Genomic DNA, 57,671 nt, shown 5'->3' with positions numbered 1-57,671 from the left:
CAAGAGTGGATTATTTTTGATTTTGGATTGAGAACGCCTTTGTGTGGATTCAATCTCACCCAACTATCTGTCACATTCTTGTTTCAAATTGGTACTATATTTCATTAGTTATAGGTTTTGCCGATTGCAGTTCTTGAGGTTGTGGGAGTTTTTCTACATCTAATCACTTTGCTTACCTAGACTGTTTTGGCACCCGGTACTGTTTACTGTAATTTCCAGTTTTTTACTACCATATAGATTTGCCAGGGTGCCTGGGAAATTACGCCCAGATAGTTAAAAACTTCTCACTACCAGTTTTATGGAAGGAGAAGTTAGTACCAAAATGCTTGTAAACTATTTTTTATTTTTGCTTACCACCCGCTCGACCCACTGAATCACCTGTTCTCCAAGACGAATTCCGTCCAATCGGTCTATCTCTCTGACTCCAGTAGGACTGGTGACATTAACTTCGGTAAGATAACCGCCAATAACGTCAATACCAACAAAAATTAAACCGTCTTGGCGTAATGTATCTGCTAGTTGCACACAAATGTCATGTTCCCTAAGGGTGATTTCCGCCTTTGCAACGGTACCACCAGCAGCCATATTATTCCGAAATTCACCACGGGCAGAAAGGCGGTTAACAGCACCAATAGGATCGCCATTCAGCAAAATAATACGCTTATCTCCATCTTTTGCCTCACTTAAGTAGGTTTGTACCATGACCGGAACTCGACCTTGGAGGGTGCTCAGTTCGACTATGGAGTTGAAATTGCGATCGCTTGGTTCTAAGAATAAAATTCCCTCTCCTGCTTTGTTTCCCAGTGGTTTGAGAACAGCCGATCCTTTAGCTTCTACAAACTGACGAATCAACTGCTTGTCAGCAGTCACAATAGTTTCTGGAATTGCTTGAGTAAACTGAAGGGCATACATTTTTTCGTTTGCTGCCCGAATACCTCTGGGATTGTTAATCACCAAAGTTTTGTTTTGGTCGATGTAATCTAGAATATAAGTCGCATATAAGTATGGGGTATTGACAGGTGGATCGGTTCGCATGAACACGGCATCCATTGTTTCTAGGCAAAGGGCAGTGCCAGAGGTATCGGTCAATTTGTACCAAGAGTCGGTTTTTTGATAACGTCCCTCCACCAATTGCACTGGTACAAGTTCCACCCGTTCCAGAACTGCCCAAGCTTTGCCTTCTACCACAGCAAGTAAGTTAGCTTGAGTAATCCAAACCTCATGTCCCATAATTTGTGCTGCTTCCATTAAAGCAACACTAGTATCGTGGCAAGGATCGAGCTGGTAGATGGGGTCGATAATAAAAGCCAGTTTCACGCTTTCTGCCTCAACTGAATTATGAATTATAAATTATGAATTATTAAAGGTTCGAGCGTTGAGAATTCATCTAAAAGCTTCCGGGAGTGCGGAAACCGTGTGTCTTTAGACCACGGAGGAAGCACGACTCGTGCCATTTTAATGGCAGTCTAAATAATTTAAAATACATACGAATATCCATCCTTTTTGTGAATCTGTTTACAATATTTCTGAGAAATTCCTTGAACTAAACCATCTTTTGTTGATATGTTGAAACTACCAGTTGCACGAGTTGCGATACGTCCAACATATTCGCCAACTTTTTTGAGGCAGCGCGTTGGGCGGGTTCCCCGACTTGAAGCGCCTACCGTTCCATTTGTGACAATAGCTTTAACTATATCACCAGTTTGAAAACCAAAGTGAAATTTGGTTCTTGAACAATGACGATTTGGAAAGCCGTATTTGTCAGTACGGCATATTTGTCTTGTTCCATGACCGTTTGCTGTAATTAGTAATGGTTTAACTCCTTTAACGTTTAATTTTTCTGGTGTTGATTTACCCACACAAGCACTGTCTATCCAATGTGTCTTTTCTAATCCTTGTTGAGTCCTATTAAATTTGGTTAATCCACCACTTCCTGTTTCTACAGGTAAACCCGTTTCTTTTAGTACTTCTAAGAGTTTAAATCTTGTTGAATTAACTGCTGCTGCATCTGCCAAGGGTTGTTTGGCTTGTTTCAATATTTTTTCTAATCTTGCCGGAGCTTTTTTAAGAAAATCCTTAATGTCTTTAGTTCCCTTTTTTAAATTACATTTTTCACAACTCAGAGTCAGATTTGTAATTGAGTCGCTACCTCCCTTAGCTCGGCAGTGAATGTGTTCTATTTGAAATGGAACATTTTTAATACCACAGTAAGCGCATTCTCTCTTCCACTTTTCAAGTAAGTACTCGCGTGTTTCATAGCCGAAAAGAAAACCCTGTTGATATTCTTTTCCTTGGATATTGGGATGGCGGATTAATTGCATATCAAAGCGTACTAGTTCTTGACTAATAGCTTTAATTGGTGCAACTTTTCGCAATCTTTCAACCCAAGTTTTGATGTTATGAACTCTGCTCATTAAACTTGGGGCTATCCAGCTTCTACGTTGTTTAGGACAAGGTTGTTTGTTACCTTTTCTAAACCATTCATGTTTTGGCGGTTGGCGATATCTGGTTTTGCGATTTCTCCTACTTCTACGAAGTTGTTTTCTAGATGTTAGAGATTCGTGAATCGCAAAACCTCGGTGCTTGAGTTCAGCTGCAAATACAACTTCTCCTGTAGAGTCGTTGACTATAGCGATTCCGCTTGTTTTAGAACCGGGATCGATCTTTAATCTCAAAGATTGAACGGGTGCTTCCGGTCTAGCTTCTTTTAAGATAATCGTGAACGGGAAACGTTTAAAAACTGCTGCTTTTCCATTTCTAAGAAGTTGTCTTGCTTGGGCTGAATGAATCGGATTTAACGGTTTTTTGTTGGTATCAATTACAAATACTTTGGACATAAGTCCCTCCTTTCGGGTGATGTTAGCCTCGCCAATGTTTAAAAGTAGTACGTTCAAATAGCACTGTTTTAGGTAGAGTCGATGGGGGCTATGATGCCCCGCACCTCTCTGTTAAATCTGGGCGTGCGGGTTTCCCTGCACCCAGCTTCCGACGTTCTTAGCTTACGCTTTTGCTCATGTGCAAGTAATCATGACAGCTTTCGTGGACTGCTATCAGGTTTACTTTTTTCCGGTTGGCGTGGTTCCCGTCAATGTGATGGAGGTGTACTCGCTCATCGGATAGGAACTTTAATCCACAGGCTGCACAAGTATGGTTTTGCCGTTTTAAGGCAATAGAGGTTTCACCGTCGTAGAGTTTGCTGTTACGTTGGCTCCAGTAGGTGATATCACCGTCAAAGGGAGATTTGTTTCTCTTGACAAGGATATGATTGTTTTCGGAGTAAGAAACTGTAGGGAACGCCTTATCTAGTAGTTTCTTGCTAGATTGGTAGCTCTGTTTGGTTTCTTTATTGAACTTCCTAAGCGCTCTGTGCTGAATGTGGTACAAGGAGAATCTTGAGCCATCCATTTTGCAGTAGCGGTGGTAATTCCTCCAACCTCTCACTATAGGCGCAAGCTTTTGGGCTTTTACCCTAGCACCATAGTTTGAATTGTTGACGATGGCTTTGACTTTCTGACGGAACTTTTTGAAGTTATCCGCAGAAGGGACGCATCGAAACTTTCCGTTGGTTTGCACCTTAAAGCGCCAACCGAGAAAGTCAAAACCATCTGTCGTAGCGGTTAGCTTGGTCTTCTTTTCACTGATGTTCATCCCCCTGTCGGCAAGAAACTTGCTGATTTTGTCCAGTATTTCTTGCGCGTTATCTTCTGGTTTAAGTATAATCACCATATCGTCAGCGTATCTGACGCATTGAGACACCATACAGCGTTTACGGTCTGCTATGCCTCTGGTTTGGTGAACGTCCTCAATCCCATTGAGCGCAATGTTCGCGAGTAGAGGACTCACCACTCCCCCTTGGGGGGTACCTTGTTCGGGGAATTCTGGATTGACTCCGGCTTTGAGGCAACGAAGTATTCCTTGCCTGATGCTACGTGTAGCAATGAGTCTGTCCATAATCGCCGAATGGCTTATCCTGTCGAAAGTGGGTAGCTAGCTAGCGAGGTTTCCAATTATTGGCTCCTTTTCCAACTAGCCCCCGCCGAACCGTGCTTACGAGTTTCCAGGTACACGGCTCTCCAGTATTCCATTATCATGAGACTTGTTTACCTGCGGGGTTACCTGCGTGTATAGCATCATGGCATTGAGGGCAGACCATCAAAGTTTTTCTCCTACGTGCGGACATGATTTGCATCCATTGCGGTTTTTCTTTTCTACCTTTGGTTTTGAGGTCTTTGAGGGCGCGAATATGGTGAACTTCAATATCACCTCTTGCCCCACAAATCTCGCATTCATCAGCTTGAAGCCGTTTAATCAGTTCATTTCTGAACGCGGGCTTTCGCGCTCGTGGCAGGTCTTCTATGATTGTTTTTAGGTTGCGTTTTAGTGGTATACCACCGAAACGAGCCACTAAGGGTTTCTTGCCTTCTCTTGGGACGGTGATTTCGACACACTTTCTTAGACCGTGTGGCAGTTTTACCGTCTTGTGATACTTCGCGCAAATTTTAGCCACGCTAGTTTTGTGTTTACAAGCAAGAGTTTTCATCAACGAACTCCACATAACCCATTGGAGTTTTTGGAGCCACGCGATGTTTTGAGCAAGGCTGTAGAATTGTACGTACCCTCTATATTCTGATTGGTAAATGTTGATGATAGTGAAATCATCATCATTTATTAATTCAGGGCGGTGAATGGGTTTCCCATTTCTCATATAGAGAGAACATTTTTCTTCTACAAAGCTTGTGGGAATTCTTAGTCCAGTAATTCCATTAATTGAGCGCTTACCATTGGTATGCTTAGTGTCGGAATATTGAACTAGAATTTCGTAACCTAAGAAGTTCGCTGCTTCGTTTCTAGCATGAGTAATTAAGGTCTTTTCTTTAGATAATTCTAGCTGAAGATTTTCCGCTAGAAATGTCTTCAATTTTTCCTTGATTTCTTTTGCCTCTTGAAATGAACCAATGAATCCAAGTAGAAAATCATCAGCGTACCGCACATAATTTAGCCTTCTGTATTTAGGGTCACGAACATCTTTGGAAGGCATTTGCTGGTATTGAATTTCCAGTTGACGCGCTTTTTCAATTTGTCCCTTCTTCCTGTAATACCAGGCAAGTTTTACGAGTTTTGAGTATTCCGGATTTTCTGCCCTTGCTTTACCTCTTGTATACTCTGGGATAAGTGTCCGTTCGATAAATTTATCGAATTTATCAAGATAGATATTGGCGAGTATGGGTGATACTATCGCGCCTTGCGGTGTTCCGCTGAGGGTGGAGTGATATCTCCATTGCTCACAATAACCTGCCTTGAGTAAGTTTTCAATCAATCTCAGGAAGCGGTTATCTTGGATTTTCTCGCACAGAATTGACATTAAGATTTTATGGTCTATGTTGTCAAAACAGCCTTTGATATCTCCTTCAATAAACCACTTGGTTCCTTGCCAAGTGCGGTCTATTACTGTTAGCGCCGTATGGCATCCGCGTTTTGGTCTGAAACCATGACTGTTGTCGGAAAATTGGGGTTCATAATACGCTTCTAATATTAAACGTACTACTTCTTGAACCAATTTGTCTTTCCAAGTAGGAATACCTAGTGGTCGAGTTTTCCCATTTTTCTTGGGAATATTAATTCGCCTCACTGGTGTCCATCGAAAGCGTTCATATCGAATCTCTTCGATAAGAGTTTCAATCTTTTTCATGGACATTCCGTCAGCAGTTTCCTGAGTTATCCCAGGCGTCATTGCTCCAGCATTTTTATAAATGCGGCTATACGCTAAAAGGTACAAGTCGGGATTGAACAACTGTCTGTAGACATCATCCAGTGGTAAACCCCGGTACCCCCTGTCTCGGATTACATTTAACACCGTTTCGGCGTTTCGCATCTCGCGTACCTCTCGGTAACAATGTAAGAAATACCTGTTCCCCTTTGCCATGTGGACGGCTTTCCCGCCCTCGGACTACTATGGGAACTCTGTAGTCATAGGACTCGCGTCCCATAGACCATCCCGCGCTTCATCAACTCGGTACGTATCAGTGTGATTTAGGTGTCCCACTCATTCGTTAAGCCATCTCATCGGTGGCTGACTTCGTTTAAAGAAGTTGTGTGGTTCAAATGCTTAAAACTACACACAAACGATTATTCCTTTTAGGCGTTGTAGGAATAGGTAATCGAGTATACCGTCAGAATTGGGCTTCAGATAGTTTAATCTTCACCTTGTCACACAAGTCTTGCCGAACAATGGTTTTAACGCCTTCTCTCCATTTCCGGCTTTACCAACATGCTGTTGTCCCTTTTGTCTTTCGACTCCAGGTAAGTTGGTTGACTTAGAGACATTCTTCTTAGTCTCTCCCAACTTGGTTGGGAATACCGCGTTAATCGTCGCGGCGCACGCACTTTTCGATATCCAATTCGATGACTCGCTTGGATATTCCGTTCACTCTTGAATTGAGATTGTTGAACAGGAATTTCTGTGCATCATGCGTGGAACGTCCTGTTCTGAATCCGTAGCTTCTAGCGTGAAAGGTCGCTTCGTGCGCTGGTTCTAGTGCGTATTTGACGAGGCATTGCCACGCCCTGTCTGCCATAGTCGGAACCTTGAGAATTCGCATCTTGCCATCCTTCTTAGGAATGGGGATTTCGCGTAGTCCCTGGTGTTGCCAGTTTCTGCCGTGACGTAGTAGCTCATTCGCTAGGTCAAACCGTTGCGAAAAGGTGAGCTTGGCTATGCCGTCGATTCCTGGGGTCTTTTTACCAGCGTTTAACTGCGATACTTGGCGTACAGCAAGCAACCGTGCTGAGGTGGATTTCAGAATCAGCTTTTGGAGGGACTTCGCTTTCCGGTAGTCACCAACACAAACGGCTTTATAAATTCTTGTTTGCAGGCGGAATAGGTTTTGGCGGAATTTCTTCCACGGTAACGTCTTCCAGGATTCGCTAGTATTGCTACTGCGTCTAATCATGCTCTACTCCAATTCATTTACTCTGAACACCTCACAGCAATTACGCTGTGTCCTACCCGAATCGAAGGAGTTCCGCAACTCGTCTTGCCTACAAGGGGTTCGACCTTTCCCTTGACCTTCAATCCGTTTTTCTTCGTTCCCTCAGTCAGATTGATAGTTCCGTTAGGTGTAGCCATTTCAACCACTGAATCCCCTAGACTCTTGCCTCTACCGAAGGGTACTGAGGCGGGAATTAGCTCCAGTGAAGTCGAGGTTTTTTTGTGTTGCGCCCCGCTTGTTTTTGGGTTGCTTTTGTAGGCTCGGTTTCACCATAGGAACCCCCCATTAGCACCAGTGTCATCCCGCAACGGATGTCTGGTTGTGCCCTGTTCCCAGCTTCGGTCTCCGCAATTCCGAGTACGGTCGCCGTGGGCAGGTCGGGAGTTACATCTGAGTCTGATGAGTGGGGCTTGCACCCACATCCGACCGAGAGTTCAGCCTTAATGACGGTAATCTGCCGTCAGGTTGGTGGAGTTATTTCCGGACTGGATACCGGGATTCTTCCACAACGAATCGCACCCCCTCGTAAAACTATTTAACTATTCGATCCCAGGGCAGCAAACTGGCTACGCATTTGCTGGTGAGTTTTTAACTTTCCTTCAAACGTAGTACACAAAGTACTTAGGCTGGTCAACTAACTAAAATGCTGAGGCATGAAGCCCCGTCACTTTAGTGCGGGGTGCTGACAATTTTTTAGGAGGCGAGTAGCTCATCTAACTTTCCTTGAAAGTCTAGGGCATGGATATCATCACAGCCACCAACATGACGGTCGTTAATGAAAATTTGTGGCAGCGATCGCCTTCCATTTGACCGTAGAGCCATTTTATTCCGTGCTGCTTCATCTCCATCAATGCTGTATTCAGTGAAGTGAACTCCCTTTTTTGTCAGTAATTGTTTAGCACGGATACAAAACGGGCAAGTTCTCCAAGTGTAAATTTCTACTTTTGCAGCCATAATTTTCTCAACTTCGTGTTGGTTGTTAGTTGTTGGTTGTTGGTTGTTGGTTGTTGGTTGTTAGTTGTTAGTTGTTGGTTGTTGGTTGTTAGTTGTTGGTTGTTAGTTGTTAGTTGCTGAGTGGTTACTCTCGTTGCTGAGTGGTTACTCTCGTTGCTGAGTGGTTACTCTCGTTCCCAGACTCTGGCTGGGAATGCATGGTTTGAGGCTCTGCCTCGACTTATCTCACAAAGAGAGGCATAGCCTCTTCTAAGGCATTCCCAGGCGGAGCCTGGGAACGAGTATGCTGAGTCAATTGGATGAAGCTACTCAGCAGGTGGTAGCATATTGTACCAGCTGACCCAGACGCTGACGCAAGGTTTCCAATCCCAAGCGATTGCTTGCAGAAATAAATACTGCTAGAGGAAATTCTTCCCTTGCAAGTGCTAGGGTTTCACTATCTGCTTGGTCAATCTTATTAAAAACAACCAGGGCTGGACCAGGAGTCACTGGCATTTGCGCCAAAATATCTCGAACCGAGCGTATATGGCTTAACCATGCAGGATGAGATAAATCCACTAAATGCAATAAGGCATCCGCTTCGGTAACTTCCTCCAAAGTGGCACGGAAGGCATCCATCAGCGATGCGGGCAATTCGTGTATGAATCCTACAGTATCAGTTACCAGAACCTCTTGAGTGTCACCATCCATCCCATCAGGAACAACCAAGCGGCGTGTGGTGGGATCGAGAGTGGCAAACAATTGGTCAGCCGTGTAAACTTCAGCGTTAGTTAAAGCATTTAATAAAGTAGATTTACCAGCGTTGGTATATCCAACAATAGCGATTGACGGAACTTCTTGATGTTGCCGTCTTTGGCGCAATCGTTCTCGGTGTGCTTGAAGTTGGTTCACTTCTTGCTGCAATCGGGCAATGCGCCGTTGAATAGCACGGCGTTCCGTTTCCAGCTTAGTTTCACCAGGACCGCGAGTCCCGATACCGCCCCCTTGCCGGGACATCGCTTGACCTCTACCAGTCAAACGCGGCAGCACATACTCTAACTGCGCTAGCTCAACTTGTAATTTACCAGCACGAGATTGAGCGCGTTGAGCAAAAATATCTAAGATAACTTCAGTGCGATCCACCACTCGAACCCCAATCTGGGATTCCAAATTGCGAATCTGAGCGGGTGAGAGATCGCGATCGAATACGATCAGATTTGCTCCCAGAGTTTGGGCAGTTAAGGCAATTTCTTGTACCTTACCTTCGCCAACTACTGTGTGGGGATGGATGCGCGATCGCTTTTGTCTCATTTTCTGCAGGACTTCTCCGCCTGCGGTATCTACCAATCGCCCCAGTTCTTCCAGGGTATCTTGGAATTGTTGAGACGTTAGCTCATCCGTCATCACCCCAACAATTAGAACGCGATCGTGGTCTGTGTCTACATCTTGAGCGACATATTCCCGCCGGAACTCTTCTTCGAGACCCTCCACCAACTCAATGAAGTCCTGTTTTGTCAACATATCCAAGCTTAAAGCAGGTGATATGCTCCAGCTAGCACTCCAATTAGTCGGTGTGAGGTTACCCTGTTGTCCTTTAGGTTCCTCCTTGCCTCCTTCAGAAGAAGAAAGATAGGGAGCAGCCGTTCTCATCGCCGGACTGGTAATAAAGGCACGAGCGTCTTGGGGTGCTAAGTGAGCTAAATAAGCTTCCTTAACGTACCCAGTCGCACCGCCACCTCGGCGTTGAAATCCCGTTCCAGTCACATTAAGCATGACAAGGGCATCCAATCTTTGCAACGCCATAGAAGTCAGCGCCGCTTCATTAGGCGGTTCTGACTTCAAATGAGTCGCAATGCAACGGATACCGCTCAGTCGTTCAGCACCGTAACGCGGCAATTCCAGAGGTGGAATTTGCGTTTGCCGTGGTGTCCCGACCCCTACGCGGATCACTTGTCCGCGACGGTTGAGGTAAGTACACACGGGCTGATTCAGCTCGGTACTAATAGCAGCCAGTCGCTGGGAAAACTCAGGCGTTGTGATGCGATCGCCTGGTATGCGCTGGTGATACAGCCGCTGTAGTTGTTTCAGCTGGCTCGATTTTAATCCTTGGAGATTACCGAAAATAGTCTCGATAAGCGCCTATGACCAGTAATGGTCCCCCGAATCCTACTCTTACTATTTTACATCATGCTTTGAGGATGCCAACTCTTCGCAATAAGAGTTCAGGTGCGGGTATCCGATGGGGATGGGGAGAAACAAATTTTCTTGTCTATTATTTTACTTATATTTTCTGTCCTACCTTTTCTTATGGGTCGGACGTCTCGCCCGACATAATGAAGAACGGGCTGGATGCCCATCCCACAAGACATTTAAATTTACTTTTGTATCGGTGACACAAAATACGGTAGCGGTACTCCAAAACAAATAAACTTCCTGAAAAAGTAGTAATACTCAGCAGCTTAGTAGAACATATAGAGAGTACAATCTAAAGAGACAATAAAGTCAATCAGGTGAGTCAAATAACTAATCGGGTTGGGAAAGAATATCCTTCAATTACCGATCCTAGGACTAACCAATATATACCCTTTCCTAAAGGTGATTTGGTTAAAGTCTTGAAAGCGGAAAGGGTTTCGTGGGGACTGAAAGAGCGTGGGGAGTATATCGCTGAATGGTATCGCAGAGGTTATCCTGACCTACCTGGCGGTTGGAAGGAATACGATCTACATCACATCAAACCTAGAGAATATGGTGGGATGAATGATTTTGATAATATTGTTCCTGTTTTAAGACAATTGCATCAAGATGAGTTTAATGTCTTCTGGCGAAATTGGTAGGAGTTCAAGCAATGAAAAAACAAAATATTGAAATTTTGATTGAGAAAATACAGTCTTTAGGGACTGTCAATACAATGGATATTTCTATACCTTTGAATTTAGCTTGTCAAATTCTTCCACCGGAACCTTGGGAACCAAAGAGACTTGAGGAGATTTTAGAGATTAAGTTACCCGAATCAGTACAGCAACTTTGGAATAAAACGTCAGGACTACGCTTGTTTGAAGATACTACCCATGGTCAGTGGGGTCTTATTGTGTGGTCACCCTATAAAACAATTAAAGAGCAAGAGAAAAAGATTTCTCAAAGACCAGAAGATTTTCAAGTATCAGATTTAATTCTAGGGGAATTTTTAGGAGATTCTGAACTGTTAGTACTTAGATGCAACGAACAGACACCTGATTTCGGAGAAGTAATGATTGCTTTGCCATTGGATGAGCGTGAGGAATGGTATAAGGCAGCGAGTTCTCTAGAAGAGTTTCTTAGTAACTTTATAGCAGCTAGGGGGGAAAAGTTTTGGGAAAATCGAGCGCCAGTGGTAGTTTCTTAACGCCAACTATCTTTATCAAAGCAATTAATCAGTTGTTGCTTCAGGAGAATAATCAATACAGATGATTAAAACTGCTAGTAATTTCTGCATAACCTCTTCAGACACTATTCCCAAACGCCGGACAAATCGCTCAGTTGTCACGCTCCAAACTTGTAAAACATTACCTGCTGACTCAGATCCTAAACCATTGTCATTAGTTGGCTGAATAAGAACCATAAAAGGGCGATGTTGGAATTTAGGTAGGGCAAACGCACTTAAAATTAACAAAACTAAATGGACAAAAAATCAGGTTTGTGTGTTTGACGTATAAATAGGATTTTTCGTTAATCTTATTTTTTAAACCGTAAAATCAATGTAAAAATTATTACGATAGTGATTGTCAATAAATATGGTTTAATGCGAAAAAATAGGGTGTTATTGAGAATGTGCTATTTTTATTGACATGGTGCGTTTGCCCTGGGAATTTAGGTTGCCAAGTTGTTACAGGAACAATTATCCGCATTGCAATAGTACTCAACATATTAGAACTAATCACAACAGCAGGTGGAGTTTTCTGAATTTCTTGCCCTCTGGTTGGATCGAATTGCACCATCCAAATTTTACCTCGTTTGGGATTATTCATTTTCAATATCCCAGTCTTCGGTATAGGTAAAAACTGAAGAAGAGGTAAATGATGAGAGCGATCGCATCTCCTCTTAGAACTCATAACCTCTCTCTTTCCTCTCTTCCTCTGCGTACTCTGCGCCTCTGCGGTTTTTATTTTCAATCATATCCCGCCACCTCTTAACCTCCACTTGCAATTCCACCGATAACCAAGCATCAAACTGCGGATAAATAGGCAAACGCGGAACCAAATCCCAACCACCAGACGCCAAAATTTCTTGCAATCGTTGGTACTGAATATGAGGATAATCAGGATTCACCTCATCCTTTAGTCCAATACCACCCAAATCCCTAGCACCAGCTTCCACACATTCTAATAACCATTGTGAATCTTGAACTAAATTTGGTGGAATTTGAATAGTAATATCTTCCGGTAATATCAGACGTGCTTGAGAAATAACTTCTGGAAGCTGACATGGATTAAAAGGTGGAGCATCCAAACTCTGTTGACTGCCAGGGCTGTGAGGTTGCAAAATAACTTCCTGTATATTGCCATATCTTTGTTGAAGAGCAGATATAGCGTCTAAACTTTCCCACCAATCTTTTTCTGTTTCGCCAACACCTAAAAGTAGCCCAGTTGTAAACGGTATTCTTAATTCTCCCGCCCACTGTAATTGTTGTAACCGCACTTCTGGTAATTTACTTGGCGCATGTTTGTGAACAGTTTCCAACAATATAGGGGTTAACTGCTCCAACATCAACCCCATAGAAACATTAACTTCCTTAAGCCTTTGCATTTCTTCAAAACTCAAAGGTCCTGCATTAGTATGAGGTAAAAAACCCATAGAAAACGCTAATTGGCATAAGTCATAAATTCTTTGAAACCAAGCTTGACGTTGTGAAGAATGGGGATGCACTTCCCCACTCAAAATTAATATTTCACAAACATTTTGATTTTGGAGTTGTTTTAAAAGCCTTTCTGCATCCGAAATGGTCATCCAGGAACCTTTACCTAGATCGGTGCGAAAATTGCAATACGTACACCGATTAAAACACTCATACGTCGGCACAATTGTATAAGCAGGACTGTAAGTAACAGTTCGGGAAGTTGGCATAAATATCCTCCTCTTCCCTTCATTGTCCTTTATTGCATGCACAAAGTCTCCTGTTGCTTGGCATAAATATTTTTTAGATGCTTCTTAACCGTGTTAATGGTGATATAAAGCCTGTCTGCAATCTCCCGATAGGAAAGATTTGCTTGACGCAGTAACCAAACCTCCGCTTCTCGGTCAGTCAAACCGTATTTTTTAGCATCAAAGAAAGCCATACTTTGATGGGTTTGGTTGCGATCTTCCAAAATCACCAACATAACGTTTCGTTCACTTGCATCTAATGCCAACCATCTAGCTCGAATCCTCAGTTTTACACCTTTATCAGTTTCTATCTCAGATTCGATCGCAATGCGTTCTTCCGGAAAAAGTTCGCGGCTATCTATCAAAGACTCACAAACTCGCCAAATCTCTCCTGGAATTGTACCAACAGAGCCTCTACCGAGCATTATTTGTCGGCAGATTTGACGGGCGCATTGATTAGCTTGAAGTAATTCGCCCTGAGTGGTCAGTATTAAAATACCGTCTACAAAACTTTCAATGACAGCCTGTAATAGGTAAGCCCTTGAATCAAGTTCCAATTGTTTACCATGACAATTTTGTTTATTAAATTTTTCTTTTTGGTTAGAAGTGATATATTTGTGTTCTTCTGCAAAGTACATGATAAATCTCCTCTACGAGTAAGCACGCATAATAACAAAACACCAATTGCAATCAATTGATTGCATAAACCAATTGTCATTTTTTTGGTTCTGCAGTGTCCATACCGTAACCTGTAGACCAAGCAATAGCTCTGAAGCCAACGTTTTCTGCAGGAAACGTCCTGAAAAGGACTGAAGCAGGGTGAAGTTTTTTTTACAGTGACCACCTGACCAGTGACCACCTGACTACCCGACCAATGACAAATGACCAGGGACAAATGACCAGGGACAAATGACCTATGAATTTAGCAAGCATTGACCAGTGGTTTCCAGTTGAGCAACAGCACAAGTACATTTCTCTTCTCAAAGGAAGAGTGGGTGTAACACGCCGACGAGCAGAGTATTTCGTTAAATTGTGGGCGTATCTCCTACTTAAGCAAAAACAAGAACTTGGCAAGCGGATACAAGCGCCTTTGTCTCAATTAGACATCCCAGATGGGTTCGTTTCCTGTACGCACCGCGAAGCTTATGAAATTTTCTACGGTCAACAAAACAGCGGGCGGGGAAGCGAACGTGCCGCAGGTATGATGATCGATCGACTTGTGGCTTTGGGGCTGATTGAAAAAGACTTTGATGGCAACAGTACCTGCATTCGGGTTAAGTCGTTACTGTCCAATCTGCCAGAAGCTGCCCGCGCTGTTAAATCTACACAACTTGTAACAGATAGTTATAATCCCCGAACTGATACCATTCCCGTTGCCAGTTTTTTGGCTCGCGACTTTAACTTTTTTAATACAAAGACAACTGTTGACCCCCATAGAATAGTTAGAATACTGCGAGTCTGGGCTGAGCAGTATCCCACTGGTATGCGAGTACTGCGCCGTCGCGATCACCAACATCCTGTTGGATTTTATGCTTTGCACCCGATCGCTCGGGAATCTGAGAAAAATTTCTTTCTCCCTCCTCGCAACAGTCTTTTCCTACTAGACAGTTCTAAAGAAACTGACCCCTTCAAAATCGCTTTATCGGGAGATCCAAGTTGTACATCTGTATGTATAAGAATCTGGTTGGTAGATTCTCCCTACAAGCAGCGAGAGAATATTTGCCTGTTATTGGAGGATTTACAAAAAACTTTAATTGCGATGCAAATAGAGTTTCCCAATCTTTGCGATCTGTACACGATCGCAGTCCTTCCTAGAGATGAACAACTCGGTTCAATCTTGGGGTTCCAGAAAAACAGCTACAGTTCTCAATTTTCCTCTTGTTGGTGGATGTACGCACCTGTTGATAAATTTTTAGCTCTTAATGTTGAGCGATCGCTATCGCCTTTAAAGTTTGATTAACGTCACAGCCCAAGTTCTACCTTTATGTCCAATTAGAGTACGTATGTCCACTTATTCACTTCCGGTGACTCCGTCTCGTGAATGGTGAGGCGGAGCCTCTAGATCTGCATTCCCAGGCTCCGCCTGGGAACGAGTGCTATGAGTGCCACCTATTTCCCAGTCCCCAGATAATTGCCTGATTTTCCTCCGGTTTTACTGACTAGCTGAATGGCTTCAATTTGAATTGATTTTTCTAGGGCTTTTGCCATGTCATAAAGGGTAAGAGCAGCAACAGAAACGGCTGTCAAAGCTTCCATTTCTACGCCTGTTTCTGCTTTGGTTTTGACGATCGCTTGAAGTTGATAACCGGGAAGTTGGGGATCGGGTGCGATCTGCACTTCAATTTTATGCAAGGGCAGAGGGTGGCATAGGGGGATCAATAAAGCTGTCTGTTTGGCTGCCATAATTCCTGCTAGCCTTGCTGTACCCAACACGTCTCCTTTGGGAGCGTTTCCTGCTTGAATGGCACTGAAGGTTTCTGCTAGCATCTTGACTCTGGCGATGGCTACCGCTTCCCGAACGGTAGGCGCTTTACCAGACACGTCTACCATCTGGGCTTGCCCTCGATCGTCTAGATGACTGAGTCCGGCAAATAAATTTTCAGAATTTTCTTGTGTCATTGGGAAAATGTGTGCTACTATAAAATTCTTGTAAGGGCGTGTAGCTCAGTGGACTAGAGCACGTGGCTACGGACCACGGTGTCGGGGGTTCGAATCCCTCCTCGCCCGTTAATTATGAATGTAGAGACGCGCCATGGCGCGTCTTTTGCATGATACTGCATCTCTAGATTTTTTTGATGGCATAATTATCCGATTCACGACCAAGGGCAAAGCGCAGGGAACTGCCTAAGGTGTTGCTGGACTGGGTCAAGAAGAAGACCATTCCCACAAAAGTTAAAAAGGCGGAAACAAGAAACATTTTTCGATAACCGAAATGATGGGTAAAGAACCCGAACATCAAACCCGCGATCGCAATCCCTACATCCAATCCCAACAGACACAGGGCAAAAATCTGTCCTCGTTCTTGGGGTTTTGCTCGGTCTGCCATCATAGCTGTAATTGTAGGAATTAAGCTTCCAGACGCAGCACCATCTACAACTGCTGCCAATAAGACAAGTGGAGGACTATATGCCAGCCATAAAATTAACATCGACACAGTATAGAAAACTAAGCTGATAGTGATAAATAAGCCACGCCCCATGCGATCGCTTGCTTTACCTGTAAATAACCGTATGCCAAAACCCGATATGGCTGCAGCAGTGAAAAACAAACCAGGATTTAGTTCAATTTTGGCTTCTTTAATAAACAATGGAATAAAAATGTGTATGGCACTACCAGCTAAACCGATGAGTAACATGATGACAGCCGGAGTTCTCACTCTGGGACTCAATAAAGTTTTCCAAAATTGATTGTCCTTAGCATCTGTTCTTTTGACTTTTGGAAGAGGGGGGTTAACGATGGGGAAAATACCCAGTACTGCGATGAGCGCTAATTCCGCAGTTATGAGAAATAAAACCTTGTTACTAGCCCCAGACTGTAAATAACCACCCAAAGCAGGTCCGATGGCAAACCCAATTGGATTGACCAAACTCATGTAGCCTATAATTTCACCCCTTTTTTCTGGAGGGGCTATATCCGCAACCAAAGCATTAAAGCCAGTGGCAAAAGCTGCAATGCTGATGCCATGAAAAGCACGGACTAGCATTAACAGGGGAATAGACTTGATTGTTAAGTAGCCCAGAGGTGCGATCGCAGCCACAAGAGTACCGATGAGCAATACTATCTTACGACCCCGCCTATCTGCCAAACGGCCCAACCACGGGCGAAACAGTAACAATCCAATAGCAAAACTGCCCATTACAATTCCAATTTCCTGCCTGTTTGTACCCAGTTGCCTGAGATAAATCGGCAATGTTGGTAGTAAAAAAGCTATGCTAGACCAGAATAATAAACCTGCTGCAAAGAGAACCAGCAGGTTGTATCGCAATTGAGTATCAGATGTGCGAAGTACTGTCACGGCAAACGCTAGTTAATTTAAACTGTGTGGCAGTCAATACCAGCACCTAAGAGTGATATTGCTGCCAAATTATTCTACCTTGTCTTATGAACTACTCAACCTTCTGCCTCCTGTCCTCTCAATACCTTTGCCAATCTACGAGGGTTCAACTTCTGTAGAAAGCGGATGAATACGACCATTAGAAGTAAGCTTGGCAAAAATCTGGGTTAATAAAATAGGCTCAGGCTTAACAGTCAGCATTTTTAACATTTCCCGCGCCAGATCGAGGATTTAGCCTTCCCTTGAAAATTGCACGGTACCGGATTTGATTAGAGAATCGATCGAGCAGTATTTGGCTAGCAAGCAAACAACTCATCGAGTTGAATGTATTTCGGGTAACACATTCCAAGTCTCCCCCACCAATTAACCAACAAATTACTTTTTTATACACTAACGACCTTGCCACCTCTACTGAGTTCTATGAAGATAAGCTAGGTCTGAAGTTGTGGCTTGACCAAGGCAATTGCCGGATTTATACTGTAACTGGTTCTAGATACTTGGGATTGTGCCAAAGAAACGAGAGTGCAACAAAAGAGGACGCTGTACGAACGGGCATTATCTTTACCATTGCGACCAGTGGATTGTGACCAGTGGTACGAATACCTCAAGTAATATGCAACTATTACGGTGGATGAAGGTACGGTTGTTGAGTTAATCACCGATCGCAAGGTGTGGGCATTATTTAGTTATGTTTATTGGCTGGCGCTTCGTCCGTTCAGGTGTATGGAAGTTTGATTCATCTCGATTGGAATTGTAACAGATAGTTGATTTAGTTGAAATTTCATAAATTCTATTTAGAAAATATCAAAGATTCTATGTTAAAACTACTCAAATACCTTAGTATTTTTATCATTACCACCTATTTACTATTTGCTTGTCATGCTTCAGCACCAACCAAATTAAAACGCCCTCCCTTGAGGGTGGTATTTGGATATTTTGTTGGTGAGTGTCTAGGGATCGTTGCTCAAGAAAAAGGATTTTTCAAAGCCAAAGGGGTAGATGTAGAACTAATTTATAAACGATCCGTCCAATTGGAACGCGCAAATTTCAGTGCGGGTAAGTATGATGGCATTTCAGCGTCCTTAGGAAGTTTTATCATCTTGAGTGCCACAAATCCCAATATACAAAGCGTGATGGTTATAGATGAATCAATAGGAGCAGATGTGGTAGTCGCCCAATCAGAAATTAAAACCGTTGCTGACTTAAAAGGGAAAAAGCTGGGTGCAAATCTAGGCAGTTTTAGCGAAGTTTTTGTGACTGAGATGTTAAAAACTGCGAACTTAACCAACGATGATGTGAACTTGGTTAAATTAGAAGCTTTAGAAATTCCTCAACGTCTGAAAAATAATGTTATTCAAGCTGGACACACTTGGGAACCTCATCTTTCTGAAGCTATTAAATCAGGGGGACATATCCTATTTAGCAGCAAACAAACCCTTGGCTTGATTTTAGATATGATTGTCTTTCGCTGTGAAACAATCCGCGATCGCCCTGAAGACATTCGTGCATTTGTCCGAGGATGGCTGCAAGCCGCAGCCTACTGGAAAGCAAATGTCACTGAAGGAAACGCCATCATCAGCAAAGCGTTAAAAATTCCTAGCAATACACTTTCTCTGGAGGGAGTAAACCTAACTGATTTAGCTGAAAATCAAAAATTATTTCAATCTAGCAACCCTAACTCCATCTATAAAACTGCCAAGATATATACAGACTTTTTTACTCGCTCTGGAAACATGACGCGCATTCCCGATCTAAAAAGTTTGTTCAATTCTTCGTTCTTGAATCCTCCCTCCTAGTTTAAAGCCATGCAGCAGTGTTTTTTGTGTGGCATCCGTAGAAAGTTGATCGCCTCGTTTCTCATTGTTGCTTTGATTCCTTTGCTATTATTGGGATTTATCAACAAACAGACAACTGAAAAAGCACTAACTGACAACGCCCGACAAGCCTTATCTGTGGCGGCTAACGAAACCGCTAATAGAATAGATGCCTTTATTGATGGAAATCTCAATGCCGTGCGCGTAGAGGCGATTTTACCAGGTTTGGCACGCTACCTCAGCCTAACTCCAAAACAGCGAGATGACAGCCCTGAAATGCAATTGGCGACAGAAACATTAATTCGTCTCAGCCGCAAAGATATGCTCAATATTCTCTCCTATGCTTTGCTCGACTTAAACGGCAAAAATGTATTGGATACACGTACATCGAACATTGGCTCAAATGAATCAGTTGAAAATTATTTTAAAAAACCGCTGCAAACTGGGTTATCTTTTGTTTCTGGTATGAAGCGATCGCCGACAATTTCTGACCTTGTTACCCTCTTTTTTAGCAGTCCGGTTCGCAATGCCAAGGGAGATATATTGGGTGTATTGCGTATTTCATACAATGCTACTGTTGTCCAGCAGTTAGTCACTCGAGAAACTGAAAGGGCTGGGGCAAAATCATTTGCTATTCTTTTAGATGAAAATAATATTTATTTGGCACATAGTACTGCACCAAAACTACTTTTTCAATCAATTGTGCCTCTGCCTTTGAATGTTGTAAATCGACGACAAATTCAAGGGCAGTTGCTTAATTATCCTGTCAAAGAATTGGCAACTAATGAGTCAAAACTTAAGCAAGCATTGGATAATAAACAGTCGTATTTAATTGCATCTTTGCCAGCAACAGGTAATCAGCTTAATCTGATTGCGATCGCTCGTTTAAAATATAAACCTTGGTCTGTATTGTTCGCACAGCCCCTTGCTGTTGCCCTAGCACCTGTAGAAAAGCAAATTCGTGACACAATGTTTCTATTTGCAATTATCGCTTCAGTAGTGACAATCATCGCTTTTGTCATTGGGCAACTGCTAACAAAGCCAATAATTTACCTTACCAATATAGTTTTCCAGTTTACCGCAGGTAACTTAGATATCCGTGCCAAAATTACTTCACGAGACGAAATAGGTCAACTGGCAAAATCATTTAACGACATGGCACTTCAGTTACAAACATCTTTTGAAACTTTGGAACAACGGGTACAACAGAGAACAGCAGAGTTAGTAATTGCTAAAGAAAAAGCAGAAGATGCGAATCAGAAACTAGAACAACTGGTAAATCTAGATGGTTTGACTCAGGTGGCTAACCGTCGTTGCTTCAATGGACGACTGCAAGAAGAATGGCAACGCCTTGCATGGGAACAACAATTCCTGTCACTGATTTTATTCGATGTTGATAAATTCAAATCTTATAACGACTACTATGGTCATCTAAGAGGCGATGATTGTCTAATCGCAATCGCGCAAACAGTGCAACAGGTAGTTTGTCGTCCTGCCGATCTAGTAGCGCGTTACGGTGGAGAAGAATTTGCGGTACTCCTTCCCAATACTGACTTAGCGGGAGCCATCAAAGTAGCACAAAATATTCAGCAAGCAATTCACGCTCTGGCCATTCCCCATGCAAAGTCTGATGTCAAGGAGATCGTCACCGTTAGTATGGGGATTAGCTCTGGCGTACCCACTTTGGATATCAAGCCAGATGCACTCATCGCTTCAGCCGATAAAGCACTGTATGTTGCTAAACAACAGGGGCGCGATCGCTATTGTTACTTCTAATGGTCGTATTCATCCGCTTTCTACAGAAGTTGAACCCTCGTAAATTGGCAAAGGTATTGTTATCAAGTATAAGGTTGAGAAAAAAGAAATTTACAAAACAAATCTTAATTGTGAAAATTAAGTCCTGATTGAAGATGAGTATCAAGAATATTAGAGTAATCAGCTAATCTTGGGGTTATCTCAATATAGAGCCGCTTCAAACAGCGTATCTTTACAGGGGTTGTACGCAATGTATCATTAAACTTCGCCAGTCTGATAATTTGTTTTTCAAATCGCTCTGCACTACTGTTTATCTCAGTTTTATCACTCTTCACTAAGTGTAAAATTTGCTACTTTACATAACTGAGGTTTTGCCATTTTTAAGGATTTTAGTGATTTTTACATTTTATTACATTGATATTTTTATCTCTGCCTGCTGACTGAGCACTCAGGGCTAATTGACATTAGGTTTAGAGATGTCTATCAATCCCCGCCAGTCAAAAAATGTAAAAATCACTCGTTGAGCGTTGCAAATTTATTAAAAATTTATTAAAAATTTACAGAAATTGACGGAGGTTGAACTTTTAGCTAACTGTCATAGATTCAATATACACACCTTCACGTAATAACGATTGTCATCGCTGTATTTAAGTACAACTAGAATTTCAGTTTAATCGAGATATAGAATGATGTCTAAATCAGAATTTGAACAGGAATTTCAAGACCAAAACCAAGTATTCGTAGAGAAAGACGTAAAAAACTTTTCACTCAAAGAGAGAAATGCTGATTTAAATCTTATTCCAAACTCTACCAATAGACCTTTAAGTGATGTTGACACAGGTGTTCCTAACTATAGTGGTGCTAACTTGAGTAGGATTGACTTAAGTGATGCCAACTTGATGGGAGCTTACTTTAACGGTACCGATCTCAGCCATGCCGATCTTCAAGGTGCAAACCTACAAGATGCCGATCTGCGGGGTGCGAATCTTAGCTATGCGAAGCTCAAAGGTGCTAAACTTTCGGGTGCTTTACTCAACTATACAGACCTCAGCTATGCCGATCTCAGTCATACCGATCTGAGCTACGCTAATCTTAGTTGTGCTGACTTAACTCACGCTAACTTTAATAAAGCTAACTTAAGCAATGCCTGCCTTTTCAGTGCTAACTTCAGTGATGCTGACCTTAATGAAGCTAATCTCAGCCATGCTGACTTAAGTTGTAGCAATTTGAACCTTGCTCATATTCATGATACTAATTTGAGTCATGCCAATCTGAGTTATGGTGACTTGTAACAAATTTTGTTGCACTCTACCCCTCATACTGAAAGTATGGGGCAAAGTTTTTTGACTGGCGGGCTTTTCTGCCCGCACCACAAGAGATTTTGGGATATTTTTTATTAAAAGTTTCTAACTAAACCTTAAACTTTTTTCAAAGCATAAATATCTGTACCGCGCCCCAGGGCAAAGCGAAGGGAATTGGGTAAGTCTTTGCTAGATTTAGTGAGGAAAAGAACAAGTGCCAGGACAGTTAAAAAGGCATCGAAACCAAACATATTCCGGTAACCAATGTGTTCGCAGATCAAACCAAAAACCGGACCTGCTGTGACTAGCCCAACATCCCATCCCACAATACATAGGGCAAAAACTCGTCCTCTTTCCTGTGGTAGCGAACGGTCTGCCATGAGAGTTGCAAGTATAGCGAATAACATACCTCCACCTGCGCCTTCAAAGCTTGCAGCTACTAGAAAAGCTTGAGCGCTGTGAGCTTCCCACAAAATAAACATTGCCGCACAGTAACACAGGAGACTGAGGGTAATAAATAAACCACGACCACAACGATCGCTGGCTTTACTTGTTAACAACCTGACGCTAAAGCTAGCAAAAGCTGCTGCTGTATAAAACAATCCGGTGTTTAGATCTACTTTGCTTGATTTGATAAATAATGGCACAAAAGTATTTAATGTCCCGACAGCCAAACCAACTAACAACAGAATTTCTGCGGGAACTCTCACCCTTGGGCTAAGTAACACTTGCCAAAATTTAGTGTTTTGAATCTCTCCCGGCTGTTGTTCTATCTGTGGGTTAGCAATTTGCATGACGCACAAGAACGATCCTAAAGCCAATCCCCCTGCTAACAAAAATATATAGGTATTACCACTAGAGGCCTGTACATAGCCTCCTAAAGCAGGTCCTAGAGCAACACCAATAGGATTGACCAAACTCATGTAACCCATGATTTCACCACGCTTTTGGGGAGGCGCAATGTCCGCAATGAATGCATTAAAGCCAGGAGCAAACGCTGCAACGCTTAAACCGTGAAAGACACGCAGCGCCATCAATAAAGGAAATGATTGGATGAATAAATAGCCAAGAGGTGCGATCGCGCCCACAAAAGTACCGATAAGCAACACGATTTTACGACCTCGCTCATCTGCCAACTGTCCGAACCGAGAACGGAAAAGCAATAATCCCAGAGCAAAACTGCCCATAACAATCCCTATTTCTTGGTTAGTCGCTCCATATTGTGCCAGGTAAAATGGTAAGGTTGGCAGTAAAGAAGCAGAGCCAGACCAGAAGAATAAACCTGCCGCAAATGAAAACAGCAGGTTTCGCCGCATTTGGGCGTCAGTCATGTATAAGTTTTTCAAGGTAGATGCGCGTTTATACTAATGAACTAAATCATCCTCACACCAAGAAACGCATTTCTTGGCTCATATTTAAAAGCCACCTAAGGCAGGCAGTAATTTGTTTTTTGCCTGTTTTAGATGGCTTCTGTTGTAACTTAATTTTTTTTTGAGGTCGTGAGTGAAATTACGTATTTAAAATTATTTGATACTTTTTGCCACCACCTCACGTACACGATAGATAGGGCGTCCTTGAGATTCGTGGTAAGTACGCATCAGTAACTCTGCCAAAAGACCAAAACAAAATAACTGTACCCCCGTGACAAGCAACAGCACTGCCAGAATTAACAGAGGGCGGTTCCCAATATCTACGTGAAGGGCTATTTTGATAAAAGTCAAGTAAATTCCTATAGCCACGCCTAAAATCATTGAAATCAGCCCTAACAGACCAAAAACGTGCATTGGGCGTGTCAGGAACTTTTTCATAAAATAGATGGTTAACAAGTCCATCAACACTCGGAAAGTTCGCGATAATCCGTACTTGCTGCGACCAAAGCGACGGGCATGATGGCGAACTGGTAATTCTGTAATTCTTGCGCCTTCAATGTAAGCCAAAGCCGGAAGAAATCTGTGTAATTCCCCATAAAGGTTCATATCCGCCACGAGTTCTGCACGATAAGCTTTGAGCGAGCAACCATAATCATGAACGTTGACACTTGTGACTCGTCGAATGATCCAGTTAGCAATTTTGGAAGGAAGTAAGCGTTTCAGGGCTGCATCTTGCCGATTTTTCCGCCAACCACTGACCAAATCGTAGCCTTCCTCTAACTTTGCTAGTAACATGGGTATATCCGCAGGGTCATTCTGCAAATCGGCATCTAAGGTAACAATTGCTTTTCCCAGTGCGTAATTAAAGCCTGCCGACATTGCGGCTGTTTGACCGTAATTGCGACGTAAAATAACTGCTTTAAGATCGGTACGGATTTGCGCTTGTTCTTTAAGATATTGCGCCGAACCATCAGTTGAACCATCGTCTACGCAGATAATTTCATAACTTAATTCAGTGGCAGTTAAAGTAGATGCGATCGCCTCTAGCAAATATGGCAAACTTTCTACTTCATCATGCACCGGCACCACAATCGAAACATCTGGAACAATTGACGCCGTTGCTTCATTGTACCCAGCAAATCCATTAACCAGTCCACTCCTCATAATTTCCCGTATTTCTAGTGTTTCTGTGGTTCGTAACTCTTTACCACTCTTCCTGCACCGCGCAGTTGCTGGTAATATGACCGACTAACCTCATCACCTTGTTCCGAGAGACGGTCAATTGCAATTCCATTACGCCCTTGATTTTTTCCAGAGCTATGGATATAATTTTTGTCTCCTAAATAGAGTCCCACATGAGTTGCTTTTTGGGAAGTTCCGAAGAATATGAGGTCACCTGGTTGTAATTCTGTTAAGGAAACGGGTTGGGTGAAAGCCTCCTGTTGGTAAGCATCTCTGGGTATGCGAATTCCTACAGACGCAAATGCTGCTTGCATCAATCCCGAACAATCATAATTTGGTCCTACCGTACCTCCCCAAAGATAATAGTTCGGCTGTTCCATGGCTTTGTAAGTAAAGGTAATGACATCTGGTAAAAGATTTTTAATCTCGGTTTCGTCCAAGGATGTCGCGCTATAGGGTACAGTGCATGGTTGTAACAATTCTAAATCTAAAAGTAACAGCCATCCTGGATAATCATCTTCGCAAAGACGCACTTGTAAGGATGTTGGGTGTTCTACAGAGGCATTTTGATTGTCTGACGTTAAGTATAAATGCCGTCCCGCCGCAGCTTGGGTTGCTAAGCGATCGCAATTAGGAGAATCATATATGTTTAGATTGGCTAAACATTGATACTCGCTGACTGCTAAATTTTGGATTTTGGATTCTATATTAGAGGACATTCTTAAACTACAATGAATTTTTTCAATAAGGACGAACAACTGGAAAACCTTGGAAATGGGATTTTAGAGGCAACTTGGGCTGCATTTCCGAGTTTAGCTCGCAACCAAATTGCTGTGACTTGGATTGTCTACGATCCTCCCGTACTGGTTAACACTGGTGGTGCTTTAACTCCAGACGCTTTTTGGAGTCATCCTGTTCGCGGTTTTACATATCGTGGTGTCGAACGTATTTACCCCGCGAGTGTGGTAAAACTGTTTTACCTGGTAGCAGTCAATGAATGGTTGGAAAAAGGCATGACTTCCACCTCTCAGGAGTTGGAAAGAGCTATGCGTGATATGATTGTTGATTCTAGCAATGATGCTACCAGTTTAGTTGTAGATATATTAAGTGGCACGACTTCGGGACCGGAATTACCTGTGGGACCCTTTGACACATGGAAGCAGCAGCGAAACATTGTGAATCGGTATTTCCAATCTTTTGGTTGGTCAGATATGGAAACAATCAATGTTTGCCAAAAAACTTGGTGTGATGGTCCTTACGGGCGAGAACGAGCATTTGTGGGTGAGTTACTGGAAAACCGAAATATGCTCACTACAAATGCCACTGCTAGGTTGTTACATAGTATTGTAGGGGGAGTGGCAGTGTCCAGTACGCGATCGCAAGCCATGATGGCTTTGTTGAAACGCAGCCTCAATCCGGAAGATTTGCCAAAAAATGTAGAAGAAGACCAAGTCACAGGGTTTTTAGGCGGTGGTCTTCCTCAAAACGCGCAAATTTGGTCAAAAGCCGGTTGGACGAGTCAAGTTCGTCATGATGCAGCGTATATAGAAGTACCAGATCGGCGTCCTTATCTATTAGTTGTCTTTACAGAAGGAAAAGCCAACGCAAAGAGTCGAGAAATTTTACCCTTCATATCCCAACAAATCGTGCAAGCGATTTAACCCGTGACCAGAGCGTAGGTTGGGTTGAGGAACGAAACCCAACATTATAATCAAATTATTGGGAACGTTTCGTTCTACCCAACCCACACAATACATTTGGCGATTTAAGATTTACTTTATAAGTGACCAATTGATAGGTTGGGTTGAGGAATGGTACTTAACAAAGTTCCAAGTGTTTTGGGTTTGAAGAGTGAGCCTTATGCGCTTGTTTCAAATGGATGTTGAAACTCTTCTCCAACAAGAAATCTCGTTGCATCTTTAGCATAGGTCTTAACATAGACCATACAACCGGTTGTTGACGAGGGACTATAGGAACAATTGGGTGGATACCGCAGCCAACTGCCTGAGGGGTAATTTCCGAGCTCATCACTCCAAGTTCCTTCTATGACAAAGATTTCTTTCACCTCAGACTCGACTATGTTCGACAATGCGGTGCCTGGTTGCCATCGCTCAATCCAGACTTTTTCAGGGAAATCCATTTGCTGATAGAGGGTTTTTACCTGAATTTGGGGAATAATACCGGACTGCCAGGATAATTCGTAAATATTCGTTTTTACTTGCTGACGAGTTTGTCCACCATGTTGCCGTAATTTCACAAAGGTTAGACAGCCCTCATCGCTGTAGGGGTGATGGATAAACCCTTCAGGATTAAGCATATAAGATCCTGGTGGATAAATACCTGTTTCATCAGCAAAGTTTCCTTGGATTACTAAAATTTCTTCTCCTCCAGGGTGTCCGTGTAGCGGGAAAAAGCCACCCGGATCAAATCGAGTCAACATCGTCACTGGATGATCTTGAACTTCACAATCGGACTCAAAGCAAGCAAACCAGATTCCGGTAAAGGGTGCCTGATACCAAACTAGCGTTGTCGTTAGTACCGCTACACGTGTCAACACGTTTTCGTTAATTTTTTGAGGTTGCCACTGGAGTTGGGAGGATATCATTTTTATCGGCTATATTTTAAATTATTAATCAAGTAGTTAGGTGAGTAGTATCGGAGCAAGCTAGTAGTCCGCTAAGCCAACGCCTGCTGGGTAAGTTGTTTGTGAAACTATTGAATGGTAACCATTCCATAAATTCTTAACCCAGCAAAGTTCCTTTGGTCGAGTACTAGTATTTTTGCATATTATAGAATACCTTGTTTAAGGCTCAAACTCCACCGTATCGTTAAGTGAGATGAGAGATTCCCTTTCTAAGCAGCAAATAATGGACGATGTTGACTCCAAGAGGTGACTGCCTCAAGCTGGGCTGCTAACGCAATGACGGTTGTTTCCTCGCCAGGACGACCGACAAGTTGAACACCCAGGCACCACTGGGGAGCGCACGCGATCGCTTCAGCAAAAAGCGATTCAATTTACCTAAAAAAATACGTGGAACGCCAACATCAACTGTGGCTTGCTAAATAATTGTCAGAGGTTCGATCAACTCAGAAAAATGTGAAGAAGGCAGATGGCAAATGGCAGATGGCAGCTATGTTTGCAATATGGTAGGGGCTTCAACCCACTACCAATTGTTCGCAGTTCCTTATCAGAGATTATGGTGCGGTGTTTCGCCCTTGCAACCACAGCAGTTGACTCTCAACTTGTGTCATATATATCTTACAGCAAAGTTCTGATAATTTAGAATTTAGCTCCGATGATTTGGAGCAGTGTAAAAAAACGAAATTTGCCTAGTTTTTATATCACGTAGCTTATCTATGTAATGTTTTTATTTTAAAACTTAAGTATTTTCACTAACGACGCTGGTAACTACAGCTAGTTAGATTTTTAATAGTATTAAAACGATTATTACTTTGACAAGTAAATCCTTATGGGTTCTAGTTTAGCATCAAGTTAAGCTTAAGTATAAGAATTATATAAACTATTTTGTTTGTACGGATATAAAGGACTGTATTGAGCAAAACATGAGTTTGTCCAATAGCTCGTCCAAAAAACTACGATATATACTTTGAGGGCAAACCGCTTACAATCACAATGGCAAATTACAGAGAATGGAATCAAGCGCTTGTGTCGTACTTTACCAGTGGCTTGGCACGGGATAAAAGGGTTTATTTGAGCGTTGACAATGACATTTTAGAGCGAATTGGTCAGAAATTCAACCAAAAAATCGAAAATAGCAGTAAGGCTGATGATTTCCGTAGAGCGGTCAGAGAAAAAGTCATTGTAGAAGGACGAGTTAATTTGAGTCAATTGCAAGGACGAAATGCAGACGGTATCCCCAAAGGAGTTGCTTTTTTGGGTGCAATGGTTTTAGCTGCCAATGACATGGCAGATGAAGAGGAAATCTCAGAAGATAACTATTTTCAGCGGTTCCGATCTGTATTAGGTTTGCGAACGTCAGAACATGGTCGTCCGACTGGTATGAAGTTTGGCAAGCAAGGAGAAGAACCCTTATGGGAAGACTGGAATCGTTGGTTGATGGCGAATGGATTTATGCCTTCAGCACATCGAGGTCGCGGAGGGAGAACTACTTATATTAATTATCCAATTTCTCAAGCTCTACTTCGTCGCACAGATAAAAACCGACTTGTACAACTGTTTAATGAGAAACAATGGACAGCGCAGTGGGATGCAATGACTCTGTTTGCTGACGTGAGACGAGAGGCTCAGCGACTACCTACACATCTTAAACAATTACTAACTGATAACAGGGAACGCTATGAAGCAGTAGCCGAATCTATTCACGAAGTTTACCAATATTGGCAAGCAGAAGGACGACCAGCAGTAGTAAGAACAGAAATACGTAATTGGAGACGTAACATATTCGCTGGGTTATATCGCACGGAAGATCCGTTTTTTGGTGATATTAATTACTATCCTTACCCAAAACAAGTGCGGGGATGGGACGTAAGCTCTATAAAAATTCAGTATGGTGAGAGGGAAAAAGAGCTAAGGTATGAACGCCCAGGCTGGTATTTTCCCTTAGAATTGCCTCTAAGTATAAGTGAACTTGAACGCGGTGCTAAATATCCAGTTACTATACAGTGTAACCTTGACTTCCTAGTTTTACCTTCTCGTGACTTTTGGATACTAATTCCCGATCCAGATGATCCAGAGATAGGAACCTATGCTACTTGGGGTCAACCATCACTTGGTACTAAATTTACTCTGCTAAGTAAAAAAGAGCTACTTCCAGATATCAATCGTTTGCGAGATGAGCGACTAATACAGTGGAGTGGTGAACCTCAGACTGTATTTAATGATTCAAATTGGGTAGAGCTTCATCAGTGCATGGTTATTTCCCTAGCTTGGGATGGAGTATTTATTAGCAATCAGGAACTTAAGGATGCTTTACAGCCGAGCGTCCGTTTATCTATTAGCTTTTCAGGGGGATTACGTGTTCCCCAACAGAATGCATGGTTAGAAGACCATAGCCCTCAAGTGACCATCTTTGGTTTTTATCCGACTGTCAAGTTACAAATAACTCGATTATTGGATAATTCATCAATATTTGAGCGAGCGCAAAGTACAAATACCCCAATTTTGGTAAATTTTCCAAGTTCAGGAGACTATCTTGTAAAGGCAACTTGTGGAGGAGAATCTACGGAACGTTTGGTGAAAATAGTGGATTGGAGTTGGCTTGGTGCAGAAAAACCACAACGTTATGAAATAACACCTGTTAGTTCTGGGTACTATATATGTGGCAGTGTTATTCAGACAGTTTCAGCAAAAGGGTGAAAACAAATCAGGTGTATAATGCCACAAATTCAGCGATGGTATCAAGGTTTTTCTTATAGTGGAAATCCACAAGAACTTGTCAAGCAAATTTCCGAGCAAGTTCAACGTCACAATCTTGGAGAGTGCGTTCCACTCCTACGAGTTGAAAAAGGGGCAAAATCACGCAAACAGTTTTACTTTTTTCTGGCGGTTGAAAGTTTACAAAAAGGTAATATACCAACTGAAGTTCAATCAACTCTCCTGAAACTACCTTTTTTTAAATATCCGATTAAAGGCAGTCCCAGCTTTAGTTATGAACAAATAAAATCTATGGTTGGGGTAGCTCATGATGTTTATGAGTATACTAACAATATTCCCTATCAGCTAGTAGGGGAGTTAACCTGCGATCGCCCGTTTGACTTGAGAGAAACAGTAGTTATCAATAACTCATTCATTGATATTGATGCTATGTCTCGTCGCTCCGAGGAACTTCTTTTCTGGCTATCTGCTCTTGGTAGTGGAACTTGGGAATCTTTTAAGAAAGGATGTGAGGTATTGCAACTTCAAGAGCCTAAACGCATCTTACGCCGACTTAGGTTGCTTGGTCATATTGAATCTTCACTAGATGGTAAACGATGGTCTGCTACTCCTCCATCTCTTGTTAAAATTAACTCTCAATTAAATTCACATGAATTTATTTTATGCGGTCAGCGTTGTATCAGTTGGCTGACTCAGTTGAAAGAATATACAAATATAATATCCCTTGACCAACCTAGAGGAAATGCACCGCCTTGTATTCGTCTGAAAGTAAACGAATGCAATAGAATTGCAGAAAAGTTTCCTATTATTTACACGGGTGATGTATCGAGTCAACTGGCTGATATCTTACCGGATCTGGTAGGTTGGCAATATTGTCTCAGAAGCATACCGGGTGTAGTGTCATCTCTTTACGAATGGAAACGATTTGATGGCAATGATTTTGTTGAGCGTACATTTCAGAACGAAACTGGAATGTACCAAATGTGGGATAGAGAAGGCGGCGATTTTCCTCGTATGTCTCTTTTTTATGAAGCACAAACTAACACTTGGCTACAAGGAGATTGGTACGGATTAAGATTTCTAGCTCTACACTACACTAATCGCTTGTTAATTGCCCGTTACGATTCTACAAAGGCACGTTTAGCAATTCCGTTTTCTCAGCGATGGCCAGAATTATACGAACGCACTTTAGTTTTAGCTTCTGGATTGCTACCAGTTTATTACGAGACCGAAAACAAAATATGGCTTATTTATGAAAATATTGCTCCGAATTTAGCAGAAAACTTGACAAAAAAACTTTATGTAAATTGCGAGGAGGGTATTAGTTGTGCATGACCTACTAGGAGCTTATCAAAGGCTCGATCGCCTGTATCGACTTTACATCAAAAGTGCCTTTCCTTTGCGATCGCTAGTTTTAGGTGAAGAACGCTTCCAGGTTCTCAATCAAACTGGAGTTTTAAGTCAACCTCCCTTAATCGAAACAGTACCGATTTACCCCTCTTCTGGCCTGAATCTAGCGGCTGTAACAAAGCGGCTACCATCAGAATACAGTGGTTTGTCATCATTAGCGCAAAAACTCTTTCCCTCCAATATTGAACTGTATCGACACCAAAGGCAAAGTCTAGATGAAGTTTTAGTCAACCGTAAAGATATTGTTGTTACTACTGGTACGGGTTCGGGGAAGACTGAGTGTTTCTTACTACCACTTTTTGCTCAACTTGCAAGAGAGTCCTTAACTTGGACACCTTCAGGTTCACCTACCGCTAACCGACAATGGTGGAATAATTCTAAAGACGATGAAGATCTCCGAGTTTCGCAGTGGGAGCATACAACTCGTCCCCACGCCCTAAGAGCTATTATTCTTTATCCACTGAACGCTTTAGTAGAAGACCAACTACGACGACTGCGAACAGCCTTGGATGACAATGATGTTCACAGGTGGTTAGAAAAACAACGCAATGGAAATTATATCACTTTTGGTCGCTACACGGGCTTAACTCCAGTTTCCGGCAGAGAAACAAAACAAAGCCGCGATCGCCTTCGCAAAATTTTGCAAAAGATGCAGGAAGAACGCCAAGAAGTCTTGGATGCACTGAGTAACGATCCCAACTGCGATCGCAATCTGCAATACTACTTTCCCCGGCTAGATGGCGGTGAAATGTGGTCGCGATGGGATATGCAAGAAACGCCACCGGATATCTTAATCACTAACTACTCAATGCTCAACATTATGATGATGCGGAGTATCGAGAATGATATTTTTGAGCAGACAAAGGAATGGTTAGCCGCACCCGGACACCCAGAGCGAGAATTTTTTCTGATCGTTGACGAACTTCACTCCTACCGGGGTACTCCTGGTACGGAGGTAGCTTATATTATCCGCTTGCTTTTATATCGGCTCGGTTTAACCCCAGATTCTCCTCAACTTCGCATTCTAACAACTACAGCTAGTTTGACCGATGATAGTTCGGGACGGAAGTTTTTAAGGGAATTTTTTGGCAGAGATAGATTTGAATTTATTAAAAGCCAGCAGATACAACCAGAGCAAGGAGCGCGAACATTTTTATTACCTTATCAAAGTGCTTTTGCAGAATTTGCTCAAAACATTCAAGGCAATCCTTTAGCTGGTGTTCCCGAAATCGGGAAGTTTGATAGGGAATTAAACCAATTAACCGAGCGTTTGGCATACCCGCGTAAAGATGGAAAGGGAGCGGAAGCGTTAGGATTGGCGCTGGAAAACATTAAAGCCCCTGATGCACTGCGAGATGCTTGTCAAACCGTTGCCGTTGATAATACAGTGCGTCCGGCACGAGTGGAAAATTTAGATCGGGTATTATTTCCTGGCGCAACCGTTTCCCCAAATGCGATCGCCTCTGATGCCATGAGGGGTTTGTTATTGGCATTGGGAATGTCAAAACTGACAAAAACAGGGCGTTCTCCACAACCAATGCGCGGACATTTGTTCTTCCACAACTTGCAAAATCTTTGGGCGTGTTGCAACTCGGACTGCACTGACAAGGCGGTCGATCGTCAGGCTCGCGCCAACGCTACTTCAGAACGTCCTACCGTTGGCGCTATTCATACTACTCATCGAATTGCCTGCTCTTGCGGATCTCGCGTTTTAGATTTAATTGTTTGCGAAGTGTGCGGGGATGTTTTTCTCGGTGGTTACAAACGGTTTGTAGGTCAAGGTAGTTTCATTCTCACATCCGACAGACCAGATCTCGAAAATATGCCCGATCGCGTTAATCTTAAACAAGAACACGGGCAATATGCTATATTTTGGCCTCTGCCCTACGATTATCCCGCTTGGTCAGTTAAACCACAAGATTTGGAATGGGATCTTGACAAAATTACACGGAAATGGGTGAAGGTAAAATTAGATAAAACAACTGGTTTACTCACACAAAATGTTTCACCACCCAACTTGAATGAAGTTCCGGGATGGCTTTATCATATTGTCGGACAAAAAGCAGCAACAGAGCCTTCCATGCCGAGCAAATGCCCTCGATGCGATGCCGACTATGGAACACGCAAAAAGTTCAAGACACCGTTACGAAGTCATAGGACGGGCTTCCAAAAAGCCTGTCAAGTGTTGGCTGGAGCTTTGTTCCGAGAAATGAGCGATGAAGGGATAAGAGGATCTTCATCCCGAAAACTTGTTATTTTTTCTGACAGTCGCCAAGATGCAGCAAAGCTAGCAGCTGGAATGGAGCGCGATCATTACCGAGATATGGTACGTCTGGCAATGATTCAAGCGTTTCGACAATACTGGGGTAATTTGGTAAGCTACCTACGGATGATGTTTACCTTTAATCCAGCTAATCTTCCTCAGTTGCAAACGTTAAATCCGCTTCTTTATGCTGAAGTGACAAAACCCCTGCAACTTGAAGATGCAATCGCACAGAAAAGATTTGCTGCGGCTAACATTCATCTGATGAGTGAAGCACCAATGTGGTTCATGGGAGCGCCACCTATTAATCAACAAACTCATGCAGATTGGAAAAAGTTATTAGAAAGTTATCCAGGGCGAATTCCCTTAGTAAATTTACGGGGGACAATTCGCGATCGCTTACTAGAAGTGGGCATCTGTCACGGTGGCTCTGAATTTAAAGCAAAGCGATATAAAACAGTCGATAAATTCTGGGATTTTTGGTTTAATTGCTATGACTGGAATAATGCCGTTCCCTTGCCTTTAGCCAATGCCAATGCAGAACAAGGGGAGCATATTGCTCGCTTGAATGCTTTGTTAATGGCAGAGTTAATGTATGCCTTGTTCCCACATATCGCCAGAACGCTGGAAGCCTTGGGTCAAGGTTGGGTAAGTTACCAAACTGACAAAAACGCTTCACCAGCTTTGATTAATGCAACAGAAGCTGTTATCCGTCAATTAGGCGTTAGGAGTTTGCACAAATATTGCCCTTGGATTTATAGAGGTACAGAAAACGACTTTCGGCGTTACTCTCGCGATTATCTAGCAGGAATAAAACATTGGGGTGTAACTGACGATGAAGTGCAACAGCAATTGTTACAGTCAGGGGCGGGAATTTCCTCGTCTAATGGACTGATTTTAAACCCGGATAAATTAACCTTAGTCCCTCCAGAACTGAGTCAGGGAGTCTACAGGTGTTTGCAAACCAATGCGTTTTATTTACATGCTGTTGGTATCGATCCCGAATCTTTGCAACCTGTTGCATTTGCACAGTTAACTTCGGATTTCGACTACTACACGGAATTAACAGATAGACCAGATGCCAAGCTGTTTCGCATGAATTGTGAAGAACTTACAGGACAAACTGATAAAGCAGAACGACCGAAAAGACAGCGCTGGTTTCAGGAAGTTTTCATTGCTAATGAACTTGCCCAAGCTAAGATTTACGGGGTTGATTTGTTAAGCGTGACAACCACAATGGAAGCAGGGGTTGACATTGGTGCTCTCAATGCGGTAATGATGGCAAATATGCCGCCGCGACGCTTTAATTACCAACAGCGAGTCGGTCGAGCAGGTCGTCGTGCTAGCGGAGTTTCTCTGGCGGTGACATTTTGCCGAGGGAGAAGCCACGATGATTTTTATTACCAACGTCCTGAAAGCATGACGGGCGATCCGCCTCCACCTCCCTATGTGGATACGAGAAGTCAAACAATCTACAAACGGGTGTTAATTAAAGAGGTATTGCGCCAAGCTTTTGCCGATAAGCCAGTTTTGAGTCAAAGCGGTACAACAGATAATGTACATGGGGAATTCGGTACGGCTGAAGAATGGGCAACCACTTATGAGCCGGAAATTAGAGAGTGGCTGCAAGATGCTAGGAATGATGAAGCTATCAATTCCATCATGGAATCTCTGAGTATTGAAACTCCTTGGGCGGGTGTGGGTGGTGAGGCATTTCGAGAAGAAATGCGAAACTATTTGCGCGATCGCTTGGTTGATGAAATTACTCAGATTACTGACAATAAATCTTACACCCAAGATGCTTTGAGCGAACGCCTTGCCAATGCCGGTTTGCTACCAATGTTTGGTTTTCCGACACGCACGCGAGTACTTTACACGCGATGGCCCCGCCAGTCTTTCCCCTGGCCTCCAGAAGAGGGTCTTGTTGACCGCGATTTGGATATTGCCCTGAGTCAATTTGCACCTGGTTCAGAAACAGTAAAGGATAAAGCCGTTCACAAAGCCGTTGGTGTGGTGACACTCAGACCAGCAGGGAAGGTGGTCAATTCAGAAAATGGTTTTTACCCTCCTTTACCTCAAGGAAATGCGAACCCCATCGGAGTCTGCGGACATTGTCAGGCGGTTGTACCCCTGCCAGCCATGCCACAACCCGCATTGGGAAAACGAGAACCTGAAAAGCAAACCTGTCCAGTTTGTCAGTATCCCGAACCATCTCTCATACCGTTGGATGTCCGCGAACCCAAGGGCTTTTTTAGCGATCTCGAACCGCAAGATTTTGACGGACAGTTCGAGTGGCAACCGCGCTCGACTCGTCCTTCTTTGAGTGTCGAGGCCGAAGGAGTTGCTGCAGCCAGTGTAGGAAACTGTTCGGTTATGGCATTGACTGACCAAATTCTCTCAGTAAATGATGATGAAGGCAAGGGAGGATTTGATTTCCAAGCTGCAAAAATTTACGGGGAATTGAAGAATGGGGCTTATGCTGTGGGCGAGGAGGGTTATGTTTCCGTCTCTGGTGCGGCTTACCGTGTAGCTTTAATTTCACGGCGGGTAACAGATATTTTGCTTGTGAATATTGAAAGATGGCCTTCTGGAGTATTTGCCGACCCTACCACGGTTGAGGGACGCGCCGGTTGGTATTCTTTCGCGTTTTGGCTGAGAATCGCGGCGGGTGCGCTGTTGGATGTGGATGCCTTGGAGTTGGAAGCAGGGTTGCGTGTGTTGCCAGATAAAGTAACGAGAAAACCTATCGGTCAAGCATTTTTATGTGACAAGCTAGAGAATGGGGCGGGATATTGCAAGTTTTTTACTGATGCTGCTGAGTTTAGCAGATTGATGGCGATCGCAGAACCAACGCATCCCAATAGTATCGCCGCAAAGTGGATGTCTTCGGGACATGAAAGCGAGTGCGATACCTCTTGCAATTTGTGCCTGCGAGATTTTTACAATTTGTCCTATCATGGTCTTTTGGACTGGCGCTTAGCGTTAGATATGGCGCGGATAGCGTCATCAAGTACGAGTGCGATCGACCTGGAATCATCTTGGAATGGTTGTCCCAATCCGTGGAAGAATTTAATTCTAGGGGAAAAAGCACCAATCCCTGTTACGTTGGAACGCTTGGGATATAATTCACAGAAGCAGTTTGGTAGTTTGCGCGGTTACATTCGCCGTGGGCGTTTAGCAAAAGTATTGATATTGCGGCATCCATTGTGGACTGACGAGCATCCTGAGTGGATAGCGGCTGTGGAAATGGCAGGAAAACAGTACGCAGGTTATGAGGTAATATCTGCCAATCCGTTTAAGGTTTTGCGCCGCCCTGCTGACTATGCCTAGCACTAAAGTGTTTTGGCATGACCTTGCTTTGGAAATACTCCAATACTGTATTGGCATATACTTAATTTCTGCCTCTAACTGGGAGAGCATATCATTATTTTGATGATGCTTTCCTTTACTTTGATTGTTTCGGCGTCAAATATATCATCTTTACTAAAATTTCTATTGTTCCTCATGTTGCTATGCTCCTTTAACCTAAAACTTTCTTTTCCTCAATTTTGCGCCGCTGTAACTTAATCACCTCATTCCATCGGATTTAGCTCTGCCTGTAGCGGGTTGCGGTGGGAGTCTGGCTAGTTTTAAATAGTGGCTGCCAGGTTTGACTAGATTTATGAAAAAAAGGTAACGTGTTATTTGGACAACTATAATGATGGCAGGTTAATGCTCCAGACTGACGATATCCTGGAAATGGTTTTCCAGAAGCACGCAAACAATACTTCTCTATAAAAGCATCATATTCGACTTCAAGAATTTTGTGAATATCAAGAATTTCCAAAATCTCTGGATTTTTATAGTGAAGTATTTCTTCATAAAAAAGGGTTTCACTTTTGGAAGGAACGCACACCGTAGCATCTACACTGAATCCCTGAAACTGAACAACGTACATAAAAATAAAAAAGGAATTTTTCCAGACCGGATATTTTACAATTAATTTATTAATTTCCTTAATACATTTTGTCAACTGGGTTCCCGAACCATTTGTATAATCCATAAATACGAAAACCGAATTTTCTGGGTTCCCTGAACTAGCTTCAAAATACTCTTTCAAAGGTCTAAGCTTTTTACTATCAGGAGAGCTAGTAGCAGTAAGAGCCGACCTTTCATAAATTGCCCAAAGTCGGTATTGACTCTCGACAGATGTGTTTGGTGGAGGAGGTAATTCAGCATATCTAATGCTTTTATTCCGCAGCCATTTTTGCAGTTCGGCCTCATTTTTTACGGAGGCTTTAGGGTCTGAGTAAAAGGCTTGTCGAAGGCTTTCTTTTTGCAGAAGTAAATTCAGTAATTTTTGTTGTAAGCTGCGAGTCGCATCTTCAATAATAGTTTTTGAGAAAAACTGAAACTTACTCAAAAGTAAATATGCTATGTTTTTATCCATAGTAGTTTCAAACTGATTTAGCCACTCTCGAATCTTTTTCTTCGACAAAGAACCTTCCCAGCTAGAAAACCTGTCATAGCAAGCCTCAATCTCTATATCGTCAAATAACAAATCAATTTCTACCTGCCTTTCTTTTGGTAAGATCGAAGAAATTGGTCTTTGGTATGGTGACACGATTTCCCCCAATTTCCTTTGTAATTGCTTGATTTCCTCAGCAATAATCTGAGGCTTAATATATGGAGAATTACGCTCCAGGTTGTCTGCTGACATAAAGTGTTTATTTTAAAGTCTTTCCCGAAATGTGAAGATATCCTTAAATACCAAGTTTGTAAAAGTGTACATATAAGGCTTTTGACCAAAAATCTCAATATATTGCTCAAAATCTTCCTTAACTCTGAGTTCTGAACTCGCTTTATTTAACCTATACTTAACTTGTTGTTCGTCTAGTCCATAAAAATACGCAATTGGACACGAGTCTTTCAAAGTCAAAAGGTTTTGAATTGTCTGTTTTCTTCCGCCACTAAAAAATAGAAGATTTAAAAACGCTTCTGCTTCGTTAGATAGAGAGTTACTAATTCGTAATTCTGAAAAATATGCCTCAGCATACGCTCGATAACTATTACTAAAAATTCTTCGAGATGTTTCAAGACTAACTGATGTCTGGGATGGTTCTGCCTCAGCCCAAAGCAATTGGCAGATAGTTTCGACAAATCGAGGAACGCCTCCAGAAACTACTGCAACAAAGTCAATGACTTCTTCATCAAAAGGATAAACCCTATTATCAGTTCTCAAAGTTACAGAACTATTTTTGGTTTCTATATACTCTTTTACTTCTTGAGGACTTAAAGGTTTGAGGATTTTAAAATTAAATCGTGCTTCTTGTAGCTGGCGAGCTTCTGAAATAATTTGACTATAGTATTCTTCAGTCACACTGACACATAATGCCCAACCTGGTCTTAGTAAAAATTTCTCAGACAAACTGTGCAAAAAACTTAGAAAATATGAGATTTCTATGCTAAGGTTGGAAAACAGCGCCTCCACTTCATCAAAAGCAACTAGTATATAATATTTTTGAGTCCGCTTAAGTAGTTCAAAAAAAATGTCAAAAAAATTAATCAACTCTGTTTCTTCAAATAATAGTCGATCTGATTTTGTTAAAAGACCTTCGCGAAGCAAGACATTGTACATTTTAAGCAGAATAGCTCCTAAAAGGCTTTCAAAATGTTTACTCGGCTGGCTTGATGCTGCAACTGGTGTGATGATTTCTTGAAATTTAATGGGAATACACACTCCATCGTTATTATTAAATTCTTGTGCTATCAAATTGAGCAATGTTGTTTTTCCATATCCATACTCTCCTACAAGAAACAACTTGATAGGTCTTCTGATTTTAATCGATTGTTTAACTTCATCCAGAAGGTTATTAATAAACTTTGTATGAACTAGTCTTGAAGTGTACTCCTGAGATACTACTGATGCAGCAGATCCAGAAATAACATAAGGATTTTGAGCCGGTGCTATGGAATTTCCATTAACGTCTTGGTAGGGCATAGTCAAACAGCAATAGCAGGTTCTAAGATCTTAATAAATCCATACTTAACTCCTCGAATGTCAATTAACTCAATTCCCATATTACGAGCAAGCTGAGATTTAGTTGTTCTTAATTCGATGCGATGAGTCAACTGCAACTGAATCAAATGTTTTTTAAAATCTTCATCAGTATAATTGGATACTTGTTCTAAAATTCTATCACGAATCTGGGCAACTGGAACTAGACCTAAACTTTTCTGAGCAAGAGCGCGGTAATTATTTAAAATAAAATCTAAAAGGTTTAAGTAATTGTCAATTTGTACTTTGTCTCTGTAAAACAGATCGAGATAACCCACTCCCGGATTACCAACATAGCTGTAGTCACAGTGTTGTATTAATAATTTTTGAAGTCGATCCAGTGGGGGATTTTCTGATAATTGATGATTTTTATAAAGGAGAAATCGAGCGTTACTGTAAGTTTTGACCATTTGAGAATACTGAGAACAAAGTTGAGTTAAATTTTCATTAAAGACTTCAAGAGAAGATGAAGTTTGAGCTAAAGTCTTTAAAGGTTTAATGACTTCTATTTTAGACTGAACAGAAATTGAGACTCTGGTTTTTTCTGGCTTGCTTTCTGAATATAACTGACCATCCGCTTTATACAGATCGAGAGCGTAAAAACCAGCTAAATAATTTTTTATGGTTGTAGCAGACATGGGCGTTCCTGCTGGCTTCCCTTTATTTGCCTTATGAGTCACTAGCTTGCCTTCAAGCCAGGACAAAGCAACCTTTAATGTCTGACCGTCATTCGCTGCAAGACCCTTTGCCAGTATCCTCATATCCTCTGGATACTCCTTGGGTAAATGAAAAATTGGAATTATCTTGGACATAGTACCTTTAAGCATATAAGCAGAAGGTTTATTCTATTTTAGTACTTCTCAGTTAGTAGGAGTGCTACGCTAGTCTATCTACTTTTATTCAAACTAACCCTCTCTTTCAAAATAAACATTAATCTCGCTGGTGGAGCGTAATCTCTAAGTACCCCTTTTTGTACAGAGTCTTTAAAAGTTTCCAGATATCCTGGTTATCTGGCAAGCTTTGATAAACTTGGCTGATTGTAAGACCACTGCCGACCATGCTAATGGCACTTAGAAGCTGTCTTTCTTCTTCTAAAAGATGTTCATCCTTTTGACTCTCAATTTTTATTGATTCCTCACGGAACTCTAAACCTTTGTCAAAAATAGATTTAAGTTCGTTAACTTGGATTTCAAGATTTTTAAAGTCTAAGGTCGCTGATAGCAACAAGTCCCTTTTTGATAATAACTGTGTTTTTAAATTGCAAACTTGATTTAAAAGCTTAGTTACCTTTTTTTCCCGATTTCGAGCAATAAAGTATAAATCCCTTTCTAGTTGCTTCCAATTTGAAATTCGATTATCACACTCATGAAGCAGCTTTTCCAAAAAAATTTGTTTTAGGGCTTCATAAGAGCTTTCACGGTCTTCATCATCAAATTTACATCTTTCTCTTAAATAATCTTTATTAGGAGAAATTAGACACAACAACTCTTCGTATCGAGTGAGTCTTTCCTCAAAAGCCTCTCGACGCGATCGCCGTTCACCCCTAATCTGTTCTTCAATTTCAACCAAGGGTTTTTGCAGCAACTCGTATTCTCTAAAACTTTCCACACCATGACGGCTAAAATGCTCTACTACTCGGTCAATAAACTCATCATCATAGCGCACTAAATGTTCTGAATCGTTACTTAGACTTTTTCGTAAATTCTCGGCGCTTGTCAGAATAATTCGCCACTGTTCCAGACCAGTTACTAAATCCTGTAATCTTGCTTTAATGCTTTCATTAGTTTGCAAAAATTTGCTACACTCATTGAGTTGATGATGCAATTTCACAATGTTTTGTTCGTCTAATACAACTATATTGGCTAATTTTTGGCAATCTTTATCTAGTTGCAAAACTTGTTTTTCTAAAGTCTTTCGGTGGTCATTGAGACAATCTTCTAAACCACTCGTACCAAAAATTTCCTGACTGACTTTAGAAGTTTTTAATCTAAGCGGTAAGTTTTCTAACTTTAGTTTAATTTCAGTAAATTCTTTTTGCAGGGTATAGTGTTTTTCACGGCAAAATCTTTCAAGACGAGCGCTTAGATCTTGTAACTTTCTTTGAATTCCATCAAGAACTACTTCATCATTGTAGTTCGCAAACTCGTGCGAAGTCTTTACATCATCAAAGTCTTGTCCTAACGTTAGTTGTATACCTTCAGTTGTCTTAAAATCTCTTGGTGACCTGGTTACTGAAGAAAGAGTTGTTTCTGCTTCATTTAGGTGACAAACAACCTCCTGTAAAAGCTTCTCATCAAAATTTTCTAGTAAAGAAGAAACCCGAGTGCGAAGTTCATTTAACTGACCTTTTAAGTCACTATGGTCTAATTCTGCCACACAAGTCCGAATAACTCCCCTTTGTCGATTCCATTCGACATATCGACGGCGTTCCAACCATTCAAGTGCTTCGTCAAACTCTTCTTGAAGATAGCCAAGTTTTTTGACCTCTTTCCATATCTCTGAATAATTTAATTTATTGAGAGTTTCCTGACCATGCACGATCTCAACAGCCTCTTTTGATTTCAGTTGATTTTGAATAAAGGATTCGAGAGGATGAGCAACAAATTGAACTTGAGAATTTTCTGTTCTCTTGCCAGCAACTTTGGATTCATTAATCAAACCGTGCTGTTTGAAAATTGCTAAAAGGCTGGGCAGACCAGAACCTGCCGTGTCAAATAAATTTTCAAATTCTTCCTTTGAGGCTTGATACAACTGACGACCTCGGCGAACAGATAAGGTGACCTTCTCAAGCGCTAACTTATACTTAAAAAGTGCTGGACGCAAATTGGTGTAGAAAGATTGATAGCTGGAAAATAGAGTTTTACATTTTTGATAGAATACAGATTCTATCAGTTTTGTTTCCGCACCCTTGACTACTTCTAGACCAATAATTTTCCAGGTCTCTGGTGCAATTGATGGAAACAGGAGCCGAAGAGCTAAGGTGTGGCACTCCTGACGGTGATGCTCCAATCGATCTCGATCGGCTTTGCTAACCTCAGGATTTTTTGAGAGCCAGTTTTGAATGTATTGAGATAAATTCAATAGCGTACAAGCTGAACACTGTTCAGCAGGCATGACTTTGCGGAGCAAGCCGAAGGCTGTGGGATATTCTCTTTCAAAACTTCTACCTAATTGAAGATGGAAGTCTACTTGACCAGTCCCCGCGATCGCAGTTAATCTTTGTGGAACCTTAGCTGCATTTTGATCATAACTCAAGTAAAATCGCCAATCTAAGTGAGTTTCTTCTGGTGGAGTGAATCTCATCAGCCCAGAGTTTTCACCACCAACACTGATGACGACAGAACGGTTAGGAAACTCTAAATTATATCTTTCAAAAGAGCCATTCAAAAAATTATAAAATCCAAATCTATCTTGTTTCCACTCATCTTTATATCGCCAAGTCCAATTAGCTTTCTGACCAGACTGGGAAACTGGAAACAGTAAGGGGAGAATTTCCTGTTGAAAAATTGTTGTTGCTGTTCCTTCTTTTTGAGCATCATTCCACTCTCCAAGCCAGCTTCGACGAAATGACCCAAGAATTTTATCAATGACTGTTTGAGAAGTCCTTTGAAAAAGAGCAGCTAAAGCAAAGCTATGTTCGGTTGGTTGTATAATGTACGAACCGTACAAATTATCATCTTCCACCAGCTTCTTTAAACTCTTCAACAGTCCGAATTTCTCAGCTATAGTTGTGGTCACACCTGATGGAAAACTCGCAAGAAGCTTAATAGCTTCGCGTCCTTTTGTATGTTTGTGAAAGGAAATCAGTGATTCAGCTTTGTTAATAGCATCGCTAAGTTTATGCTGTTGCGTACCGTATAGCTGCAAGCTTCCCTCAAGATAATCCTGAATTAAATTGAGAGGAGTATATGGCTTCTGTTGTTCTTGAGCAACAATAACTATGCGTTTAAAGACTTCGATGATTGTACGAGGACCGTTACCCAGATCTCTACGCTCACACAACTGTCCCAAACTTTCAAGCGTTGCTGAATCTACTAACTGTTTTCCCTGTGACAAATCTTCTGGCAAAAACTTCTCACATAAAAAATCCCAAAGCTTACCCGGAAAATCAGATTTATAAGCGTCAGTTAATCGAAGCGATACATTCTGCTCCCGCATCCGATGGATAATATCACCAGCCTGTTCTTCAATTGCTGATTCAGTAGGAGTAGTAGGCATTCCCAGAATGAGTGCGACAGGTGTAGAACTTAAAGCCCGCATTCCTTTAACTAAATCGCTCAAAATCTGAATGCGAACGCTCGATCCCTCCTCAGTTCGTAGGAATTCTTGGCATTCGTCAGCAAATATAGCTAAACCCTTAAAACCAGCTTTCCGCAGAATAGAAACGCTCTCCTGCCAAAAATTCAGAACACTATCAGTATTGGTAGTGTCAGTTTTTAATTCTCGAACAATTTTAAGCACTTTGTCTTCAGATAATTTAAATTTGCGTGCTATTTCTGCAGCTTGCTCTTGCTGGGACTTTAGGACGTACTTAGAATACAGTACCTCAATTTCAGGAACAAGAGCGGGGGAGGATTTTTCTAAACTTCCTTTAATCCAGCCATAAGTGGCAATCATTAAGTTGCCCAATTCTTTAAATTTGAACGGCGGCACGGCTACAATTTTATTCTGCCTGCACTCAGCCCAAAAATAAATCAGGGTTGCTGTTTTACCATAACCATAATCGGCACTTAGGTAGCCATTAACAGGTTTTCCCTTACCAATTTCATCAATTAATCGGTCTCGAAGTGTTTTAACTTGTTCTAAGGGCTTATAGCTAGTAGCATATAATCCATAATCACGGGCTACGCTTTCAAGTTCGCTTTCAATCTGAGATGGACTGACAGTATCTACAATTGCTTGAATTGATTCTAGTTGCCTTAATAATTTTTTCATAAATATTTGTTTTATGTACGAGTTTTTAAAAAATTTAAATTCTTAAATTAATTGGCTCCACTCTGGGGACTTAGTTAACATTATCCACTGTCCATAACCCCCTTCATACCCCCAGTCAAAGAATCCTCCTTGTTCATAATCATAAGTGCATTTTGCATTATTTAGAGTGCCATCTAATCCACTTGGATCTAGCAAAAGCATTTGACAGATAGCGTCTTTAATGTCTTCGCGCAAAAAAATCTTAGTCCCATAGGTTCGTTGCCGTTGCTTGTAGATAGCATCTACCGCCTTTAAAAAAATAGGAGCAGCACAGAAATAGCGACGGGTGAAGTATTCGGATTTTCCTTCCGATCTAATTATGCGGGGTGACAGAGATCGCAACCAGTTCAAAACACCAGTGATACTGCTATCACTGAATGCTATTTCACTCGCAGGAATTTCAAAGTTTACAGCTGCTTTTTCAATCACCTCTCCCACTATAGACTTTTTTTCAGCAGATGATAAAACCACTTCTTTTCGTAACCAAAGTTGTCTTACGACAGTTGCATAAGCCCATGAGAACCTTTTATCATGCTCGAATAAATGTAGCTGATAAATTACTAGGTGTAAGAAATCGCCTAGTAGATCGGGATTAGATTGTTGAATGTCAGCTGCTACTTTCCCCAGAGGAGTTAAACTGGATGGATTCTTTTTGTCGAGAATAGAAAGGTTACGCAGAAAGGGAAAAACATTTTTTTGTAAAACAGTAGCTCCAAGTTGACAGAGAGCCGCTAACTGGTCAATATCTGTTTGTCGGCTGGAAAAATTGTCAAGAATAACTGCCACTCTTTCCAAAGTGGTGTTTTGCTGTAGGTGAAGAGTTAATCTTTTAGTCATAAATCACGCTCCAATGTATCCAACCAAGCCGCTAGGTTGTGCATAATTCGATGATTTCGGCTAGTTCTCAATTGTTCAACACTTTGACAAAAATAACAGGAGTGTTTAGTATCTCTTTTAAGGTTTTCTATACCTGTTTTTGTAGTTTCCAAATTGCGTCTAACTGTAATTTGAATTTGAGCTTTATTGGGGAAAAAGATGCTGCCAAAACCTCCTGCTTTCCACCAAGTTGTGCTATCCAAAGTATCGGGAATTAAGTTGTGTCTGCGGAGGCGATTATAGCTGTTTGGTCCGCCAATACCAAAACAGTGAACGAGCATTCCATTCTCTCTAGCAATATCGCAGACTGTTTTAAATAATGCCAAGCTCTCTTGAGAGAGCATATTGACACTTCCATTAGGACCTGATGTTCCCCAAGAACCAAAACCAATTCTGCGTATGCCAAGTTTTGCATAGGTTTCAAGACAACGATTCACTTGGTTAATAGTGCGTCCTTGTACGGGAGCGATCGCACGCTCTTGCACATAATTAGGCATTTTGTTATAAAACGCCTCACAATGGTAAAGAGTTTCACGGACTTTGTACTCTACAATCTCATCGGAATCTGTAGTTAAAGGTACAACGTCAGGCAATACATACCCATCTGCCCATTGATTTTCTTTATAAAATTTATCTAAAAAGACAAGAAGATCGTTGTAGTAATCTCGTTTACCTTGCTGCACTTGATAAGCACCACAATCCAACCAAACACTTTTGATGTTTTCTATAGCTTTTTCTCGCTGCAAAAATTTAGTAGTAGATGGGGGACAAGCGATAGGTGAATAAATGACGTAAGCAAAAGGATTTCGTTCTAAATCACCACCTAATCTCCATAACTCAAAAAGGCGCTTCAATTCAGAACCGCTAGCACTAAAAGACGCAACAAATTGAGAACTCAATGGTGTTGCAGACACTAAGTTTTTGTGCCACACTACTAAATCGCGTTTTACTCCTGGTTCAATATTGACTCGACTAAAGCCCATTTGGTAATAAAAGCCATTAGCTTCCAAATCTAATGGACATTTGAGGCGTAAAGTTTTGATACCGCACTTTCTACTATATTCTTCCCACGCTCTAATTAATTGAAGACCTACCCCTTGCCGACGATGAGATGGAGAAACACAAAGATGATATAAAGTCGATATATTATCACGCCTGTGATGAAAATGCAAGAAGCCATGAGAGCTATATAAAATTTCCTTATGAGCTATCGCCTCAGCCAAGGTAGTTCTATTAACAAAACCTATTTCATAACGGTGGGCATCTGCGAGAGCCTTCACAAAAGGTAAGTCTTTTTCTGTTGCGAATGTTACTGTATTTTCCAAAGATTTAATCTGCACGTACTTTACCCAAGAACCTTTTTCAACTCCACATATCAATAAGGCTTCTATAACTTAACATCTTTACATAACCACCGCCGCGAGGTTAGCCTGCTTTTCTATCGCAATATACGTTGAGCAATTTTAACCATATACTCACCTAAACTACGAACAAATTGTCGTATCAGAAAGGCTACTCACAAGTGTTTGGTATTGCAATTAGCCACAAAGACACGATCTACTCCATTTAGATTTTTCCTGGTTCTCACAGTTGAGCTATCCTCCAAACCTAAGAATCAGACCAAGGCACTAAAGGTAATGCTTCCCACATCGCTTTTCTCCTCATAATTTGTAAACTGTAGTAGCTCAGAAATTTGCATTTTGTTTACTGCTGTAGCTATTATATGACCAATAAGGGTGAAAAAGAAACCAGAATTTATATTTATGTTAAGGATGTTGTGTCTGTTGCTTGGAATAAAGACAGGGGAATGCTTTTAAAGCGATTGCGTGGGAAAAAATCACGTCAGAAATTAGTCGATGACATTGTTGCCAGAGGTGGTGAATGCTCCCATCAAAACTTGAAAAAATTAGAGTATGGAGAGTCTGAAAGCGTTTCTATAGAGGTATTAGAAGCTATTTGTACTGCATTAGAAATATCCATAAGCGCTTTTCTCAGCCTACTTGAGGTGACAGGTTAAAGTTTTGGGTTAAATTTTTAATTTTAGTAACTTTAGTAGCTAAACTTTGATAAAATTAAAAATGCGGATGCCCTTCGGTCAGAGACGAAATCTCTTGTTAAACCTCATTAATGAAAAGTTTGAGGAGTATATCGACCAGATCACCAATCCAGTTGTGCCAAAATGGAAATTGTCTCGTTGTCAGAGGTCTTTGGAGAACTTTAGTATGTTTGGAATGGTTCCCAACTTCTCAGTAGTTTTTACTAAAACCTATAGGGTAAATGGTAGCACAGCCCTTTAATACTGGAGTTTAGACTAGTCTAAACTCCAGTAGGTAATGTTGTGATACTCCTTCGGCAACGATACGTAAACATGAAAATGGTGAAGCACACAAGGTACGTCATGCTTCTCGCCTGGATGAATGGTATGCTCCACACTTAACGTCATCTAAATGGCAAGGCATAGATAACTCCGAGGTGTCAGGTAGTATGAGCGTAATCCTTGCTCAATCCCCCATATTCTCTGAGTTTGCCAATTACTACAAACGCTTGTTTACTGATAAGATTTAATCAGTTGATCTGTTAGGTGGGTTTCTTCGTCATCAGATTCTCTGCTTAGCCCACATTACTCCTATCTAATTTTGTTTGTGATGTTACCAAAGTTCTTAAATTAAAACAACGACAAAGGGTAGTTTCACCAAAAAAAACGATGCTCAAAATTCATATATAACAGTATAAAGTAAGACAATATTTTCGTTATTAGTATATTTACTGGTTTATTGCCAAATGACTATGCAGCGATTTCAGAGTCATTACCATTTACAAACAAAAACTTTTCTGTAGTGTTTCTCAGTGAGGTGGAAAGAGTTTTAAAAGTATCAGATAGTATGGAAAATCTGAACCAATAAAACTCGTTCAGGTTTTTGCAATCCATTTGCTAGAACAAAGGCAGCCCAGCATGATGGTTTATAAGTGAGATAGGATATTCCCCTTCTCAGCAGCAAATAATGGACGATGTTGACTCCAAGAGGTGACTGCCTCAAACTGGGTTGCTAATGCAATGACGGTTGTTTCCTCGCCAGGACGCCCTACAAGTTGAACACCCAGGGGCGAGGCATATCGAAGCTCAAAAAACTAATATAATTAGCAAAAACTAATTATATTAGTTTTGTCAAGTATTCAGAAAAACATGAACCCATCGGTTTTAGGTAACCTTCCCAGCAAGGTTCACAATCATTCAGCAAATGGGCTGCTCTTAAGCATATCGCTCCAATTGGGTGAGGCAAATCCGTGAATGCAACCCCGACCAACTTCGGCTAGCCAAGTGAATGCAACTGTTTGAGGTTTTCGTTTGACTTGTGAGACTAATAATTCGGTCATCGCCCTATTGAAGCCAAGTCGAGGATAAGCTTCGATCGCTTGCTCTACGGTTTCTGAAGGAATATCGGAAATTCGCATTCCCAATACATCTGCACTCGCTCCTAAATGCACCAGCGCAATTTCTGGCTGTTTTCGTGAGGCTATGCCTAAAGAAGTGTGGAGTGCGATCGCATCCCAAACGACTTCTGCTTTTTCGTTTGGCAATCCATTCGCCAAAACAAAGGCTCGTGCAGCATCCGCACCATCGACTTCAAATCGTTGTTCACCATCAAATCGTTCCGTCAATCCTAAATCGTGCATGATTGCACCTAGATACAGCAACTCGCGATCGTATTTGAGTCCATCCCGTTTCCCTAACAAGTCACCAAACAAAAATGTCCGAATGCAGTGATTGCACAAAAAAGTTGGTGAAATTTCTGCAACTAGTTGCGTTGCTTTTTTACAAATTTCGCTGTCTGGAATCATATATTTTTCCAATTGTGTAAGTTCAAAGTTTTGAAGAAGTTGATTGCAGCAACGTACTTAAGCAACAGAAATTTTCGTCTGTTTTTTGCGCGTGGTTGAAGGAGAAACCCCAAAGTACCGTTGCCATAGACGGCGAAAATGACGGCTATCGTCGAAGCCACAACGGGTAGCGATCGCCTCAATCGACAAGTCTGAGTTCTGCAACAGCGTGGAGGCGACTTCCAAACGCAAGCGTTGCTGATATTGCACGGGCGTTAATCCAGTCACCTCCTTAAAGGCACGGCTGAAACTTCGCACGCTCATGTTAGCAATTTGGGCAAGCTCGGTTAAGGAAACCGATTTCATCGCGTGTTCTGCCAACCAATTCTGAACGCGATGTACACCTGGATGCAAATGATTGCGGTATTCCAGATAAACACTCCGTTGAGGTTGAGTGCCGTTACGCCGTAAATAGATAACCAGGTAGCGAGCCACCTCAGCCGCGAGGCGCGGTCCATGCTGTTGCTCAATCAGCGACAGCGCCATATCAATTCCAGACGCAATGCCTGCACTGGTAACAATGCCGCCATCGCTAACATACAAAACACCGTCCACAACATGAGCCATTGGATAACGCTGTTGGAGATCTTGCATAACAAACCAGTGAGTGGTGCAACGCCGACTGTCTAGCAGTCCAGCCTCCCCCAAGACTGCTGCTCCCGTGCAAATGGAGGCAATGCGCGTGCCGTTTGTATGAGCATTCATCAGCCAGCAACGAGTATCAGCATCCAGCAGGGGTTGGTTGAGCCGCTCCAATGCCACTCCAGCGACCATTACCACATCATGGACAGACACAGATGGTAGTGGGTCGAGCTGTCCTAAAAACAGCCCCTGTGCCGATCGCACTCCTGAAGTGTTAGCACAGAAGTGTAGGGAATAGGGCGCACCTAATGAGACAGCTATACTGAATACCTGTGCTGGTCCAGCCAGATCCAACAGTTCGACACCCTCCAGTATGAGGAAGATGACACGCTGTTTGACCGTGCCGGAAGTGGAATGCTGAGAAGTCATGATTTCAGTCTCAACTCGTTCATGCCATGATGATAAACCGCTAAACGCTTTTTCTCTAGGGCTATGACGGTCAATGAGCGGACGAATCTAGCCAAACAAAAACTAATTGGGAAAATCTTGCTCCAGTACCTAACTCACATGCACGCCAGCTTTGGAGTAGTTTTGAGGAAAGAGAGCGCGTCGGGTTTCTTCATCGACATTCGTCTTGAAATTAAGTTCTTTGCCAATAGCTCTGGCTTTTGCAACCGCCGGACGTGCATTCACTCGCTCGTACCAGGCTTTTAGATGAGGAAACTCATCCAGGGCATTTTCCCCTAACACTCGTGGGAACCGATCGATCCAACCCCAGGCAGCAATATCGACGATCGTATACTCATCGCTCACAATGTATTGTTGGTTTTGAAGTCGATCGTTGAGAATACCGTAGTGCCGCTCTACCTCGCGGCGGTAACGATTGATAGCGTAAGACAGTTGCTCCGGTGCCATATGCTGAAAATGCACGGCTTGCCCAGAATAAGGACCAACCCCAGTAGCAACAAACATTAACCAGGAGTAAAGCTGTGCGCGAGCGTTGGGATTACCCATAAATTGGCCCGTTTTTTCTCCCAAGTAAAGGAGAATGGCATTGGAATCGAAGACTACATTTGAACCATCAACAATCGCGGGTACTTTTGCATTGGGGTTAATGGCTCGATACTCAGCAGTATGTTGTTCACCTTTGAAGACATCTACAGGAAGGACTTCATAAGGCAAGCCCGACTCTTCTAGAAAGAGTGCAACCTTTATAGGGTTGGGAGTATGGTGGAAATAGAACTGAATCATATTGTGTGTTGTGAGGATTGACAAAACTTGGTTTGTTCTCGCAGGCTAATTGTTTAATTATTCGTAAAGCGTCGAACAGTTAAACCTTATCGCTCTTGTGCCATAATGTCAATGAATGTTCGCAAATAATCGAACAAATGTTTGAGGAGAAAAAACAACGTGAAACCCCTGTACCACCCAGAGCGCGAGGCAATGACGTTAGAAGGCGTGTTTAATGCTCTAGGTGATAGTGTGCGCCTAAATGTCATTCGAGATCTACTGAGCCTACCTGAAGGGGCTGAAAAGGCGTGTGGAGCGTTTGTAATTTCCGTCAGCAAGTCTACGTTCTCGCATCACGTTCGTGTTTTACGTGAAGCGGGTTTAATCCAGGTGCGACAAGAAGGGGCGCTCTCCCTACTCTCGCTGCGCCGAAAAGATATAAATGCTCGTTTCCCTGGGCTACTGGCAACTGTAGAGATCGCAAGCAGTTCTAATTACTTTAAAGAGTAAAAATTGAAGATAGTGTGTAGAAAACCTACTGCATTCTTAAGCTACAAACAAAGTGACGAATTTCTCTCTAAAAAGTAAAAGTTAATAGTTGTACTGACTGTAATACTTAAACTTAATGTTTCGTATCATGTTAAGCTGTTAGCCTCCTAAGTTTTGAGAGGAAGCTATTTTTTAAAATTTCTTTGCAAATCACATTAGCTTTATCTACCAAAAGTTGGAGGTAGGTAAATGTAGAAATCATCACACTTGGAATTAACATTTTTTGAAGTATTTAACTAAAATCCATCAAGACTCAAACAAATTTTAGAAAAAGGAGAGAGTTATGCAGAATGGTTTTGATTGTACTTCCTATCAAACTAAAACAACCTTGCAAAAGGGAGATTCTGGTGCTGCTGTAACTCAATTGAAGAAGTTATTGAATGCTCAGGGTTCTACACTACCTACAGATGGTAATTTCGACTCAGCAACTCTTTCAGCAGTCATTTCATTTCAGCAGAAGCATGGACTGCCTGTAAATGGAGTTATCGATTCTCAAACTTGGGCAGTCTTAGAAAAGGCTACACATTCATAAAAAGGTAGTTTTTGAAATGCAGAACCTTTCACAACTCTACGGTTTCTGCCAATTAATTAAAGCTGAATCGCTGCTTTTATATCTCTATACAAACCCTCTGAATATATGCAACTAAGAGGGTTTGTATAGATATTCTAAAAGCTTGGTTAAATGCCTGGTTTGATTTCGTAGCGCCTATAAGCGTCAATAGCCGATTTATCCATTTCTCAACTTTAGATATTTCACATAAGTGCGTGATTTGATCGTAGCTACTTATAGAGTTACTGTGTTAAAATTTTGAGAACATAATTTTTGGGGAATATTTCTCTAAGAGAATAACCATGTTTTTTTCCTAAAACACTGCTCTAAAGAAGCAGTTAATGTGCCCTGGGGAGAGGAAAAAGTCACTTGACCACAGGTGCGATCGCGCCAAGTTGGTGCAAATTTTGTAGTTAGTAAATTTACTTTTTAGAAGAGGATTTAGGGATGGGGCGGCAGCAGGGCGATCGTGATTAGTCAGGGATGGGGAGTGGAGTGGGTACGGTAGCGTACAGACAAAAAGCTGCCCCTGCGGTTTTAAATCTTTATTTCTTTTGACAAGGCAAGAAAATAGGTAAGATATACCCTTTGTATTTGTCAAATTGGACAAGAATTCTCAAAAACTGGGAATAATTATTTAATATCCAAATGGAGCTAAGCGGATTCGAACCGCTGACCCCTTCAATGCCATTGAAGTGCTCTACCAACTGAGCTATAACCCCATCAAAGCCTTTCTTAGTATATATAACAATTTATCTGTTTGTCAACGACTCACAGCAAATTGATAAATCATGCGATTTCACAAGGAAGTCAACATAGCTCTACTTTTCTTGTAAGACTTATAGCGTCTCCTAGTCTGGTCAGGTACAAATTTATCTGCGTCCATCCGCTACAGGCTGCGATTAATTCAATATCCTGAACCTTACGAAAGTGGGAATTGCTATAGTACATATGAAGTAACTTAATATCAGCATCAGCAGTTACGATTCCCTTAAAGCCGATATTTCTTCTGGGTCGCATTCCGAGTATTTGTGTACCAAATCCAAGTATTCCTTAACATCTTTAGGATTCTGCTGGTACTTCTTGAGTTCTCTGGAAAACTCTAGTTTCCCAATACTGTTTTGGATGAGAGCCAGTTGTGATGAGGCTTCTAGGAGTGTTAAGGTCGCTTCTTGTAGCTGGGATAGGCAAGAAGATATATTTTTCTGTAGAGAGATCTGGCTAAAAACGGCTGAGGTTGCTATCATAGTACTCAACAAAAGATATTTATTTACTACTTGTCCCCTGAAGAGGCGTTAACTCTTTTGGGGAATTTTTCATATTATACAGCAGCACAAGATATTTTTGTGACGTGTTAAAAAAATTAAATTTTCAAAACTTCTTTACAGTATCAGCGAAGTCGAACAGTGACCTTCCCGAAACGCTCTTCAAGCAAACCGCGAGAAATGCTTTGACAGCAGTCCACTGAGAAGGTCAGTAGCAAAGGAATGCTACCAAGCTAAAGGTTGACAGAGTTTGGTTTTCATTTCACAATCTTCTTCCCAAGGGAATTTACCTTTAGAGTCAGTCCAAATAAATTGAAGGACTGGGAAATTCACATGACCGTAGAACCTTACAGCTATACCAAGAAGCTCCTCTCTAGTATCGCTGTCATTATTTGGGATTGGTTTGAAGATAACGGGATACTTTTGTACTAAATCCGTGTAAGTAACGTTGGGCTGAATGACCTCCCCTCCTTTTACCCGATCGCCCACATCATTAAGTAAGGTTAAAGCAATCTCGATAGGGAGTCCAAACAAAATAATTTCTGGATGCTCGTAGTTGTGATACAAACCTATGGTGTAGGCAAATCCAGGGCTGTCTTGTTCAGCACCTATACCCATGACTTTCCAGCCCGGTTCTCCTTCCACATTCTTGAGAATATCCTTTAATAAAGCAACATAGTCTTTCATAAATTTATCTCTAAATTGATTTTATTTACTATCTTGCTTCACATCGGGCTAATAGCTAATTGATAAATTCTGCCATTTAGCTATCTTCCGTCAACGGCTATCCGTATGATGCTTGCAGCAAGTAACTCATGCAGTGTCCCATAAGAAAGTAAACAACTAACATGGCGGCGGCGGCAAGCGCTACTAGCGTCCCTGCCAGCATTAAAGAAAACTCTTTATTCTCATACGCTTTTTCCATTAAGTGTAGCGACCAGGCTACCAGTGCTACATCGAATACTAAAATAGGTATCAACATATCTATACTATATTAATTCTTGTTAACTTATATTAACATCGTTTCCAAGAACTGTGTTGAACTACTCTAGCTGTGGATACAAAAGGGCTTGCTGCTTGGGTTTACATTCTGACGGGAATCTTGCGATCGCTTAAATAAGACTTTATCTGAGTTACGCTTAATTGTCCGTAATGTAAAAGCGATGCTAGTAAAGCTGCTTCTGCTTTACCTTCTGTTACAGCAGCATAGATATGCTCGCAGTTGCCAGCACCGCCAGATGCTACAACTGGAATTTGTACAGCTTCAGCAATAGCACGTGTTAATTTTATATCATACCCTGCTTGAGTACCATCAGCATCCATACTGGTAACTAGGAGTTCTCCTGCTCCACGCTTTTCAGCTTCTTTTGCCCAAAATAAGGCATCTATGCCAGTATTTTCGCGTCCCCCTCGCACGTACACGTCCCAACCTGGGTTATTTGGATCTTGTCTTTTTCTGGCATCAATTGCAACAACTATGCACTGATTGCCAAAGCGATCGCTAGCCCGATTAATAAAATCTGGATCTCGTACCGCCGACGAATTAATACTAACCTTGTCTGCCCCAGCTCGTAAAAGATTTTTAACATTTTCTAAGGTTTGAATACCACCACCGACAGTCAAAGGAATGAAAACTTGTTCTGCAGTGCGGTAAACAACGTCAATAATAGTATCCCGGTCTTCATGAGTGGCTGTAATATCAAGAAATACTAACTCATCAGCACCGGCATCGTTGTAAACCTTAGCCATCTCCACCGGATCGCCAGCATCCTTCAAATTAACAAAGTTCACTCCCTTGACAACACGTCCCGCCTTCACATCCAGGCAAGGTAAGATTCTCTTAGACAGCATCAGTACTTTTGCACTCCTGTTGTGATTATCCGGAACTTAAATTTTAAGGCGAGACTATTACAAAATGAAAATTTTCTTAGAACGCTAAGATGGAGAGCTATGGGTAGAAAATAGAAGAAGGGTAAGGCTAAAGGTAAAGGCATTGAGTTTTCCTATTGCCCATTGCCCCTTGCCCATTCTTTGTAAACGTTGATAGCTCGAAGTATGGCGATTATCTCCTCCAAAAAACAACCTCAAGATCCAAATGAAAACCCAAAAAAGCGTCATGAGTCAGGCTCATCACCCCCTAAAGACAATTTGTTGCAACCCGAAGCAGCTATTGAAGAAGGCAAGCAAGAAGAAGGTATACGACCACAAAGATTTGCAGACTACATTGGGCAAAAGGATTTAAAAGAGGTATTGGAAATCGCCATCAAGGCAGCTCAGTCGAGAGGTGAAGTGCTAGATCACCTCCTACTGTACGGTCCTCCGGGTTTGGGCAAAACAACAATGGCGATGATTTTAGCATCGGAAATGGGGGTAAATTGCAAAATCACCAGTGCTCCAGCCCTAGAACGTCCAAGAGATATTGTTGGGTTGTTGGTAAATTTAAAAGCAGGGGATGTTCTGTTTATCGATGAAATTCATCGACTCTCAAGAATGACAGAAGAAATTTTATACCCTGCTATGGAAGATTATCGCTTAGACATTACAATTGGTAAAGGTTCTAGCGCCCGGACACGGAGTTTACCGCTATCAAAGTTTACCCTAGTAGGAGCCACAACTCGCGCAGGGGCACTAACTTCACCACTGCGCGATCGCTTTGGCTTAATTCAAAAATTGCGGTTTTACGAAGTGGATGAACTCAGCAAAATTGTACTGCGAAGCGCCCAATTCCTACAAACAGCGATCGCAGAAGATGGAGCAGCAGAAATTGCCCGTCGTTCTCGCGGAACGCCTCGTATCGCCAACAGGTTACTGAAGCGAGTGCGCGACTACGCACAAGTCAAATCCTCAGGAGAAATTAACGAACTAGTAGCAGCAGAAGCATTAGAACTGTTTCAAGTAGATCCTTGTGGACTCGACTGGACAGACCGCCGGATGTTAACCGTCATCATAGAACAATTTAATGGGGGACCTGTAGGATTGGAAACAATTGCTGCAGCAACGGGAGAAGATACCCAAACCATTGAGGAAGTGTACGAACCCTATCTTATGCAAATAGGTTATTTGCAACGGACTCCCCGTGGAAGAATGGCGACAGCCTCAGCGTACAAGCATCTGGGTTACAAGCCTCCCAATCAACAGTTATCTCTTTTGCCGTAATTTGTTTAAAGGCGTTAGATAATTATTTTTGGAGCCTCACGCAAAGACGCAAAGCCACAAAGGATTTCTTAGCGCCTTCGCGTCTTTGCGTGAGGTATTTATTTGAAAACGCCAAGAGTTAAACACCAATGCTAAGACTTATTGGGATTTTGCTAAGTGTATTGCTAATATTTGGTTGGGTTGAGCCAACTTTTGCTGCAACTCAACCACTGAATCTCACTCCAGAACAGTTACAACAGCAAAATGAGTTGGCAAACCAAGCTTTTGCCGCTACGGATAAAGGTGATTTTGCTACAGCCGAAGTATACTGGACGAAGATTATAGAGCAATTTCCCGATAATGCAGCGGCTTGGAGCAATCGGGGAAATTCCAGAGTGAGCCAGAATAAATTGCAAGAGGCACTGGCTGACTATAATAAGGCTGTGGAACTCGCACCAAATGTGACTGACCCCTACTTAAATCGTGGTACGGCATTGGAAGGCTTGGGAAGGTGGAATGATGCGATCGCCGATTACAACCATGTTCTAGAGCTTGACCCTAAAGACGCAATGGCATATAACAATCGGGGAAATGCTTTGTCAGGTTTGGGAAAATGGGATTCTGCGATCGCAGACTATAGAAAATGTACTGAAATTGCCCCCAATTTTGCCTTTGCTCGTGCCAACTATGCCCTAGCTTTATATGAAACTGGCAAAGTAGACGAAGCAATCCGCGAAATGAGAAATATTACTCGTAAATATCCCAAGTTTGCTGATATGCGTGCTGCGCTGACAGCTGCGTACTGGGTAAACGGGCAAAAAGGAGAAGCAGAAAGCAACTGGGTATCAGCATACGGGCTCGATCCCCGCTACAAAGATATTAATTGGGTAGCCCATATCCGTCGTTGGCCTCCTAGTTTAGTTGCCGCGTTGGAAAAGTTTTTGACACTTAAGTAGTAAAAGGGCATCGGGCATTAGGTATTGGGCATCGGGCATGAGTCATTCTACTTTGTCCCCCTTGTCTACCTTGTCCCCCTTGTCCCCCTACTC

General features: G+C 42.0%; 44 protein-coding genes, 2 tRNA genes and 2 pseudogenes. 17 read left to right on the top strand and 31 right to left on the bottom strand.

The genetic code is table 11. The features are described 5' to 3' along the window. Positions 1-333: 333 nt before the first annotated feature. The 7 genes and pseudogenes from gshB to hflX form a co-directional block, all read right to left on the bottom strand. Positions 334-1,317, bottom strand: a complete 984-nt coding sequence (gene gshB / locus F7734_RS24625; protein WP_347566274.1) for a glutathione synthase — start codon at positions 1,315-1,317, stop codon at positions 334-336. Positions 1,318-1,475: 158 nt separating this feature from the next. Beyond that, positions 1,476-2,837: an RNA-guided endonuclease IscB gene (iscB, locus tag F7734_RS24620; RefSeq protein ID WP_155747176.1), complete on the bottom strand. Its 1,362-nt coding sequence runs from the start codon at positions 2,835-2,837 to the stop codon at positions 1,476-1,478. 157 nt (positions 2,838-2,994) lie between these two features. Beyond that, a pseudogene (locus tag F7734_RS24615) lies at positions 2,995-3,978 on the bottom strand (reverse transcriptase domain-containing protein); the annotation flags it as partial. Between the two features lie 109 nt (positions 3,979-4,087). Next, complete coding sequence (locus F7734_RS24610) at positions 4,088-5,872, bottom strand: reverse transcriptase/maturase family protein (RefSeq protein WP_166481678.1); 1,785 nt, start codon at positions 5,870-5,872, stop codon at positions 4,088-4,090. Between the two features lie 508 nt (positions 5,873-6,380). Further along, a pseudogene (locus tag F7734_RS24605) lies at positions 6,381-6,950 on the bottom strand (reverse transcriptase N-terminal domain-containing protein); the annotation flags it as partial. 732 nt (positions 6,951-7,682) lie between these two features. Continuing rightward, positions 7,683-7,943, bottom strand: a complete 261-nt coding sequence (gene grxC / locus F7734_RS24600) for a glutaredoxin 3 (protein ID WP_155747172.1) — start codon at positions 7,941-7,943, stop codon at positions 7,683-7,685. A 309-nt stretch (positions 7,944-8,252) separates the two neighbouring features. Next, positions 8,253-10,055, bottom strand: coding sequence for a GTPase HflX (gene hflX / locus F7734_RS24595; RefSeq protein WP_166482125.1), 1,803 nt, complete (start codon positions 10,053-10,055; stop codon positions 8,253-8,255). A gap of 377 nt (positions 10,056-10,432) precedes the next feature. Between hflX and F7734_RS24590 the strand changes: the two genes are divergently transcribed. Both F7734_RS24590 and F7734_RS24585 read left to right on the top strand, forming a co-directional pair. Continuing rightward, positions 10,433-10,756, top strand: a complete 324-nt coding sequence (locus F7734_RS24590; protein ID WP_155747168.1) for an HNH endonuclease signature motif containing protein — start codon at positions 10,433-10,435, stop codon at positions 10,754-10,756. Positions 10,757-10,767: 11 nt separating this feature from the next. Further along, the gene (locus F7734_RS24585) at positions 10,768-11,304 is read left to right on the top strand and encodes an SMI1/KNR4 family protein (RefSeq protein WP_155747166.1); all 537 of its coding nucleotides are present in this window, start codon (positions 10,768-10,770) and stop codon (positions 11,302-11,304) included. A gap of 24 nt (positions 11,305-11,328) precedes the next feature. On the opposite strand, the gene F7734_RS24580 is transcribed toward F7734_RS24585, so the two are convergent. The 4 genes from F7734_RS24580 to F7734_RS24565 all read right to left on the bottom strand — a co-directional run bounded on the left by F7734_RS24580 (position 11,329) and on the right by F7734_RS24565 (position 13,678). Further along, a complete protein-coding gene (locus F7734_RS24580; protein WP_279239756.1) occupies positions 11,329-11,571 on the bottom strand; it encodes a type II toxin-antitoxin system PemK/MazF family toxin in 243 nt (80 codons plus the stop codon). A 112-nt stretch (positions 11,572-11,683) separates the two neighbouring features. Next, positions 11,684-12,010: a type II toxin-antitoxin system PemK/MazF family toxin gene (locus F7734_RS24575; RefSeq protein ID WP_243147052.1), complete on the bottom strand. Its 327-nt coding sequence runs from the start codon at positions 12,008-12,010 to the stop codon at positions 11,684-11,686. Further along, on the bottom strand, positions 12,000-13,022 hold the full coding sequence (gene cofG, locus F7734_RS24570; protein ID WP_243147051.1) for a 7,8-didemethyl-8-hydroxy-5-deazariboflavin synthase subunit CofG: 1,023 nt from the start codon (positions 13,020-13,022) through the stop codon (positions 12,000-12,002). Before cofG ends, F7734_RS24575 begins: the two co-directional genes overlap by 11 nt. Positions 13,023-13,051: 29 nt before the next feature. Continuing rightward, positions 13,052-13,678 carry a helix-turn-helix transcriptional regulator gene (locus F7734_RS24565; protein WP_155747164.1) on the bottom strand — a complete coding sequence of 209 codons (627 nt, stop codon included), beginning with the start codon at positions 13,676-13,678 and terminating at the stop codon, positions 13,052-13,054. A 278-nt stretch (positions 13,679-13,956) separates the two neighbouring features. On the opposite strand from F7734_RS24565, the gene F7734_RS24560 reads away from it, so the two are divergent. Next, on the top strand, positions 13,957-15,000 hold the full coding sequence (locus F7734_RS24560; RefSeq protein ID WP_155747162.1) for a hypothetical protein: 1,044 nt from the start codon (positions 13,957-13,959) through the stop codon (positions 14,998-15,000). A gap of 149 nt (positions 15,001-15,149) precedes the next feature. Here F7734_RS24560 and moaC read toward each other — a convergent pair whose 3' ends face one another. Continuing rightward, positions 15,150-15,659, bottom strand: a complete 510-nt coding sequence (moaC, locus tag F7734_RS24555; RefSeq protein ID WP_155747160.1) for a cyclic pyranopterin monophosphate synthase MoaC — start codon at positions 15,657-15,659, stop codon at positions 15,150-15,152. Between the two features lie 34 nt (positions 15,660-15,693). Here moaC and F7734_RS24550 point away from each other — a divergent pair. After that, positions 15,694-15,767: transfer RNA gene (locus F7734_RS24550), tRNA-Arg, on the top strand. A gap of 55 nt (positions 15,768-15,822) precedes the next feature. On the opposite strand, the gene F7734_RS24545 is transcribed toward F7734_RS24550, so the two are convergent. Then, complete coding sequence (locus tag F7734_RS24545) at positions 15,823-17,055, bottom strand: MFS transporter (RefSeq protein WP_166482122.1); 1,233 nt, start codon at positions 17,053-17,055, stop codon at positions 15,823-15,825. A 359-nt stretch (positions 17,056-17,414) separates the two neighbouring features. On the opposite strand from F7734_RS24545, the gene F7734_RS24540 reads away from it, so the two are divergent. From F7734_RS24540 to F7734_RS24525, 4 genes are all read left to right on the top strand, one after another. Beyond that, positions 17,415-17,681: a VOC family protein gene (locus tag F7734_RS24540; protein ID WP_155747158.1), complete on the top strand. Its 267-nt coding sequence runs from the start codon at positions 17,415-17,417 to the stop codon at positions 17,679-17,681. Between the two features lie 228 nt (positions 17,682-17,909). After that, the gene (locus F7734_RS24535) at positions 17,910-18,890 is read left to right on the top strand and encodes an ABC transporter substrate-binding protein (RefSeq protein WP_155747156.1); all 981 of its coding nucleotides are present in this window, start codon (positions 17,910-17,912) and stop codon (positions 18,888-18,890) included. Between the two features lie 9 nt (positions 18,891-18,899). Further along, positions 18,900-20,684, top strand: coding sequence for a diguanylate cyclase (locus F7734_RS24530; protein ID WP_155747154.1), 1,785 nt, complete (start codon positions 18,900-18,902; stop codon positions 20,682-20,684). A gap of 665 nt (positions 20,685-21,349) precedes the next feature. After that, positions 21,350-21,955, top strand: a complete 606-nt coding sequence (locus F7734_RS24525) for a pentapeptide repeat-containing protein (protein ID WP_207714197.1) — start codon at positions 21,350-21,352, stop codon at positions 21,953-21,955. A 125-nt stretch (positions 21,956-22,080) separates the two neighbouring features. Here F7734_RS24525 and F7734_RS24520 read toward each other — a convergent pair whose 3' ends face one another. The 3 genes from F7734_RS24520 to F7734_RS24510 all read right to left on the bottom strand — a co-directional run bounded on the left by F7734_RS24520 (position 22,081) and on the right by F7734_RS24510 (position 25,235). Beyond that, positions 22,081-23,295, bottom strand: a complete 1,215-nt coding sequence (locus tag F7734_RS24520) for an MFS transporter (protein ID WP_155747152.1) — start codon at positions 23,293-23,295, stop codon at positions 22,081-22,083. Positions 23,296-23,487: 192 nt separating this feature from the next. Beyond that, complete coding sequence (locus F7734_RS24515) at positions 23,488-24,498, bottom strand: glycosyltransferase family 2 protein (protein WP_155747150.1); 1,011 nt, start codon at positions 24,496-24,498, stop codon at positions 23,488-23,490. Positions 24,499-24,512: 14 nt separating this feature from the next. Beyond that, positions 24,513-25,235: a C40 family peptidase gene (locus F7734_RS24510; protein WP_155747148.1), complete on the bottom strand. Its 723-nt coding sequence runs from the start codon at positions 25,233-25,235 to the stop codon at positions 24,513-24,515. 12 nt (positions 25,236-25,247) lie between these two features. Between F7734_RS24510 and F7734_RS24505 the strand changes: the two genes are divergently transcribed. Next, positions 25,248-26,177: a serine hydrolase gene (locus tag F7734_RS24505; protein ID WP_155747146.1), complete on the top strand. Its 930-nt coding sequence runs from the start codon at positions 25,248-25,250 to the stop codon at positions 26,175-26,177. 197 nt (positions 26,178-26,374) lie between these two features. Here F7734_RS24505 and F7734_RS24500 read toward each other — a convergent pair whose 3' ends face one another. Further along, positions 26,375-27,121: a cupin domain-containing protein gene (locus F7734_RS24500; protein ID WP_155747144.1), complete on the bottom strand. Its 747-nt coding sequence runs from the start codon at positions 27,119-27,121 to the stop codon at positions 26,375-26,377. Between the two features lie 1,029 nt (positions 27,122-28,150). Here F7734_RS24500 and F7734_RS24495 point away from each other — a divergent pair. The 3 genes from F7734_RS24495 to F7734_RS24485 are packed head-to-tail and all read left to right on the top strand — an operon-like array spanning position 28,151 to position 36,875. Next, positions 28,151-29,854, top strand: a complete 1,704-nt coding sequence (locus F7734_RS24495) for a hypothetical protein (RefSeq protein WP_155747143.1) — start codon at positions 28,151-28,153, stop codon at positions 29,852-29,854. A gap of 18 nt (positions 29,855-29,872) precedes the next feature. Further along, the gene (locus F7734_RS24490; RefSeq protein WP_155747141.1) at positions 29,873-31,207 is read left to right on the top strand and encodes a hypothetical protein; all 1,335 of its coding nucleotides are present in this window, start codon (positions 29,873-29,875) and stop codon (positions 31,205-31,207) included. Further along, on the top strand, positions 31,200-36,875 hold the full coding sequence (locus tag F7734_RS24485; RefSeq protein WP_166482121.1) for a DEAD/DEAH box helicase: 5,676 nt from the start codon (positions 31,200-31,202) through the stop codon (positions 36,873-36,875). Before F7734_RS24490 ends, F7734_RS24485 begins: the two co-directional genes overlap by 8 nt. A gap of 256 nt (positions 36,876-37,131) precedes the next feature. Here the strand turns inward: F7734_RS24485 and F7734_RS24480 are convergent, their stop codons facing one another. From F7734_RS24480 to F7734_RS24455, 6 genes are all read right to left on the bottom strand, one after another. Next, entirely contained in the window at positions 37,132-38,244 is a 1,113-nt protein-coding gene (locus F7734_RS24480) for a hypothetical protein (RefSeq protein ID WP_155747139.1), read from the bottom strand. 12 nt (positions 38,245-38,256) lie between these two features. Then, complete coding sequence (locus F7734_RS24475) at positions 38,257-39,297, bottom strand: hypothetical protein (RefSeq protein WP_155747137.1); 1,041 nt, start codon at positions 39,295-39,297, stop codon at positions 38,257-38,259. Positions 39,298-39,527: 230 nt separating this feature from the next. Continuing rightward, positions 39,528-40,394 carry a hypothetical protein gene (locus tag F7734_RS24470; RefSeq protein WP_155747135.1) on the bottom strand — a complete coding sequence of 289 codons (867 nt, stop codon included), beginning with the start codon at positions 40,392-40,394 and terminating at the stop codon, positions 39,528-39,530. Positions 40,395-40,512: 118 nt separating this feature from the next. After that, positions 40,513-44,517: a hypothetical protein gene (locus F7734_RS24465; protein ID WP_155747133.1), complete on the bottom strand. Its 4,005-nt coding sequence runs from the start codon at positions 44,515-44,517 to the stop codon at positions 40,513-40,515. A gap of 42 nt (positions 44,518-44,559) precedes the next feature. Next, complete coding sequence (locus tag F7734_RS24460) at positions 44,560-45,393, bottom strand: hypothetical protein (protein ID WP_155747131.1); 834 nt, start codon at positions 45,391-45,393, stop codon at positions 44,560-44,562. Beyond that, positions 45,390-46,772 carry a GNAT family N-acetyltransferase gene (locus F7734_RS24455; RefSeq protein WP_166482120.1) on the bottom strand — a complete coding sequence of 461 codons (1,383 nt, stop codon included), beginning with the start codon at positions 46,770-46,772 and terminating at the stop codon, positions 45,390-45,392. The genes F7734_RS24460 and F7734_RS24455 overlap by 4 nt, the downstream gene beginning before the upstream one ends. Positions 46,773-47,155: 383 nt before the next feature. On the opposite strand from F7734_RS24455, the gene F7734_RS24450 reads away from it, so the two are divergent. Then, complete coding sequence (locus tag F7734_RS24450) at positions 47,156-47,449, top strand: helix-turn-helix transcriptional regulator (RefSeq protein ID WP_155747130.1); 294 nt, start codon at positions 47,156-47,158, stop codon at positions 47,447-47,449. A gap of 1,211 nt (positions 47,450-48,660) precedes the next feature. Here the strand turns inward: F7734_RS24450 and F7734_RS24445 are convergent. From F7734_RS24445 to F7734_RS24435, 3 genes are all read right to left on the bottom strand, one after another. Continuing rightward, complete coding sequence (locus F7734_RS24445; RefSeq protein ID WP_155747128.1) at positions 48,661-49,272, bottom strand: HD domain-containing protein; 612 nt, start codon at positions 49,270-49,272, stop codon at positions 48,661-48,663. A 57-nt stretch (positions 49,273-49,329) separates the two neighbouring features. Further along, a complete protein-coding gene (locus tag F7734_RS24440; RefSeq protein ID WP_155747126.1) occupies positions 49,330-50,322 on the bottom strand; it encodes a GlxA family transcriptional regulator in 993 nt (330 codons plus the stop codon). 129 nt (positions 50,323-50,451) lie between these two features. Beyond that, positions 50,452-51,144, bottom strand: a complete 693-nt coding sequence (locus F7734_RS24435) for a glutathione S-transferase family protein (RefSeq protein WP_155747124.1) — start codon at positions 51,142-51,144, stop codon at positions 50,452-50,454. A gap of 159 nt (positions 51,145-51,303) precedes the next feature. Here F7734_RS24435 and F7734_RS24430 point away from each other — a divergent pair, with 159 nt between their 5' ends. Together F7734_RS24430 and F7734_RS24425 are read left to right on the top strand one after the other, a co-directional pair. Beyond that, the gene (locus F7734_RS24430) at positions 51,304-51,633 is read left to right on the top strand and encodes a helix-turn-helix domain-containing protein (protein WP_207714196.1); all 330 of its coding nucleotides are present in this window, start codon (positions 51,304-51,306) and stop codon (positions 51,631-51,633) included. A gap of 322 nt (positions 51,634-51,955) precedes the next feature. Continuing rightward, the gene (locus F7734_RS24425; protein WP_155747122.1) at positions 51,956-52,204 is read left to right on the top strand and encodes a peptidoglycan-binding domain-containing protein; all 249 of its coding nucleotides are present in this window, start codon (positions 51,956-51,958) and stop codon (positions 52,202-52,204) included. A 667-nt stretch (positions 52,205-52,871) separates the two neighbouring features. Here F7734_RS24425 and F7734_RS24420 read toward each other — a convergent pair. The 5 genes from F7734_RS24420 to hisF all read right to left on the bottom strand — a co-directional run bounded on the left by F7734_RS24420 (position 52,872) and on the right by hisF (position 55,338). Beyond that, positions 52,872-52,944: transfer RNA gene (locus tag F7734_RS24420), tRNA-Ala, on the bottom strand. A gap of 258 nt (positions 52,945-53,202) precedes the next feature. Further along, positions 53,203-53,469, bottom strand: a complete 267-nt coding sequence (locus tag F7734_RS24415) for a hypothetical protein (RefSeq protein WP_155747120.1) — start codon at positions 53,467-53,469, stop codon at positions 53,203-53,205. Between the two features lie 243 nt (positions 53,470-53,712). Then, positions 53,713-54,174 (bottom strand): DUF4262 domain-containing protein, encoded by a 462-nt coding sequence (locus F7734_RS24410; RefSeq protein ID WP_155747118.1) that lies wholly within the window; start codon positions 54,172-54,174, stop codon positions 53,713-53,715. Between the two features lie 97 nt (positions 54,175-54,271). After that, entirely contained in the window at positions 54,272-54,469 is a 198-nt protein-coding gene (locus F7734_RS24405) for a hypothetical protein (RefSeq protein ID WP_017745655.1), read from the bottom strand. Positions 54,470-54,570: 101 nt separating this feature from the next. Next, complete coding sequence (hisF, locus tag F7734_RS24400; protein WP_155747116.1) at positions 54,571-55,338, bottom strand: imidazole glycerol phosphate synthase subunit HisF; 768 nt, start codon at positions 55,336-55,338, stop codon at positions 54,571-54,573. A gap of 204 nt (positions 55,339-55,542) precedes the next feature. On the opposite strand from hisF, the gene ruvB reads away from it, so the two are divergent. Together ruvB and F7734_RS24390 are read left to right on the top strand one after the other, a co-directional pair. After that, positions 55,543-56,643, top strand: a complete 1,101-nt coding sequence (gene ruvB / locus F7734_RS24395; RefSeq protein ID WP_155747114.1) for a Holliday junction branch migration DNA helicase RuvB — start codon at positions 55,543-55,545, stop codon at positions 56,641-56,643. Positions 56,644-56,771: 128 nt separating this feature from the next. Further along, positions 56,772-57,578 (top strand): tetratricopeptide repeat protein, encoded by an 807-nt coding sequence (locus F7734_RS24390; RefSeq protein ID WP_155747112.1) that lies wholly within the window; start codon positions 56,772-56,774, stop codon positions 57,576-57,578. The last annotated feature ends 93 nt before the right edge of the window (positions 57,579-57,671 follow it).

It is taken from the genome of Scytonema sp. UIC 10036 (assembly GCF_009725235.1).
The sequence above is the reverse complement of the archived record's forward strand: the minus strand, read 5'-3'. Positions and strand labels throughout refer to the sequence as shown.

What these genes read in the sequence shown, in the direction of transcription:
- iscB (WP_155747176.1), bottom strand. Translation starts at nt 2,837, where the DNA reads ATGTCCAAAGTATTTGTAATTGATACCAACAAAAAACCGTTAAATCCG.
- F7734_RS24610 (WP_166481678.1), bottom strand. Translation starts at nt 5,872, where the DNA reads ATGCGAAACGCCGAAACGGTGTTAAATGTAATCCGAGACAGGGGGTAC.
- grxC (WP_155747172.1), bottom strand. Translation starts at nt 7,943, where the DNA reads ATGGCTGCAAAAGTAGAAATTTACACTTGGAGAACTTGCCCGTTTTGT.
- F7734_RS24585 (WP_155747166.1), top strand. Translation starts at nt 10,768, where the DNA reads ATGAAAAAACAAAATATTGAAATTTTGATTGAGAAAATACAGTCTTTA.
- F7734_RS24575 (WP_243147052.1), bottom strand. Translation starts at nt 12,010, where the DNA reads ATGAGTTCTAAGAGGAGATGCGATCGCTCTCATCATTTACCTCTTCTT.
- cofG (WP_243147051.1), bottom strand. Translation starts at nt 13,022, where the DNA reads ATGCCAACTTCCCGAACTGTTACTTACAGTCCTGCTTATACAATTGTG.
- F7734_RS24565 (WP_155747164.1), bottom strand. Translation starts at nt 13,678, where the DNA reads ATGTACTTTGCAGAAGAACACAAATATATCACTTCTAACCAAAAAGAA.
- F7734_RS24560 (WP_155747162.1), top strand. Translation starts at nt 13,957, where the DNA reads ATGAATTTAGCAAGCATTGACCAGTGGTTTCCAGTTGAGCAACAGCAC.
- moaC (WP_155747160.1), bottom strand. Translation starts at nt 15,659, where the DNA reads ATGACACAAGAAAATTCTGAAAATTTATTTGCCGGACTCAGTCATCTA.
- F7734_RS24535 (WP_155747156.1), top strand. Translation starts at nt 17,910, where the DNA reads ATGTTAAAACTACTCAAATACCTTAGTATTTTTATCATTACCACCTAT.
- F7734_RS24530 (WP_155747154.1), top strand. Translation starts at nt 18,900, where the DNA reads ATGCAGCAGTGTTTTTTGTGTGGCATCCGTAGAAAGTTGATCGCCTCG.
- F7734_RS24525 (WP_207714197.1), top strand. Translation starts at nt 21,350, where the DNA reads ATGATGTCTAAATCAGAATTTGAACAGGAATTTCAAGACCAAAACCAA.
- F7734_RS24520 (WP_155747152.1), bottom strand. Translation starts at nt 23,295, where the DNA reads ATGACTGACGCCCAAATGCGGCGAAACCTGCTGTTTTCATTTGCGGCA.
- F7734_RS24515 (WP_155747150.1), bottom strand. Translation starts at nt 24,498, where the DNA reads ATGAGGAGTGGACTGGTTAATGGATTTGCTGGGTACAATGAAGCAACG.
- F7734_RS24510 (WP_155747148.1), bottom strand. Translation starts at nt 25,235, where the DNA reads ATGTCCTCTAATATAGAATCCAAAATCCAAAATTTAGCAGTCAGCGAG.
- F7734_RS24505 (WP_155747146.1), top strand. Translation starts at nt 25,248, where the DNA reads ATGAATTTTTTCAATAAGGACGAACAACTGGAAAACCTTGGAAATGGG.
- F7734_RS24500 (WP_155747144.1), bottom strand. Translation starts at nt 27,121, where the DNA reads ATGATATCCTCCCAACTCCAGTGGCAACCTCAAAAAATTAACGAAAAC.
- F7734_RS24495 (WP_155747143.1), top strand. Translation starts at nt 28,151, where the DNA reads ATGGCAAATTACAGAGAATGGAATCAAGCGCTTGTGTCGTACTTTACC.
- F7734_RS24490 (WP_155747141.1), top strand. Translation starts at nt 29,873, where the DNA reads ATGCCACAAATTCAGCGATGGTATCAAGGTTTTTCTTATAGTGGAAAT.
- F7734_RS24480 (WP_155747139.1), bottom strand. Translation starts at nt 38,244, where the DNA reads ATGTCAGCAGACAACCTGGAGCGTAATTCTCCATATATTAAGCCTCAG.
- F7734_RS24470 (WP_155747135.1), bottom strand. Translation starts at nt 40,394, where the DNA reads ATGTCCAAGATAATTCCAATTTTTCATTTACCCAAGGAGTATCCAGAG.
- F7734_RS24465 (WP_155747133.1), bottom strand. Translation starts at nt 44,517, where the DNA reads ATGAAAAAATTATTAAGGCAACTAGAATCAATTCAAGCAATTGTAGAT.
- F7734_RS24460 (WP_155747131.1), bottom strand. Translation starts at nt 45,393, where the DNA reads ATGACTAAAAGATTAACTCTTCACCTACAGCAAAACACCACTTTGGAA.
- F7734_RS24450 (WP_155747130.1), top strand. Translation starts at nt 47,156, where the DNA reads ATGACCAATAAGGGTGAAAAAGAAACCAGAATTTATATTTATGTTAAG.
- F7734_RS24445 (WP_155747128.1), bottom strand. Translation starts at nt 49,272, where the DNA reads ATGATTCCAGACAGCGAAATTTGTAAAAAAGCAACGCAACTAGTTGCA.
- F7734_RS24440 (WP_155747126.1), bottom strand. Translation starts at nt 50,322, where the DNA reads ATGACTTCTCAGCATTCCACTTCCGGCACGGTCAAACAGCGTGTCATC.
- F7734_RS24435 (WP_155747124.1), bottom strand. Translation starts at nt 51,144, where the DNA reads ATGATTCAGTTCTATTTCCACCATACTCCCAACCCTATAAAGGTTGCA.
- F7734_RS24425 (WP_155747122.1), top strand. Translation starts at nt 51,956, where the DNA reads ATGCAGAATGGTTTTGATTGTACTTCCTATCAAACTAAAACAACCTTG.
- F7734_RS24415 (WP_155747120.1), bottom strand. Translation starts at nt 53,469, where the DNA reads ATGATAGCAACCTCAGCCGTTTTTAGCCAGATCTCTCTACAGAAAAAT.
- F7734_RS24410 (WP_155747118.1), bottom strand. Translation starts at nt 54,174, where the DNA reads ATGAAAGACTATGTTGCTTTATTAAAGGATATTCTCAAGAATGTGGAA.
- F7734_RS24405 (WP_017745655.1), bottom strand. Translation starts at nt 54,469, where the DNA reads ATGTTGATACCTATTTTAGTATTCGATGTAGCACTGGTAGCCTGGTCG.
- hisF (WP_155747116.1), bottom strand. Translation starts at nt 55,338, where the DNA reads ATGCTGTCTAAGAGAATCTTACCTTGCCTGGATGTGAAGGCGGGACGT.
- ruvB (WP_155747114.1), top strand. Translation starts at nt 55,543, where the DNA reads ATGGCGATTATCTCCTCCAAAAAACAACCTCAAGATCCAAATGAAAAC.
- F7734_RS24390 (WP_155747112.1), top strand. Translation starts at nt 56,772, where the DNA reads ATGCTAAGACTTATTGGGATTTTGCTAAGTGTATTGCTAATATTTGGT.